Origin of the sequence: Pseudomonas agarici, from assembly GCF_001543125.1 — a bacterium.
Lineage (GTDB): Bacteria > Pseudomonadota > Gammaproteobacteria > Pseudomonadales > Pseudomonadaceae > Aquipseudomonas > Aquipseudomonas agarici.
This window is the reverse complement of sequence record NZ_CP014135.1, coordinates 2,018,578-2,067,775: the sequence shown is the minus strand read 5'-3', so window position 1 is coordinate 2,067,775 and position 49,198 is coordinate 2,018,578. Positions and strand designations below refer to the sequence as shown.

General features: G+C 54.3%; 52 protein-coding genes and 2 pseudogenes (1 of these 54 cut by a window edge). 22 read left to right on the top strand and 32 right to left on the bottom strand.

Annotated elements, in window-relative coordinates; all coding sequences use genetic code 11:
• The 8 genes from AWM79_RS09120 to AWM79_RS09085 form a co-directional block, all read left to right on the top strand.
• A partial coding sequence (locus AWM79_RS09120; protein WP_167375416.1) for a hypothetical protein occupies nucleotides 1–236 on the top strand: 236 nt, incomplete at its 5' end.
• Nucleotides 233–1,816: a type VI secretion system protein TssA gene (tssA, locus tag AWM79_RS09115; RefSeq protein ID WP_060782665.1), complete on the top strand. Its 1,584-nt coding sequence runs from the start codon at nucleotides 233–235 to the stop codon at nucleotides 1,814–1,816. The genes AWM79_RS09120 and tssA, both read left to right, overlap by 4 nt.
• A 24-nt stretch (nucleotides 1,817–1,840) precedes the next feature.
• Nucleotides 1,841–3,610, top strand: coding sequence for a type VI secretion system baseplate subunit TssF (gene tssF / locus AWM79_RS09110; RefSeq protein WP_060782664.1), 1,770 nt, complete (start codon nucleotides 1,841–1,843; stop codon nucleotides 3,608–3,610).
• Nucleotides 3,574–4,671: a type VI secretion system baseplate subunit TssG gene (gene tssG, locus AWM79_RS09105; protein ID WP_060782663.1), complete on the top strand. Its 1,098-nt coding sequence runs from the start codon at nucleotides 3,574–3,576 to the stop codon at nucleotides 4,669–4,671. The genes tssF and tssG overlap by 37 nt, the downstream gene beginning before the upstream one ends.
• Nucleotides 4,652–5,188 (top strand): type VI secretion system lipoprotein TssJ, encoded by a 537-nt coding sequence (tssJ, locus tag AWM79_RS09100; protein WP_026013336.1) that lies wholly within the window; start codon nucleotides 4,652–4,654, stop codon nucleotides 5,186–5,188. The genes tssG and tssJ overlap by 20 nt, the downstream gene beginning before the upstream one ends.
• 3 nt (nucleotides 5,189–5,191) lie before the next feature.
• Nucleotides 5,192–5,626: a type VI secretion system baseplate subunit TssE gene (tssE, locus tag AWM79_RS09095; RefSeq protein WP_060782662.1), complete on the top strand. Its 435-nt coding sequence runs from the start codon at nucleotides 5,192–5,194 to the stop codon at nucleotides 5,624–5,626.
• A gap of 23 nt (nucleotides 5,627–5,649) precedes the next feature.
• Nucleotides 5,650–6,381 carry a type VI secretion system ImpA family N-terminal domain-containing protein gene (locus tag AWM79_RS09090; protein WP_060782661.1) on the top strand — a complete coding sequence of 244 codons (732 nt, stop codon included), beginning with the start codon at nucleotides 5,650–5,652 and terminating at the stop codon, nucleotides 6,379–6,381.
• A gap of 432 nt (nucleotides 6,382–6,813) precedes the next feature.
• Complete coding sequence (locus AWM79_RS09085) at nucleotides 6,814–7,662, top strand: MinD/ParA family protein (protein ID WP_060783963.1); 849 nt, start codon at nucleotides 6,814–6,816, stop codon at nucleotides 7,660–7,662.
• A 244-nt stretch (nucleotides 7,663–7,906) separates the two neighbouring features.
• Here the strand turns inward: AWM79_RS09085 and AWM79_RS09080 are convergent, their stop codons facing one another.
• From AWM79_RS09080 to AWM79_RS08980, 22 genes are all read right to left on the bottom strand, one after another.
• Nucleotides 7,907–9,295 (bottom strand): undecaprenyl-phosphate glucose phosphotransferase, encoded by a 1,389-nt coding sequence (locus AWM79_RS09080; protein WP_244159628.1) that lies wholly within the window; start codon nucleotides 9,293–9,295, stop codon nucleotides 7,907–7,909.
• Between the two features lie 332 nt (nucleotides 9,296–9,627).
• A complete protein-coding gene (locus tag AWM79_RS24265) occupies nucleotides 9,628–10,170 on the bottom strand; it encodes a winged helix-turn-helix domain-containing protein (RefSeq protein WP_082712596.1) in 543 nt (180 codons plus the stop codon).
• Between the two features lie 259 nt (nucleotides 10,171–10,429).
• Nucleotides 10,430–11,092, bottom strand: coding sequence for a winged helix-turn-helix domain-containing protein (locus AWM79_RS09075; RefSeq protein ID WP_082712684.1), 663 nt, complete (start codon nucleotides 11,090–11,092; stop codon nucleotides 10,430–10,432).
• Between the two features lie 640 nt (nucleotides 11,093–11,732).
• A complete protein-coding gene (locus AWM79_RS09070) occupies nucleotides 11,733–12,095 on the bottom strand; it encodes a VanZ family protein (RefSeq protein WP_060782658.1) in 363 nt (120 codons plus the stop codon).
• Nucleotides 12,092–14,173, bottom strand: a complete 2,082-nt coding sequence (locus tag AWM79_RS09065) for a YjbH domain-containing protein (RefSeq protein WP_017133394.1) — start codon at nucleotides 14,171–14,173, stop codon at nucleotides 12,092–12,094. The genes AWM79_RS09070 and AWM79_RS09065 overlap by 4 nt, the downstream gene beginning before the upstream one ends.
• Nucleotides 14,170–14,937, bottom strand: a complete 768-nt coding sequence (locus AWM79_RS09060) for a capsule biosynthesis GfcC family protein (protein WP_060782657.1) — start codon at nucleotides 14,935–14,937, stop codon at nucleotides 14,170–14,172. The genes AWM79_RS09065 and AWM79_RS09060 overlap by 4 nt, the downstream gene beginning before the upstream one ends.
• The gene (locus AWM79_RS09055; RefSeq protein ID WP_279615811.1) at nucleotides 14,934–15,593 is read right to left on the bottom strand and encodes a YjbF family lipoprotein; all 660 of its coding nucleotides are present in this window, start codon (nucleotides 15,591–15,593) and stop codon (nucleotides 14,934–14,936) included. Before AWM79_RS09055 ends, AWM79_RS09060 begins: the two co-directional genes overlap by 4 nt.
• Nucleotides 15,594–15,606: 13 nt before the next feature.
• Nucleotides 15,607–16,707: a polysaccharide biosynthesis/export family protein gene (locus tag AWM79_RS09050; RefSeq protein WP_082712594.1), complete on the bottom strand. Its 1,101-nt coding sequence runs from the start codon at nucleotides 16,705–16,707 to the stop codon at nucleotides 15,607–15,609.
• A gap of 82 nt (nucleotides 16,708–16,789) precedes the next feature.
• Nucleotides 16,790–17,104, bottom strand: a complete 315-nt coding sequence (locus AWM79_RS09045; protein WP_060782656.1) for a hypothetical protein — start codon at nucleotides 17,102–17,104, stop codon at nucleotides 16,790–16,792.
• Between the two features lie 307 nt (nucleotides 17,105–17,411).
• Nucleotides 17,412–18,434, bottom strand: a complete 1,023-nt coding sequence (gene galE / locus AWM79_RS09040; protein ID WP_060782655.1) for a UDP-glucose 4-epimerase GalE — start codon at nucleotides 18,432–18,434, stop codon at nucleotides 17,412–17,414.
• A gap of 139 nt (nucleotides 18,435–18,573) precedes the next feature.
• A complete protein-coding gene (locus AWM79_RS24260) occupies nucleotides 18,574–19,662 on the bottom strand; it encodes a glycosyltransferase (RefSeq protein WP_167375427.1) in 1,089 nt (362 codons plus the stop codon).
• 38 nt (nucleotides 19,663–19,700) lie between these two features.
• A complete protein-coding gene (locus AWM79_RS09030) occupies nucleotides 19,701–20,798 on the bottom strand; it encodes a hypothetical protein (RefSeq protein WP_156430096.1) in 1,098 nt (365 codons plus the stop codon).
• A 419-nt stretch (nucleotides 20,799–21,217) separates the two neighbouring features.
• The gene (locus AWM79_RS09025) at nucleotides 21,218–22,579 is read right to left on the bottom strand and encodes a glycosyltransferase family protein (RefSeq protein ID WP_060782653.1); all 1,362 of its coding nucleotides are present in this window, start codon (nucleotides 22,577–22,579) and stop codon (nucleotides 21,218–21,220) included.
• Nucleotides 22,580–22,666: 87 nt separating this feature from the next.
• Nucleotides 22,667–23,740, bottom strand: coding sequence for a pseudaminic acid synthase (gene pseI / locus AWM79_RS09020; protein WP_060782652.1), 1,074 nt, complete (start codon nucleotides 23,738–23,740; stop codon nucleotides 22,667–22,669).
• An 11-nt stretch (nucleotides 23,741–23,751) separates the two neighbouring features.
• Nucleotides 23,752–24,234: a UDP-4-amino-4,6-dideoxy-N-acetyl-beta-L-altrosamine N-acetyltransferase gene (pseH, locus tag AWM79_RS09015; protein ID WP_060782651.1), complete on the bottom strand. Its 483-nt coding sequence runs from the start codon at nucleotides 24,232–24,234 to the stop codon at nucleotides 23,752–23,754.
• Nucleotides 24,235–24,274: 40 nt separating this feature from the next.
• Entirely contained in the window at nucleotides 24,275–25,384 is a 1,110-nt protein-coding gene (gene pseG / locus AWM79_RS09010; RefSeq protein WP_167375426.1) for a UDP-2,4-diacetamido-2,4,6-trideoxy-beta-L-altropyranose hydrolase, read from the bottom strand.
• Between the two features lie 11 nt (nucleotides 25,385–25,395).
• Entirely contained in the window at nucleotides 25,396–26,091 is a 696-nt protein-coding gene (gene pseF / locus AWM79_RS09005) for a pseudaminic acid cytidylyltransferase (protein ID WP_060782650.1), read from the bottom strand.
• Nucleotides 26,088–27,248, bottom strand: a complete 1,161-nt coding sequence (gene pseC / locus AWM79_RS09000) for a UDP-4-amino-4,6-dideoxy-N-acetyl-beta-L-altrosamine transaminase (protein ID WP_060782649.1) — start codon at nucleotides 27,246–27,248, stop codon at nucleotides 26,088–26,090. The genes pseF and pseC overlap by 4 nt, the downstream gene beginning before the upstream one ends.
• Nucleotides 27,249–27,251: 3 nt before the next feature.
• Nucleotides 27,252–28,250, bottom strand: a complete 999-nt coding sequence (gene pseB, locus AWM79_RS08995; RefSeq protein WP_060782648.1) for a UDP-N-acetylglucosamine 4,6-dehydratase (inverting) — start codon at nucleotides 28,248–28,250, stop codon at nucleotides 27,252–27,254.
• Nucleotides 28,251–29,537, bottom strand: coding sequence for a lipopolysaccharide biosynthesis protein (locus AWM79_RS08990; protein ID WP_060782647.1), 1,287 nt, complete (start codon nucleotides 29,535–29,537; stop codon nucleotides 28,251–28,253). It abuts the gene before it with no gap.
• A gap of 255 nt (nucleotides 29,538–29,792) precedes the next feature.
• Complete coding sequence (locus AWM79_RS08985) at nucleotides 29,793–32,021, bottom strand: polysaccharide biosynthesis tyrosine autokinase (protein ID WP_017133410.1); 2,229 nt, start codon at nucleotides 32,019–32,021, stop codon at nucleotides 29,793–29,795.
• A gap of 39 nt (nucleotides 32,022–32,060) precedes the next feature.
• Nucleotides 32,061–32,501 (bottom strand): low molecular weight protein-tyrosine-phosphatase, encoded by a 441-nt coding sequence (locus AWM79_RS08980; protein WP_017133411.1) that lies wholly within the window; start codon nucleotides 32,499–32,501, stop codon nucleotides 32,061–32,063.
• A 526-nt stretch (nucleotides 32,502–33,027) separates the two neighbouring features.
• Here AWM79_RS08980 and AWM79_RS24925 point away from each other — a divergent pair.
• Both AWM79_RS24925 and rfaH read left to right on the top strand, forming a co-directional pair.
• Entirely contained in the window at nucleotides 33,028–33,555 is a 528-nt protein-coding gene (locus tag AWM79_RS24925) for a phosphohexomutase domain-containing protein (protein ID WP_156430095.1), read from the top strand.
• A 22-nt stretch (nucleotides 33,556–33,577) separates the two neighbouring features.
• A complete protein-coding gene (rfaH, locus tag AWM79_RS08970; protein ID WP_026013343.1) occupies nucleotides 33,578–34,078 on the top strand; it encodes a transcription/translation regulatory transformer protein RfaH in 501 nt (166 codons plus the stop codon).
• A 280-nt stretch (nucleotides 34,079–34,358) separates the two neighbouring features.
• On the opposite strand, the gene AWM79_RS24920 is transcribed toward rfaH, so the two are convergent.
• Both AWM79_RS24920 and AWM79_RS08965 read right to left on the bottom strand, forming a co-directional pair.
• Complete coding sequence (locus tag AWM79_RS24920; protein ID WP_156430094.1) at nucleotides 34,359–34,529, bottom strand: hypothetical protein; 171 nt, start codon at nucleotides 34,527–34,529, stop codon at nucleotides 34,359–34,361.
• Nucleotides 34,522–34,710: pseudogene (locus AWM79_RS08965) on the bottom strand (FAD-dependent tricarballylate dehydrogenase TcuA); the annotation flags it as partial. The pseudogene AWM79_RS08965 and the gene AWM79_RS24920, both read right to left, overlap by 8 nt.
• A 134-nt stretch (nucleotides 34,711–34,844) precedes the next feature.
• On the opposite strand from AWM79_RS08965, the gene AWM79_RS25875 reads away from it, so the two are divergent.
• The 5 genes from AWM79_RS25875 (at nucleotide 34,845) to AWM79_RS08945 (ending at nucleotide 37,978) form a co-directional block, all read left to right on the top strand.
• Entirely contained in the window at nucleotides 34,845–35,000 is a 156-nt protein-coding gene (locus AWM79_RS25875; protein ID WP_279615810.1) for a class II aldolase/adducin family protein, read from the top strand.
• Nucleotides 34,994–35,302, top strand: a complete 309-nt coding sequence (locus AWM79_RS25870; RefSeq protein WP_341844455.1) for a class II aldolase/adducin family protein — start codon at nucleotides 34,994–34,996, stop codon at nucleotides 35,300–35,302. Before AWM79_RS25875 ends, AWM79_RS25870 begins: the two co-directional genes overlap by 7 nt.
• 193 nt (nucleotides 35,303–35,495) lie before the next feature.
• The gene (rnd, locus tag AWM79_RS08955; RefSeq protein ID WP_060782644.1) at nucleotides 35,496–36,629 is read left to right on the top strand and encodes a ribonuclease D; all 1,134 of its coding nucleotides are present in this window, start codon (nucleotides 35,496–35,498) and stop codon (nucleotides 36,627–36,629) included.
• Complete coding sequence (locus tag AWM79_RS08950; RefSeq protein WP_060782643.1) at nucleotides 36,626–36,919, top strand: YcgL domain-containing protein; 294 nt, start codon at nucleotides 36,626–36,628, stop codon at nucleotides 36,917–36,919. The genes rnd and AWM79_RS08950 overlap by 4 nt, the downstream gene beginning before the upstream one ends.
• Before the next feature lie 126 nt (nucleotides 36,920–37,045).
• On the top strand, nucleotides 37,046–37,978 hold the full coding sequence (locus AWM79_RS08945) for a D-2-hydroxyacid dehydrogenase (protein WP_060782642.1): 933 nt from the start codon (nucleotides 37,046–37,048) through the stop codon (nucleotides 37,976–37,978).
• Nucleotides 37,979–38,129: 151 nt separating this feature from the next.
• Here the strand turns inward: AWM79_RS08945 and AWM79_RS08940 are convergent, their stop codons facing one another.
• Nucleotides 38,130–38,723, bottom strand: coding sequence for a nitroreductase family protein (locus AWM79_RS08940; RefSeq protein WP_017133422.1), 594 nt, complete (start codon nucleotides 38,721–38,723; stop codon nucleotides 38,130–38,132).
• A 278-nt stretch (nucleotides 38,724–39,001) separates the two neighbouring features.
• On the opposite strand from AWM79_RS08940, the gene AWM79_RS08935 reads away from it, so the two are divergent.
• Both AWM79_RS08935 and AWM79_RS08930 read left to right on the top strand, forming a co-directional pair.
• A complete protein-coding gene (locus tag AWM79_RS08935; protein WP_017133423.1) occupies nucleotides 39,002–39,451 on the top strand; it encodes a YcgN family cysteine cluster protein in 450 nt (149 codons plus the stop codon).
• Between the two features lie 25 nt (nucleotides 39,452–39,476).
• A pseudogene (locus AWM79_RS08930) lies at nucleotides 39,477–40,714 on the top strand (hypothetical protein).
• Between the two features lie 38 nt (nucleotides 40,715–40,752).
• Here AWM79_RS08930 and AWM79_RS08925 read toward each other — a convergent pair.
• Together AWM79_RS08925 and AWM79_RS08920 are read right to left on the bottom strand one after the other, a co-directional pair.
• Complete coding sequence (locus tag AWM79_RS08925) at nucleotides 40,753–41,220, bottom strand: RNA methyltransferase (RefSeq protein WP_026013344.1); 468 nt, start codon at nucleotides 41,218–41,220, stop codon at nucleotides 40,753–40,755.
• 48 nt (nucleotides 41,221–41,268) lie between these two features.
• The gene (locus AWM79_RS08920; RefSeq protein WP_017133426.1) at nucleotides 41,269–41,976 is read right to left on the bottom strand and encodes a glutathione S-transferase family protein; all 708 of its coding nucleotides are present in this window, start codon (nucleotides 41,974–41,976) and stop codon (nucleotides 41,269–41,271) included.
• A 106-nt stretch (nucleotides 41,977–42,082) separates the two neighbouring features.
• On the opposite strand from AWM79_RS08920, the gene AWM79_RS08915 reads away from it, so the two are divergent.
• Entirely contained in the window at nucleotides 42,083–42,664 is a 582-nt protein-coding gene (locus tag AWM79_RS08915; RefSeq protein WP_060782641.1) for a TetR/AcrR family transcriptional regulator, read from the top strand.
• Nucleotides 42,665–42,800: 136 nt separating this feature from the next.
• Here the strand turns inward: AWM79_RS08915 and AWM79_RS08910 are convergent, their stop codons facing one another.
• Together AWM79_RS08910 and AWM79_RS08905 are read right to left on the bottom strand one after the other, a co-directional pair.
• On the bottom strand, nucleotides 42,801–43,175 hold the full coding sequence (locus AWM79_RS08910) for a YajD family HNH nuclease (RefSeq protein WP_017133428.1): 375 nt from the start codon (nucleotides 43,173–43,175) through the stop codon (nucleotides 42,801–42,803).
• Between the two features lie 50 nt (nucleotides 43,176–43,225).
• Nucleotides 43,226–43,912 carry a spermidine synthase gene (locus AWM79_RS08905; RefSeq protein WP_060782640.1) on the bottom strand — a complete coding sequence of 229 codons (687 nt, stop codon included), beginning with the start codon at nucleotides 43,910–43,912 and terminating at the stop codon, nucleotides 43,226–43,228.
• A 138-nt stretch (nucleotides 43,913–44,050) separates the two neighbouring features.
• On the opposite strand from AWM79_RS08905, the gene AWM79_RS08900 reads away from it, so the two are divergent.
• On the top strand, nucleotides 44,051–44,332 hold the full coding sequence (locus tag AWM79_RS08900) for a hypothetical protein (protein ID WP_017133430.1): 282 nt from the start codon (nucleotides 44,051–44,053) through the stop codon (nucleotides 44,330–44,332).
• Between the two features lie 89 nt (nucleotides 44,333–44,421).
• On the opposite strand, the gene AWM79_RS08895 is transcribed toward AWM79_RS08900, so the two are convergent.
• Together AWM79_RS08895 and AWM79_RS08890 are read right to left on the bottom strand one after the other, a co-directional pair.
• On the bottom strand, nucleotides 44,422–44,895 hold the full coding sequence (locus tag AWM79_RS08895; protein WP_017133431.1) for a cyclic nucleotide-binding domain-containing protein: 474 nt from the start codon (nucleotides 44,893–44,895) through the stop codon (nucleotides 44,422–44,424).
• A 68-nt stretch (nucleotides 44,896–44,963) separates the two neighbouring features.
• Nucleotides 44,964–47,015 (bottom strand): S9 family peptidase, encoded by a 2,052-nt coding sequence (locus AWM79_RS08890; protein ID WP_017133432.1) that lies wholly within the window; start codon nucleotides 47,013–47,015, stop codon nucleotides 44,964–44,966.
• A gap of 90 nt (nucleotides 47,016–47,105) precedes the next feature.
• Between AWM79_RS08890 and AWM79_RS08885 the strand changes: the two genes are divergently transcribed.
• The 3 genes from AWM79_RS08885 to AWM79_RS08875 are packed head-to-tail and all read left to right on the top strand — an operon-like array spanning nucleotide 47,106 to nucleotide 48,960.
• Nucleotides 47,106–47,600 carry a hypothetical protein gene (locus tag AWM79_RS08885; RefSeq protein ID WP_017133433.1) on the top strand — a complete coding sequence of 165 codons (495 nt, stop codon included), beginning with the start codon at nucleotides 47,106–47,108 and terminating at the stop codon, nucleotides 47,598–47,600.
• Between the two features lie 32 nt (nucleotides 47,601–47,632).
• On the top strand, nucleotides 47,633–48,409 hold the full coding sequence (locus AWM79_RS08880; RefSeq protein ID WP_060782639.1) for a class II glutamine amidotransferase: 777 nt from the start codon (nucleotides 47,633–47,635) through the stop codon (nucleotides 48,407–48,409).
• Nucleotides 48,410–48,426: 17 nt separating this feature from the next.
• Nucleotides 48,427–48,960, top strand: coding sequence for a DUF2937 family protein (locus AWM79_RS08875; RefSeq protein WP_060782638.1), 534 nt, complete (start codon nucleotides 48,427–48,429; stop codon nucleotides 48,958–48,960).
• 168 nt (nucleotides 48,961–49,128) lie between these two features.
• On the opposite strand, the gene AWM79_RS08870 is transcribed toward AWM79_RS08875, so the two are convergent.
• On the bottom strand, nucleotides 49,129–49,198 hold the final stretch of the coding sequence (locus tag AWM79_RS08870) for a LysR family transcriptional regulator (protein ID WP_017133436.1). Its footprint extends 848 nt past the window's final position; 70 of the gene's 918 nt are visible here — the last part of the coding sequence; its start codon lies beyond the right edge, outside the window; the stop codon is at nucleotides 49,129–49,131.

Genomic DNA, 49,198 nt, shown 5'->3' with positions numbered 1-49,198 from the left:
GTCTGATTCGGTTGTTGGAAAAGGCCCGGTTCACGGCCTTGGACGACGGCGACAGCCGCTATCGCATGGTCCTCAAGGCCCCCGATGGCCTGAACCTGACGTGGAACCTGCGCACTGAATTGGACGCGGGGCCTTTGGCCTTGCTCAAGTTGCGTCACTTCACGCTGCCCCGGCAGATTTTCCTCAGCGAGGGCGCCGCTCCCGTGCCCTATGCGCAGAGCGGGAGCTTTGAATGAGCTTGCACACCTTGATCACCCAGTGCCTGGGCGAGCGCGACCCGCTGATTCTGGCCCGCAGTCAGGCCGATTGCTGGCAACCGTGGCTGGAGCCTATCAGCGCCGGCTCGCCCGTGGGCGAAGACCCAGGCTATGACGATGATTTTCAGCGCATGCGCGAGGAGGTCAACAAGCTGTCCGGGGCGGATGCCGAGCGAGTGGTGCAACTGGCGGAGAAGTTGCTCATCCGCACCTGCAAGGACCTGCGAGTGGGGGCTTATTACCTGTGGGCGCGCGTGCAGCAGGACGGTGAGGCCGGTCTGGCTGATGGGCTGACCTTGCTGGCCGCGTTGGTGCAACGCTACGCCGACCAAGTGCTGCCAGCGCGGCCCAATAGCCGCAAGATGGCGCTGCAATGGCTGGCCGGCGCCAAGGTGCTGGACAGTTTGTCGCTGTACCCCGAGGTGGTGCGTAGCGAGGCGGAGCGAACGGTGGCGGCGCTGGCCTGGCTGGAGCGCGGGCTTGAAGCCTGGCCGCACGATCAGCGTCCTGCCCTTGACGCGCTGTATGGCGCGTTGTCCGCTCGGTTGACGCAGTCCGGCGGCGTGGATGCGCTGGTGCCGCAGTACAGCGCCAGTCACGAATCGAACTTGCAGACGACACCGGCTGCCACGGCCATCAAGTCTGGACGTGACCTGCTGGATAACGGTCGGGCGCTGGCGGGTTATTTGCGCGATCAACCCCAGGGCTGGCTGGCGGCTCATCGGTTGATGAAGAGTCTGCGCTGGGACATGGTGCACCAGGCGCCACCTCACGAAACCGATGGCAATACACGCCTGGCGTCCCCCCGTGGTGACTATCGGGCACAGCTCAAGCGGTTATACCTGCAACAGAGCTGGGCTGAATTGCTCGATCAGGTCGAACAGGTATACGCCGAGGGAGTGAACCATTTCTGGCTGGATCTGCAGTGGTATCTGTACCAGGCGCTGAGCAAACAAGCGGCCCCACAAGACAGTTGGGCAGACATCGTCAAACGTGATTTGGGGATGTTCCTCGAACGGCTGCCGGGCCTTGAGTTGTTGCATTGGAGTGACGGTATCCCGTTCGCCGACGAGACCACCCGCGACTGGATAACCCGGCACGTCAGTGGCAATCGCACGGAGCAATGGTTGCCGGCACCGAAGACGGTATTGACCACCGCAGACGCCGACATCCTGTCGTTGGAAGGCGAAGCCCTGGCCCAGGCCGACAGCGAGGGCGTGGACGTGGCGCTCGCCTGGCTGGCGGACCGGCCCGGCGTACACAGCGGGCGTCAGCGCTGGTTGCTGCGCCTGCTGATGGCGCGGGTGGCCGAGCAATACGGCAAGAGCGACCTGGCCATGCATCTGCTGGCGGAGTTGGATGCCAGCGCGCAGCAGCACGTTCTGGCGGAGTGGGAGCCGGAGTTGAATTTCGAGGCCAAGGCACGCCTGCTCAAGCTGTTGCGCTTGAAAGCGCAGCGCAACGACGCCGACAAACCCAGCCTGGCCCGGCGCATCGAGGTGCTACTGGCAGAGCTGGTGGCGATTGATCCGGTACGCGCCGCCGTGCTCTGCGGCTAACCCTCATTGATCAGGAGTCAATCTGTGAGTATGGACAATTTGACACTGCGCTACTTCGACGCCGAAATGCGTTACCTGCGCGAAGCCGGCAAAGAATTTGCCGAGGCGTTCCCGGACCGAGCTGCCCAACTCAACCTGGACAAGCCAGGCGCGCAAGACCCGTATGTGGAGCGCCTGTTCGAGGGTTTTGCCTTTTTGATGGGGCGCCTGCGCGAGAAGCTCGACGATGACTTGCCGGAGCTGACCGAAGGGTTGGTCAGCCTGTTGTGGCCTCACTATTTACGCACGATTCCCTCGCTGTCGATTATCGAGCTGGTCCCCGAACTGGCCCAGATGAAGCGCAGCGAGCCGATCGCCAAGGGCTTCGAGGTGTTGTCCCAGCCCATTGGCCCACAACGCACGCGTTGCCGTTACACCACCACCCAGGACTTGACGTTGCAACCGTTGGCCCTGGAGTCGGTGCGGCTGGCCTACGAGCCGGACGGTCGCTCACTGCTGCGCCTGCGTTTCGTCTGCGGCGCATTGAGCGACTGGAGCCAGATCGACCTGAGCCGCTTGCCGCTGTACCTGAATGCCGATGCGCCGCTGGCCAGTGCCTTGCATCAGGCGCTGACCCTGAATACCCAAGCGCTATACGTGCGGCTGTCGGGCCAGCCAGAGCGTCACCGGCTGGAGGGCCATTTTGCGCCTAAGGGGTTCGCCGATGAGGATCGGCTGTGGCCCAAGGGCGAGAGTGCCTTCAGCGGTTACCAGTTGCTGCTGGAGTATTTTTCGTTTCGTGAAAAATTCATGTTTGTCACTCTTTGTGGCCTTGAACAACTGAACTTCACCGCTGACACACCCTGGTTCGAACTGGACGTGGTGCTGCGCGAGTCATGGCCAGCCGAATTTAGCTTGAGCAGCGAACACCTTCGTTTGCACAGCGTGCCGGTGATCAACCTGTTCCCGCTGGAGTCGGACCCGCTGACCCTGGCGCCATTGCAAACCGACTATCTGCTGCGGCCCATGCGTTTGCAGGATGGTCACACTGAAATATATTCGGTCGACCAAGTCACTTCATCAAAGAACGCCGTGCGCCAGGACTACGTACCGTTCACCAGCTTTCGCCACCAGGGCGGCATGCTGCGCGACGATGCCCCCGAGCGTTATTTCCATACCCGTTTGAAGCGTTCCGCCAAGGGTTTACATGACACCTGGTTGATTCTGGGCGGTGACGGTTTCGACAAGGATCGACTGAGTCACAGTGAAAGCGTGTCGTTGCGCTTGACCGGCACCAATGGATTGCTACCGCGCAAGGCGCTGCAAAGCACGTTGCTCGACACCGTGGTGCAATCCACCCAGACCGGCTTGCGGGTACGCAACCTGTGTGCCCCCAACCTGCCGTGCTACCCGCCCAACCGTGATCGTTTTCATTGGCGCCTGCTCAGCCACCTGGGTTCGAATTTCTTGCCGATGCTCGATAGTGCCGAAGTGCTGCGTGGCACCCTGGCGTTGTATGACTGGAGCGGTAGCGAGATGAATCGCCGTCGTCTGGAGGCGATTGTCGAGGTTCGCCATCATCTGGTTCAGCGCTTCGAGAAAGGCTTCCTGCTACGCGGGGTGGATATCGAAGTCACCCTCGAGGCCAGTGGTTTTTCGGGGGAGGGTGACATCAGCCTGTTTGGCGAGATGCTCCATCGCTTCTTTGGCCTGTATGCCGATATTCATTTGTTCAACCAGCTCACGCTGATCCTGCAACCTACTGGAAAGTGCCTGCGATGGAACGAGAACCACAGTCAGCGTATTCCCGGCTGAAAGCCGTCGGACTCCTGGAGGCGTTGGACGGTTGGGTCGCCGGGGCCAATCTGTACCGCTTCTGTCAGTTGCTGGAACAAGCACTGCCCAATCATCCGCCGTTGGGCAGTACTGCGTGCCTGGCGAATGATCCGGTGCGCTTTCGGCCCGACCCCGGCATGGGTTTTCCGGCGGGAGAGCTGAAGGCGATCGAAACCTGCGAGGGCCATCCCCAACGTCCGGCGACGGTACGCACCCGTCTGTTGGGGCTGTACGGCGTCGACTCGCCGATGCCCACGATCTTTCTGGACGATATCGCCCAACGCCGTGAAGGCCATGAGGCGCTGGAGGCATTCCTCGATATTTTCAATCACCGGATATTCACCCAGTTTTATCGCATCTGGCGCAAATACTCCTACCCGGCGACGTTCGAGGCGGGCGGCGGCGATGCGACTTCGCAATGCCTGTTGGGGCTGATCGGCCTGGGGATTCCCGGCACCGCCGGGCAGGTCGCCACGCCGATATCGCGCTTCCTGGCGCTGCTCAGCACGATGCGCCTGCCCACCCGCAACGCCGAAGGTATCAGCGCGCTGGTCAAGTTACTTGCCGTCAACACCCAGGCCCGGGTGACGCCGCACTGGCCACAGACAGTGGCACTGGCGCAACCCGCCAGCCTGTCGAGGAGTCATCCGGTGAGCTTATGCCAGGGGACACCGTTGGGTCGCGTCGGCCACGACGTCAACAGCCAGTTGCACCTGGCGCTGTTCACCGAGGACCTGGGCGAAGCACGTGGCTGGTTGCCGGGCAACCCACTGCACAACGACTTGCTGGTGTTGTTGCGGGTGTATCTGGGCTGGCGTTGCACCACGAAATTGCAGTTGTCGCTGCCCTTACGCAGCCTACCCAAAGCGATGCTTGGCGGTGCGCCGGTGCTTCTGGGCCTGACCGGCGTGTTGGGCCTGGGTAGCGAGGCCTGTTGGGTCGCAGAGCACGACACCATCACCATCAACCTGGGCCGATACCAAGGTCTGCAGAGCAATCCTCAGTACAGAGAGACGCAGCATGTCACGTACCGTTTTTAATCTATTGAAGGTGTCGGTGCTCGGTGCACTGCTGGGCGGCTGCGGGTTGACCCAGACCGTGACCGACGCCACCACGTCCACGGCCAAGGCAATCTTCTACACGCAAGTGAAGACCCTGCACCTGGATTTTACCGGGCGGGCGGCGGTTAACAACGACGTGACGGACATGAGTGGCTTATCGGTGCCCACCGTCGTGCGGGTGTATCAGATGCGCGACAATAAAGTCGTGGCCAAGGCTACTTATGACAGCGTGTTGAGCGATGCCGATAACCTGCTACGCGCCGATTTGTTGGACCAGCAGGCAATGGTGGTTAAACCCGGAGAAGGCGCCAATCTGGACGTGCCCCTGAATAAGAACGCTCGGTTCGTCACCGTGGTGGCGTTGTTTCGCACCCCCGATACCCAGATGAACACTTGGCGCCTGACGCTGACTCGCGATGATCTGGACCCCGACCGGGCACGGGTAATCGAACTGGGCAACAACCGGCTGACCCTGCAACCGTTAGCCGAGGAGTAAGCCGTGAGTGAGCTGAATCCTTCGCTCTACGAAATGCTTTTGCAGAATTTTGCCGGCGAATTGGACCTGTGTCGCGTCCAGCAAGAGGACCAGTACACCCTGTCGGTGTTGGACAACCTGCAACGCATCCTCAACAGCCGGGCGGGAGCGCTCAGCCACTTGCCGGATTACGGCCTGCCAGACATGGGCATGATCCTGCAAGGGCTGCCTGCCTCTGCTCATGGGCTGATGGATACCCTGACTGTCACTTTGCTCAAGTACGAGCCGCGATTGGCGGCGGTGAACATCGAACTGTTGCCACAGACCCGGCCTGGCCACCTGGAGTACGCCCTGGACGCGCAGTTAAAAGGGGGCGAACGGATGACCTTTGGCGCGACCCTGGCGCCCGAAGGGAAAGTGTTGGTGCGTCACCTGAAGCGGCAGAACTATCTGGCGTAAAGCTGTAACGGAAGGGAAGCGGGATGACGGCTTTATTTGAAATGCCTATCCGGGTCGGCGGTGACCCGCGTGGCTTCAGAGAATTTACCGCGTTGCATGACGAGTTGGCCAAACTGAGTCATCCGGCATGCCCGGACGTCGACTGGGCTAAGGTCGAACGGTTGTGCTTGACGTTGTTCCACCATAACGGGGCAGAGCTGCACACTGTCGCGGCTTTTGCTCTGGCTTGTAGCCGACGCCACGGCCTGGAGGGTATGACGCAAGGGGTGACGCTGATCGAGGCGCTTTGCCGCGAATGGCCAAGCGTATGGCCACCGATGTCACCAGTGCGCCTGGACATCCTCGCTTGGCTGTTCGCGCAATTTCAGCCGTTGCTGCGCGGGTTGGAGATCGATACCCAAACATTGCCCAACTTGGCACGCCTGGACGGTGAGTTAGCCCGCTTAAACGCGCAATTGGAACATCAAGCGCAAGTCTCTCAGGTCATGTTGCAAGCACTGCGTCATCAGATCAGTGGCCTGATGCAGCGCCTGGCGCGAAATCTCCATGTTAGTGAGAGGGTACCGCAACTGAATAGGGTTGTGACACCGGCGTTGGTGATGCCGGTAGTGGTGTTAGCCAGCCAGCCGATACCTGAAATACCATCTGCGGTCTCGAAAGCCCGGAAGCGACGCATTGCTCTATGGTTATTTGCGGTGGCCGCCATTATCGCCCTGGTGTCTGGTTCTGGCTGGTGTATCGCTTTATCGACGTGAGCCCGGTCAATTACTTTTTTGCCATATTTGACCGTCCGTTGGATGGGGTGGAAAAGACAGCACTGAGTTTGTATTTTTTTGAAATGCTCGGTATTTCGTTTGACTGAAAATTTTTATTATTAAATCATTCGCGTGGTGTGCACTATTTTATTTTGCGATAGTTAATTTGTTGTTGGTGGGGTGTCGTTTTTTAAAGGTGAAAGCATTATGTTTAAAATAAATGTTATAAATTGTCAGGCGCATCTTTTATTTCGAGTGTTATAATTGAAAAGGCTCTAGCTTTTTTGTTTTTATGGCGGTTGCAAGGTGTGAGCTTTTTCCAGTTAAAATTTAGTCGTGTTTCTTGATAGGCGCAGAGAGTTTATAAGATGTTCTGGCGCCAAGATTGTGAAGGATGGAATGGCCGTCGATTTTAATCAAGGTAGATTGATAATGACTGAAGAAAGCTGTTTTGGAACACAGCCAATACAAGTTATCGCGATAACGAGCGGAAAAGGTGGAGTCGGAAGAACCAGCATTTCTGTGAACCTGGCCTTGGCCTTGGCCAATTCAGGCAAGCGAGTGGTGTTATTCGACGCGGATTTTGGGCTGGCAAACATTCATGTGCAACTCGGCTTCGATCCAAAACTCACTATTGTTGATATGATCAAGGGTAATTGCGAATTAAGGGATCTACTCCATCCTGGGCCTATGGGTATTAAAGTTGTTCCTGCTTCCTCGGGTCTGGATGATAGGGTAGAGTTTAACTCAGCGCTTTATGCAGGTTTAATTCAATCGTTCAGTGGTATTGAGAACAGCCTGGATGTATTGATAATTGATACCGCGGCCGGCATTAGTGAATCGGTTATCAGCATGGTTCGGGCTGCTCAGGAAGTCCTGGTAGTGCTAACCAGCGATCCAGCTTCTCTCTCCGATGCTTATGCGCTGATTAGCTTATTGCACCGTAGTTATGGATTGAGCCGATTTCGAGTGCTTGCCAATATGATGCGAAATGTCTATGAGGGCCTTCGCCTCTTTAAAAGGTTGACTGCCTTAACCGATAAATATTTAGATGTCTCACTACAGTTTGCAGGTTCAATACCCTATGACGATGCAATGCATAAGGTTGTACAGCAGCAACGTGGGATATACGAGGCGTTACCGCGTTCCGAGTTTTCGAAAGCAATGGATTCACTTGCATTGAAGTTCAATCGCTGGACTTTGCAGGCTGGACCTCGTGGCCATCAGGAATTTTTTGTCGAAAAACTAATAAGAATGCAAACTCGAAATGCAATATTTTAATCGAATTTGAAATATGAAGTGATGTTACTAATGTTGCTATGGTGTGCTCTATGGTCTTGTTTGTTCGTTAAGAACGAATTTTATAAATGACTTGATTTATATTTTTGAACATTTTATGGGTTTTTTCGGCTGATTGTTTGGTGCTCTACCTAGTCAGTGCCATTTGATGAGACTAATAAGGAAGCATTCTATTATCCCTTGGGGATTTGCAATTGCTGGTTGCCGAAACAGAATGCTTCCGATGTCAGTAAATATCTTTTGAGAGAAGTGTAAAAGGGGTCTTGATAAGGATTTTGATGTCAAGCCACAACGACCAGTTATTAATGTAATCAAGGTCCATCTCAACACGCCTTTGCATTTTGTCAAGGGTGTCGGTTTCCCCACGACACCCACTTATCTGAGCAAGCCCGGTAATCCCTGGTTTGATTCGATGGCGTGCCATATAAGCATGTATTTTTCCGGTGTAATAGTCATTATGAGCGATGGCGTGGGGGCGCGGTCCGACAAGTGCCATATGTCCTTGTAGTACATTGAATAATTGTGGTAGTTCATCGATTGAGGAACGCCGTAAAAAACGCCCCACCGCAGTCACTCGTGAGTCCTGGCGACTTGCCTGTTGCACATGTTTGTCGTCATGGACGCGCATCGAGCGAAACTTCCAGATATTAATGATCTTGCCATTCCAGCCATGGCGTTTCTGTTTGAAAATAACCGGACCGGGCGAGGATAATTTGACAGCTGCAGCTACTGTGATCAGTAGCGGGCTCAAACAGATCAACGCAACCAATGATACAAAACGGTCTACTAACGCTTTACTCAGGGCCGCGGTAGGGTAGCTGGTCAGGGGGCTTTCGTTGAGATGTATCGCAGGTAAACCACCTACTTCACTCACGGAGTGATTAAGCAACATCATACTGTCTAGATCAGGAACCCAGACAACATCGACATTCAGATCAAGAAGATCAATGTACAAGGCTTCAATATGTTGCGCTTCACTGAGTGAAAGAGCGATATAAAGGCGCCTGATGTCATGGGTGGTGATGAGGGTCCTGAGCTCTTTCAGCTCACCGACTATCAAGTTTGATCTCGCTACGCTATTGGCGGGAGTAGAGCTGACAAGGCCGATCAATGGGAAGTGGTTTTGCTGGGAAAAGGTATCAGCTAATTTCAACGCAATATTGTTCGTGCCGATAATCAGGCTGTTATATTGGTAGTTTAGTTTTTGATGATAATATTTGGAGAGATGATGCATTGTAAGGTAAGGCGGAATTTGTACGATATAACCCAATAGTGACCAGGTGATAATAGTTTCTCGAGAAAATAAATCGCTTGCCCTGCTAATAAGCATGATGGCAAGTAAACATGCCATGGTAGTGGTCCAGCCCAGCAGCAAGCGAGCCAAGCCGTTGAAGTAGTCATGTTTTTTGTAATATACCTGGAGTGCGGAATACACAGGTACAGATACCAGCAAAGTCAGAATTGCTAACATTCGATAATGGAAGTTGACGGCACCCGTTTCGTCATATGCCAGTATCAACAGAAGTGCGATGACGCAACTCATCGATGCTGACCACTGACTCCAAAAAGTGAGTCCCTTAGCGACAGCTTTTCGATCTATACGAGTATGTATCAAGATGCAGGCCCTTTGAAATGACTGTCCATATTGAAGTTTCTGCTGGTTCGGTATTGGGCGTGGCTATAGTCTTTACGCACACTTATTCATTCGCAAATTTCATGCGGGAAAGCTTTATGATTTTTTAATGATAATACTTCGAAGGAGAGAGGTGTCCGACGATTTATAACTTTGATCGGGAAGGTGTCGCGTATTATTTTTGTAAGCGGTTTTGTTCCGTGGGCGACACTTATTCGATGAGTTCTACGGCCGGGGGCGATCAGTCAGGATGCGGTGTATGATGCGTATAGAAGATAGTCATAATAAAGAATAAGTTAACTTTATGATATTCGTCAGGCGATGACCTTCACATCTTGAACGAGACAATAGCCTCGATTTCTCACCGATCGAAACAAGCGTTTTCCATATGCACTATTGAATTTATCTTGTAGCCTGCTCAGGCACATTTCAAGACCCGTATAGTTCGAGGGATCCCGGTTGATGGCTAGGATAAGCTCTTTCTTGCTGCACACCCGGCGGTGACTCAGTACCAATTGTTTGAGTAATAGTGACTCAATGGCCGTGAGCGAGATTTTAGTGTTTGCGTTGGATAGTTCACGTTTATTAAGTCTGAACGACCAGACGTCAGAAACTGTACACGCATTCTTTGAGCGGCTTTCCGATGTGAATACTCCATAGGTGGCCGGCTTTTGGCGCGCAACGATAGCCGTGTAGGTATAAAATACGTTGTTATTGAATGAATTTTTTACTTCAGTTGAAAAATCCATATACGGTGTCTTCCTATCTTCCTGGCGTTTTAATGATTTATCCGATGAGGAATGATTTCTTGTCAAAAAGTAGAATGTATCGCGGCTGTTTTTCTCTGTGTATGACATAAGTCGGGGATTTCCTATTCGCTCTGCGCAAACAATCCACTAGATCTTTGTTGAAAGCAGCTTTGGTGCTATCAAGTGTCACACTTATACTAAAGATCTCTAGCTTTTTTGCGCTTTCAGAAATTAACTAGGACTCCTAAATAATAAAGCAGCGAGCTTCTTACATATCGATTGGTAGCGCTGCGATGTAGGTTGAGCCAGGCAGTTCTAATTTTTCAAGTGCTCGTGGCTAATAAATTTAAAGCTACTGCATTGGATTTTAAGAAATAATGCCCCGGCGCATTCGATAGCCAAAGCTGCGAACGCTGTAAATCAGTTCGATGTTGTAGGCGGCTCTAATCTTAGTACGTAGGCGGCTGATGGTTTTTTCTAGAGCGCGTGGATCATAGAATACGACATCCGGATTCAGGGCTTTGGCAATGCTTTCTTGGCTCATAACGTGTTGCGGTGCCTTGAGCAGGGCGTCAAGTATTGTCATCTCTGTATAAGAAATTTCAATTTTGTTAGTGTCCGCATGCAGGAGAAGGCGCGTTCGGTCCAAAATTAGTTTGATTTTTTCTTTCCACATAGAATCGTGGAATATGGTTGAAAGTAGATTGGTTTTTTCTGCCTGATCGTTTGGCAGCTTTATGCAATGGTCGGCTCCGGCGAGATAGTATTTCACACCTGAAAACGATTTTGCGTGTGTGAATAACATAAAAATATTGGCTGCATGACTCACGCGACGGATTTTCTTTACAAGATCAAGGCTTTCATCGATAACCGTAGGGCCATTAATTTCGATAAAAACGGCCTCTACAGAATCAATAGCGCACATCTGGTTCGATGTTTCGAAGGGGGTTGATGCGTCAAGATGTAATGCTTCCGAGGCAGTCAGCTGCTTTAAACGTTCTGTCAACGCTTGAGTGCGTGTGAAAGTCAAAATAGCAGCGTCCTGCCTTCTGGAAGTGCGTCCTGCGGGAACCATATCGTCCGTCTCAAATGCTTAGCGGCACAAGAATGTTGCCATATCTACTTAGTATGCTATTCGACATTTTATAACATTTTGAGGAAAATTCCGATCTGGTTGTATTACTTTTATAAAATGGTTTTCATGGCCGCACTCTAAAAAAAACCAACGTCAAGTATTTATCCAAGAGTGTTGGGATTTTAGAGAGATCTATTAAAAAGTTATATTCATATACGAAATAGACATAACCAGTTTTCCTCATGCATCTTTGAGTGCGCTCGTGGTGTTTGGTTCAAATGCATGACGTATAGCCCGCACCCGAAAAGCTCGATTTTTTTGGGCAGGATAAGGTTGAGGGGAGGAGGGCAAAACGCTTCAAGGCTCATCACGTTGTTGCAAAAAATTTAAATATAGGGTTGACGGCTATGGGGGCCTGCAATGTGGCACAGACTCGGTGGCGGCCACTGACCTACGCGGGAATTTTATTGCCTTTAAGCTTGAGATCGCACCGTTGTCTTCGCGAATAGGCGCGCCTCAGGGGAAATCGCTTACGCCTAGGAATGAGAGAGCCAATCGCTACCCAGTTTCGTTAGTAAGCAGATGCATGCCCTGATTAGTCTCGCACCCAGTACCATGCAATCAGCAAACCGATCAATACCCCGAAGCCATTAGCCAAGGCATCGTAAGCTGATGCGGTACGCAGCGGCATCAGTGCTTGTGCACATTCGATGAGAATCCCGGTCAGCAGGCAACCCGAGGCAATCCATATCAGCCTTACCCGCCGAAATGCCAGTCGGCAACTAAAGGACAGCGCAAGAAAGCCAATAAAATGATGCAGTTTGTCTTCTTGCGCAAAGGCCTCTGGAATCGGCTGCGCGCGCAACCCGGCAATCAGCAGAACTCCGCTGACACCGATAAAAAACAGCAGGCGCAACCAGAAGGGCAACCGTGTGATGCGTTGAAAGAACAGTTTCATTCGGTGATTTTCTCGAAGTTTCTATAGAACGCATCGCTGTCGCGTCCATCGGTCATCGTGTGCAGCGAATACTGGCGATTAAGCCGTGCGCCACCGTCGCGGGTCAGCGGAGCCCAGACCAGATTGGCGCGACGCATTGTGGAGGTACTCATCAACTCGTCGAACGGGACGGAGATATAGATACCTTTATCAAAGCTGCCTTCGCCATACTCTTCCTTCGAGGCCGTGGTACGGGTGACCCAACCACCGAACTTCACTCCGTTACGGAACTCATGGGACAGATCGATCGTGGTCCCCCAATCCCGGGCCAGGTAGCGCCCGACGCTGATCGCTGCCTGCAAGTCGAAGGGCAGCTCGGTGTAGGTGGTGATATGGCCGGTCAGCGTCTTGTATCCGCGAAGACCGAAACCCTGATCAAAATCGCGTTGTCGCACATAATTCAAATCTGCGCCCACGGCCCAGCGTTCGCCCATGGGACGGTACAGTAATTCACCTCCGACCCCGGCAAACATCGATTCCAAATAGCCACCATAGACCATGCCATACAGGTCCTGGTCCAGCCGTTTGGCATGGTTGAGCTGCAACGCTGGCATGGTGACATCCGAAGTGGTGATGTACTTGCGCAAATCGCTGCGCACTCGACGCATGTTGCTCGGTGCGTCGTAGTTGAAGTTGTCGAAATTGTTCAGCAGATTGACGCTCAGGCCACCGCTGGCCCAGGTGCTGCGGGTGAAGCGGTATTCGGCGTCCGCGTCAGCCGTCACCTGATACAGCAGAAAGCCGTCAGGGCCACCGACGTTTTGCTTGTAACCCAAGCCGAAACCATAGGTAAAAGGCTGCAACTCTTGGCTATACAAGGTGTTTTCCCGGTGCGCCGTGGGTCGATTCAGCTCGGTGCTACGGTGTAGGTCGATGATGTCTTGCTGGTTATTGAGCACGGAACGGAAGGTTTCCCGTGGCACGCTGACCTCTTCCACCGGCATGTCATAACGCTTGTTGACCAGTGTGAACCAATCGATCTGCTTATTGGCGCTGTTGTCCAGAATCCGGCTGGCCCGGCCCACCCCCTTGGCTGAATAGAAATAGCGCGACTGTTCGCCATACACCATCAGCTCGGAATCACGCTGAGCAATGCGCTCAACTTTATAACCGGCGTTGTTTTCCAGGCGTTTGGCAACCCCGGCCCAGTCAACCTGTTCGAGCCGCATATTCGGCACCTGAGCCGCAAGCGTTTCGGCCGGCGCATCGTTGCGTTTGATCGGCGCCTTGCGACTGACGAAATTGGTATGCAGCGTGATGCCGAACAACGCGGTATTGCCGCGCTCCCAGCCCGCTGTCAAATCGATCGAGTCGTTGAGCTTGTAGACCGCACCGATATTGATCGGTGAGTCCTGCTTCTGGTTGTTGGCTTGGGGTTCACGCTTGTAATCGTTGCCGTCGAATTCGAGTTTCAGACTCAAGGGCGACCAGGGCGTTTGATAGGCGACGCCACCGAACAACCCGGGCGAGCCACGAAAATACGAGTCGGTGTTGACGTCGCCCGCGGTAGAGCTCACCGGGCGGGTGTCGAAACGACTATCGATGTGCCTCAGCGGATTATCGAAATCCCCGCGGTTACCGATGTAGCCCCAGGCGATGCCCAGGCTGAAATCCAGATTGTTGTAACGCTTGTTCGCGACAAAATACTCGCTGGAAAACAGGCCGGTACCACCGATGTCGCGGAAACCGATCGCGACCTCGGGTAGCCAATGGCTTTCTTTCCAAAGCCGGGCTTTAACATCGACCGCCTTGTCCTTATAGCTCTGGTCACCGCTGAGGGACTCTGGCCCGTATTTGCGGTTGGTGATGGCGGTATAACGAAACGACCCTTCCAGCCAGTCAAGCGGCTGCAATGATAGGCTATAGCGCGAGTAAGGATCCGTGCGATTGGCGTTGAGGCTGAATTCGCCGGCTGGGGCCATCCGCGCGGTGGGGGTCTGCAACAACCCCACACCACCGAAATCATTCTGGGTAAAACGTGGCTCGGCATGAGCCAGACTGTAGGGCAGCAACACTACGGCGGCAAAACGTAACTTCAAGGGGCCACCTCGGCCTGCGGTTGGGTGGCGAGAAACAGGGCCAGTTGCTCGTTCAAATCCGCAGTGGGCAGATCGGGATCATCGTTGCGTATTGGCACCAGAATCCTACTGCCCGCCACGGCATACACCCCCTCCTCGCGGTTCCAGCCTGCGATGCCGACGCGCTTGACCTGCCCATCGGGACCGATCAACCACAGGTAATCGGCTTCTGCCTCAAGTAGCGGCAAGCAGCTTTCAAGGTATTCGCGGGCCTGCAGCGGAGCGCGATAGGGCAGAGTGCAGGGCTGTGCCACCGCGCCCAGTACCGTGACCGAGTCCGGGCGGGTCGGGTAAATCAGTTGGTCGCCTTCGTTGACCAGGTAGTTGCGAGCGAACCCAACCTCCAGCGCAATAGGGTCGAGCACCGCAAGTCGGCGCCCGGTGACCGGCAAGCGATTGACGTCCTGGTGCAGCCGCGCGGCGAGGTCCGCGAGCTTGTCTTGTTGCCTGAGCAAGGCGCCCCGTTGCAGCATTTTCAGATCGAACAGCACACCTGCTTTCAGGCGCGTCTGTTGCTCCAACAGCGGTTGGTGCAGCCACGCGGCGGCCAGCCAGTAGCTTTCGGCGTTCGGGCGAGCCTGGTTGACCACATCCAGTAGGCGCGCACCCGGCACCCACGTAACGGGACCGGCATTCAACACATCCCCCGTCACCGTGACTGCTGCCTGAGTCAACGTAGCGCTGGCGAGCAACAGACAAGCGGACAGCGTTTTCGAATACCTCACCGGGTCGTCTCCCAGTCAGGACGCAAATGCACAATCTTCAAGAAAAGCTCCGGCGTAAGATATTGCTCGCTCTGCAGCACCAGGCCATCGTCGGGCCTGACCCAGAAACGGTTGGTGGCGTGAAACCCCAGCTCGGGAATGTCGATGCGTTCATCGACGCGCAGCAGCGCATAATCCTCGTCCAAGATACGGACAGTCTCGATTGACTGGCGACTGAAGCGACTGTGCACCGCCAGCCCCACCCGTCGACCCTGATAGAGATCGATCCAGCGAGTGCTGCGATAACCGTCGGGCAATTGCTGCAGGCCGCGCTTGAACGGCGATTCGCCGTCAAATCGGGTGCCATCCAGCTCGGGATTGAGACCTACGCTGCGTACCGCGAGGCCGTCGCGTATCAACAACACCTGCTTGCCGGAGGCGACCCAGAACCCCAGATCGCCCTGCTGGCGCAGCCGGGCCATCACCCCTTCGCTGGAGTCGGTGGTGACCTTGATTTGCGCATAGGGCACCGCTTGTACCTGGGTCGGGCTCAAATGCAGAGGTTCGGCGCTTACTGCAGTGGCTTTGAACGTCTCCAGGGAGGCTTGCATCAAGGGATTACAGCCGCCCAGCAGGAAAACCACCGCCAAGCATGAGCAGTTACGAAAACTTTTCAAAACGGCTCAAACCTTATTCACGAAGATTATTTTGCGCAGCTGCTCCGGTACCTAAAATGCTCGCTGAAGGCACCAACTGACTTATCACGCGGTTCCAGCGAGTTACCCCGGCAGGGCCGACGTAGACGATGTCCTGCGGTTGCAGGTTGAAGCGGCTGGCGAGGGCAAACGCGGTGGGCGATTTGGCATCCAACTGAAAGACTTTAGCCGGTTCGGTTTCAAGGTTGTCAGTGCCGCGAATCACATATAACGCGTTGCCATTGGAGGTGGTCTGGTTCAAGCCGCCAACCGAGCCGATTACATCCGCCAGATTCATCTGCCTGATTTTGAACGTGACGGCCCGTGGCTGGTTGACTTCGCCCATGACGTAGATCTTCTTACGGTCATTGTACGGCAGGTACAACTGGTCGCCGTCTTTCAAATAGACCTTGTGTAACTGGGAGCTGGTGCTGTTGAGTTCATCCAGGTCCAGTCGGTATTCACGTCCGTCGCGGGTGAGCGTCAGGCCGGACAGGTCGGCATTCAACGGGTCGGCACCGGCAACACCGATCGCTTCCGTCACGTTGAGGGGGGAGGTAGTGATGGGCAGTTGACCGGCTTTCGTCAGCGCGCCGGAGAGGACGACCTTCTGGCTGGCGAACCGCAGCACGTTCAGATCCACCTGCGGGCTATCGATGAATTTCGTCAGGCGCTCGGCGATAAATTCGCGCAACTCTTCGATGGTTTTTCCCGCGGCTTGAACATTGCCGACGTAGGGATAAAACAGTGTGCCATCCGGGCGAACCAGGCGACCGTTGGCGTCGATTTGTTGTTGCGCTCCTGACGGGGCCGTCAACTCCGGGTGATCCCACACGGTAATGTACAACACATCATTGGCCCCAATCCGATAGGCTCCCGGCTTGAACGCCAACAATTCGGCTGGTAACGAGCCGGACACATTTGCCGCCGCATTCTGGGCAATCAGTTTGGGGGTTATCGGAATCAACTCGACCCGACTGCTTTCCGGTGAGCCATCACGGCCGATTTCACTGGTGTCCAGGTAATGACCGGGTGCGAACATACAACCTTGCAGGGCAACGCCTGCGAGCAAAGCGAGCGACAAACTACGAATCATAAGGAAGACACTTGTGGAAGGAGCACAACAAACCCAACCTCCCGGATTGTTCCGGGAGGTTGAGGGCGACCTGACGTTAGGCTTAGCGGGTGGTGCCGGTGGTCCCGGTAGTGCCAGTGGTGCCGCTGGTGTTGTTTCCACCGCCGCCACCACCACCGCTGGCGGCCAGCGCTGCGACGCCCGCTGCAAAAGCGACGCCGACACCCACAGCGGTCGTCGTGGAGACCCCGCCCAGTACACCGGTGGAGGTCGCTAGAGGTGTGCCGGTTGCCGATCCGGCGGGGGCGGTTGCTGCAGAACCCGCCGCAGCAGGCGTGGAGGATTGTGCAGGAGCCTCAGCGGCCAGGGCAGTGGTACTCAAGGCAAGCATTAGCGCGGAAACAAATAATTTGCTCATGGAAAATTCCTTTTGATAGATCGTCTGTATTAGCGTTGATACTTGAGCGGTGTAAGTGCAGAAAGTACGGCTTCGAGCATTGTGTATGTTGGAAAAGTTGCGACGGCCCTGAGCACGACGAATATCACATTCGAGTGGCTTCTGTGCCGGCATTCCATTTTCGCAATATCGCCCTAAGAATACCCGTCTAGAGCGCTTTTGGTTGCTGACGTTTTCTAACATCCCGATCCGGTAGGCTGCTGATTATCGAGTTTAGGGAGCGAAGTGATGATTCTTTGATCATTCAAAATGTTAGCGGCCGATAAAATCATTGACCATAGCCCTGCGGATTACCTGTCTGCCAGCGCCAGGTATCGGTCATCATTTCCTGTAAGCCACGCTTGGCCTTCCAGTTCAGCTCATGGGCGGCTTTTTTCGGGTCGGCCCAGCACTCGGCAATATCCCCTGGGCGGCGCTCAACCACCTGATAAGATATGACTCGACCACTGGCCTGTTCGAACGCTTGAATCATTTCCAGCACGCTGTAGCCGACACCTGTGCCCAAGTTCCAGATGTTCACGCCGGTCTTTTGCACGATAGCCGCTAACGCACTCAAATGGCCCTCAGCCAGATCCTGCACATGGATGTAGTCACGCACCCCGGTGCCATCTTGCGTCGGATAGTCCGCGCCGAATACCGACAACTGCTTGAGCTTACCGATTGCTACCTGGCTGACATAAGGCAGGAGGTTATTCGGCAGGCCATTAGGCGCTTCGCCGATCATCCCGCTAGGGTGGGCGCCCACCGGATTAAAGTAGCGGAGCAGGGCGATACTCCAGCGCGGCTCCGATTTCGCCAGGTCCTGCAATAGTTCTTCGACCATCAGTTTGGAGCGGCCATAAGGATTGGTCGGTACCCCGGTGGGGAAGTCCTCGCTGATCGGCATTTGCGTCGGTTCGCCGTACACCGTAGCGGAAGAGCTGAATACGAGCCTGAAAACCCCAGCATGCGCCATCGCCTGACACAACGTGAGGCTGCCTGCGACATTGTTGTCATAATAATCGAGTGGTTCGCGGACACTTTCCCCTACAGATTTCAAACCGGCAAAATGTAATACTGCATTGATCTGATGTGAAGCGAACAGATTATCCAGTAATGCTTGGTCACGGACATCACCATGAATGAATTCGGGTGATTTTCCACAAAGAAGCTCTACTCGACGCAGTGACTCTTGTGAACTATTGCAGAGATTGTCTAACACAATTACGTCATATTCCGACTCGAGCAACGCGAGTGTCGTGTGCGAGCCAATGTAACCGGCACCACCAGTCACTAGTACTTTTTTGCTCACGTTAGTGTCCCATTAGAAGATAAATGTGTTAGAGGGTTTCAGTGTTGATAAGTGTTTAAGATGAAAATAATTAGAATATTTGCTCGTGGCTAGGTTTTCATATTTTATTTGGAGTTTTGGTGTGAGTGAGACGCTAGCTTCAAGTATTCAGTCGGGAGTTATAAACGTTCAAGATCTCATTGTGCATGCGATCTTGAGAGAAACGTTCGAGGGCCATGCTGCGTGCAGCTGCTCCCATTGTTTTTCTTAGTGCAACGTCATTTATCAATAATCTGGTTTTTTTCTGCATTTCAATTATGCTTTGGCAGATAAATCCAGTTTTACCATCTATCACAATGTCCTTACAGCCCTCGACATCAAGTACAATGGCAGGTAGTCCAGATGCTTGTGCTTCAATTAGCGCCAAGGGCATGCCTTCCCAAAGAGAAGTCATAATGAATATGTCCGAAAGACGAAGATGATTGGCTACCAACTCTCTTGATGTCCAACCAGTAACTCTTAGATTGGCGGGTAAATTGCCGTTAATTAAAAGCTGATGTTTTAGGTCGCCATCCCCGATCCACAAAAAGGATGCTGGCTCTTTTTGTAACTCAATGGCGAGCTCGCGGAAGGCAGATGGGTTTTTCTGATAGCATAAGCGGCCAGCCGAGGCGATTTGGCAGTTTTTGCCGCTTCCGATCGCTTCGGTCACAATTTCAAGAGGGATACTATTTTCAACCAATACTGCGGTTTTCTGCCCTGCGCGATGAATAGCATGTTCTAGCTCACTTTGTGAACATGCAATTGTTGTCCCTCCGAAATATGAACTCAATCGTTCGATAGCAACGAAGACTGAACGTACCTTAGAACTTAGATCTTTCCTTAAAAAAGAAAAGCCATGTGGTGTATAAATACATGAGCTCGAACGACCAATGATTTTGCAAGCAAGACGCCCCAAAACGCCAGCTTTGGATGAATGAAGGTGTACGATATCCGGTTTTGTTTTTTTTATAAGTTTTATAAGCTTAATTAACCCCAATAAATCACTTAGTGGGGAAATGCTCGTTTTCATTGGTAGTTCGATACGCACTATTGGGCGTGGGAATAGTACCGCGAGCTCATTAGAGTTAGGTGTGTCTGGTCGTATTGAGTGAGCAATTATTACCTCGTGATCATCGGCGGACTGCATCAAAACTAATTGATGGATGATGTTTAGAACGCCGCCGCCCAAAGCTTCGGTTACATGCATTATTCGCATTTCGGTCCTTGACTAAGAAAGGGTAATAATTATTTATTATTAAAATTTTTGCTTGGGGTTTTTGATCTGCTGTCTTTTAGTATCACAAAAAAAACCATTGGGTACAGTGGTGCTAAATGTCTCACATAGCTACCGTAGTCAGGTTCGAATACACTTTGGATTGCTGTGAATGAAATTATAAGCGACCCACATGCTGCTATCTCAGGACTTCTTCTTTCTTTGATTTCATTGATGATTTTTTTCCAGAATTTCAAGAACATCAACATAATGAAAAAAGAGATGATGAGATAGTAAGGGGAAAATAATATAATGAGTGGTATAGGGATAATTAGTGTAAACCACGTAATCACGGTGTTAATCCAGCTTATTATTGGTCCACTCCCAGCTATCCAGGGAAGTATGGCTGTTCGAGTGTCTTCATAGTTATTGTCGAGACGATAGTTGTTTATTGTCATCCGGAAATTGTCTAGGTCTGTCCCCAGCGCATAACTGAATATAAAACTGAGTATCAGCAATGCAGAGGGTATAGCAATCAAAAGTAGGGAGGGTTTTCGAGTAAAGCCTAGTAGCAAGTAGACCCCCCAAAACATAGCTATAAATAAAAACCAATACGCTCTAAAATAAACTGCGTAGAGAAGGGCAAGCAGACTCCATGTGAGAAGGCCTATTGTGCCTTTTTTAACAAAATATATGAATGGGGTTACTATTATCAGAACAATTAAATCTTTACTGATCATTGTCATGAAAGTGAGGCTTAGAAACATAAAAAAAATAACTGAAGAAAACTCTAGGGATGTAAGTCGACTTGCATTGGATTTGCTGGAATAGATATAGAATGATAAAAAAGTTAAAATGGCTGAGATTGTCGAAAGAAAAATTGAGTTGTCAGTCACCGAAAATATACTATAAAAAGCGGCAGTGCTTGCATAAGAATCGCCTATCGTAAAATCTGCTTTCCTTTGAATAAAATTTGAAATGGCTGAAGCGTCATAGAAAAAACGCTCCGGCAGCAGATTTTCTTTGATTAGTGAAAAAACAAAAAGAAAAGTCGTTGCTAAAACCCATAAGTAATTTGAGGAAGAATTACTCATTGGTTTTGAAAAGAAATTTATTCTTATGATCTTCATAAGGGCTCTAAGTGATCTTTGTGTTGGAGGTGGCTTAACTAAGTGAAAAGCGTAGTTTTAACTCGGTGGTGATAAGGGGCTGCATACAGTGGGATTTTATTTTTAATTTTTTGAAGCAGAGCTACCTGATATCCCGATGCTAATATAAATTTATATAGGTTTATAGTGATGATGCTGGTTGTATTTGGCTTTTGGTGGTAGGTATTGAGTAGGTAAGTATATTTTTTTATGTTGTGAGAACTGTATTTTGGGCTGTCAGATATGTGCATGATTTTATATTGAGTGGGAGGATAAGAAGGCTTGTGTATCTATAATGTACTATCTTGCACGACTTGGCTGTTATAAGCGATTTATATGTAATATGTTAATCGGTACTTTTGAAGGCTTCGGTGAATTTTACGGAAAGCTCAAATGGTATTTCATAAGGATGTTAGATTTGATGAAGGTTTTTTTCCAATTTGACTATGCGTGAATTGAATTTTTTTGAAGTTGTCGCTCTTATCGAATTCGTTGGCAGACCTATCTATACTTTCTTTGGTTAGCTTGTGAGAGGGATCAAAAAAACGCCTAAGATTATCACTGAATTTTATCGAAATAATACTTCTGATTAGTTCGAATTTGAGAAAGTGCGTCACGGCCAATTTGGCAGAATCGATAAAAAAGATATGTGGATAAACGAGGATTATAGATAGCAGCCCAAAAGTCTTTCTCATCCATAGATTATTTTTTTTAGTTTTATTTTTTATTTCAATTAATGCTGAAATTATTGCGTCGGAACATGTGTACGCGCCTGAGAAATTATCAAAGTAATAGTGCAGTTTTCTTTGGCTATCTTTTGTGTATGCGTCGTCGAATGAGCAGATTTTTTTTGTTATTTCTGATTCTGAACTGAACGATATTAGATCTTTATAGTAATCGCGTTGTAAACTTTTTGGAATTTCACCGAACTTTATACTATGTACGGGTATCCCCAGGGCGCATGTTTCAAAAAGTGTCGTGCTAGTGTGAACGATTGAGTGTTCTTTTGTTTTTATGAAGTCTGTAAAAGACTCATCCTCCGGCCAGGAAGCAATGACGCCAGATGCTACTGCCAGTTCATAAGGTAATTTACTTTCTCCGGGATGTGGTCTTATGTAAACACGTTTTCCACATGTCTTTGAGAGGCGGATTGAAAAATCAATGAAGTTTTTTCTTTCCTCAGCAATTGCATTTATGTCAGAAAGTGTGAGATTGCATTTATATAGGTTGTTGAATGATTCTAGTTGATTTGTATTAAAGTCTGCCAAACTAAAATCGGAAACAAACGCAATGCCTTCTTTTCTGTTTTCTGATTGTTTTTTGAATACTTTTGGAGAGCCAACTATCCAGGTTTTTTCTTTGTTTGAAATGCCGGCTGAAATAATTTTATTCGCGTAGTAATCGCTCCAGACAAAATTTTGGTAAATGTGTTTGCTGTATTGGCTTTTATAGTCTAGGTTTAATTTTTCTTTTTCAAATTCTTGAGAATAGAATTGTTCGGACGTAAATTCAATAAGTTTTGCCCCTGAAAGCAGAGCTCGAAGTCTAATAGATTTTGTTCTTGCTACATTGTAGGATGGAGTTATTACAAAATCAAAGCTTCCAAAAATGAATTTTCCATATGTGAATTTTCCATCTCCATCGATAGGGAATATTGGGAGTATTTGAACTTCTCCGAGTTGTTCATGCTCAAGTTTATGTTTGATTTCGGTTGCAAGCCCCAGGTCTCTTTTAACTGTGTCGATTAGTATCGCTACTTTCATGGTCTTCCTTTCTGAGCCGTAGAGTAATTGATGTGATGCGCTATTTTTTTGATGCCTTCGAGTTGTAGAGTTGTAGAGTTGTAGAGATCAGATTTGCTTATGTTCGGGGTGAATGCAATCTAGGCCGACGGCGGTATTTTTTTTGATGTTTTTTGAAGTTTTACAGCCGATTATTTGTTCTAGAAATTTTGGAGGTAAACCAAATCCAGGTCTAACGCTTCGTACTGAGTCTTTAGTAATTATTTCGCCAATATCCAGGTCTTTTACAAAATAAAGCGATCGTCTAAATTTGGCATTACTTTGTTCGCTGGATTTTTGACCATAATCAATTTTTCCCAATGCGCTCCAGGCAGTTTTACTGTCGCGGCACAGAGCTATCAGCTCTTTTGGTTCTAACGAAAAACTATCATCCGGACCACCACCACTGCGATCTAAAGTAAAATGCTTCTCAATTATTGAGGCGCCCATGACCACGCTGGCTATAGCTGTAGTGTTGTCCAAAGTGTGATCGGAAAGCCCTGTAACCACACCGAAGCGCTTTATCATATCGGGTATAGTACACAGGTTATAATCCGCCGCTGGTGCGGGATAGCCGCTGACACAATGCAGAATGGCCAGCTCCTTACAGCCACCTTCGTGAGCGGCATCGATGGCTTCCTGGATTTCTTCCGCATCAGCCATACCCGTGGAGATGATCATCGGCTTGCCAGTACTGGCAACATACTTGATCAAGGGCAGATCAACAGCCTCAAAAGAAGCAATTTTATAGGCCGGCGCGTTGAGGCTTTCCAGCAGGTCAACAGCCGTGGTGTCGAATGGCGAACTGAAGATGGTAATACCCAGCTTGCGAGCATATTCGAATAACGTCGCGTGCCAATCCCATGGCATATGGGCTTCCTGATAAAGCTGATAAAGTGTTTTGCCATCCCACAACCCACCGTGGATCTGAAAGTCTTCCGAGTCGCAATCAAGAGTGATGGTGTCGGCGGTATAGGTCTGGAGCTTGATCGCATCAGCACCCGCTTTTTTGGCTTCTTCGATGATCTTCAAAGCGGTTTCAAGCTTGCCGTTATGGTTGGCGGAAAGCTCGGCGATGATGTAAGGCGGTGCATCCGCCGCAATGCGGCGTCCGGCGATGCTAATGCTGGGAGTGTTTGACATGGTCTGATCTCTTAAATTTTCGCTTGTCTATCGGAGGCGAGAAGGCCGAAACACACGACATCGTGATAACGCTCACCGTCGAAGTGTTGTTCGCGCAAAATGCCTTCCTGTTGAAAACCCAGGTTGAGGTGAAACTTGATGGAGCGCTCGTTATGCGCAATAGCCTGGCCACAGATTTTGTGTAGCTCCGCCTGTCCGAAGGCATAGTGCAGTGCGGCCTGTCCCAGTTGACGACCGGTCCCTTGCGGCGCATCGGGTGCGGTGTAAAAGCCCCAATCAGCCACGCCACCGGCGGCGATTTGATGGATGTTGACGAAACCGAGTGGTACAACATCGTTCTCGAAAATCAGTAAATGGCGGCTGGCATCCAAGGAGACTCGTTCGAACCAGCGAGTGTGCTCGACAAGGCTGATTTCATGCTGCGTGTACATATAACGCCGCACCTCTTGATGATTGCGCCAGCTCAGTACTCGTTCGAGATCCTCACGAGTCATCGGCCGTACCCGTGATTGTTTCGGTACGTTTGCGGTCAATTTAGAACTCCAGATGCTGGATGACAGTGGTCGCCCCTTGGCCATCCGCAATATGCGAGGCTGCCTGGCTCATGCTTGCTCGTAGGGCAGCGGATGCAACAAGCCTGTTTAGCAGATGGGGAAGGCGATCAAGAATTTCCTGCGGGCCTTGAAGCAGGTAAACCGCACTTGCGTGTGCGAGGTTATGAGCAACCTGTCGTTGGTTGTCCGCCAGCACTAGCATTAGGGTTGGCAAGCCCAGGCAGCAGCGTTCCCAGGAGGTAGCTCCGGCAGCGCCAATTGCCAAGTCGCTATCGGCCATCAGTTGCGCCATATCGCTGATGCCCGCTTTGACCGTTGTGGGCCACGGCATCTGCATGGCCAGTTGGCGAACTTCGGCAAGCCAGGGCGCGGCAGCCCCCATAACCACGGTAATCCGGCAATTGGCTGGAAGCTCAGTGGATTTGAGCGCTTCGAGGACTTGCCCGGTGGCGTTGTCCTTATCCACGCCGCCCATGCTGATGAGCAGGTGCGCGAGTTGCGGTTTTTGCCGACGCTCCAGGCTGTAGGCGCGCAAGGCTGCGAACTCAGGCCGCAGCAAAGAATATTGCGAGCCGCAGAGCAGGGTGCAAGCGTCAGGGACCCAAGGTGCGTAGTCCTTGGCCGTGCGACCGAAGGTCTGATCCAGCAGAAGGTCGCACTGGTGAGGACGGTCGGCCAGATCGTCGATTACCATCAGTTTTCGGTAGTGCGCCTTCAGCGCAGCTTCCCAGCGAGCATCGAGCGCATAGTGGTCGACGATCAGCCAGTCAACTTTCAGTTCACTGAAAATGGCGCTGCATTGGTCAGCGTCTTTTTCCTGGGTGGCGCCCAGCCAGGCGGCATGTGCCAGTTGCGGCAACGCACTCGGCACGTGGACGGCGGTCAAGCCCGCTGCCGAGTCCATGGGAGGTAAGACATGGACCTGGAAGCCTTTGCTGCGGATGTGCTCGATTAAATTGCCGGGATGTTCGCGGCAAATAAACCGGCATTCGGCGCCTTGCACCTTAAGCGCGCTGGCTAGGGTCAGGCAACGCATGACGTGCCCCGTGCTTATTTGTAGTGAGGCATCGACGCGAAAGGCGATCTTCATCGACGGCATCTTCACGGGGTTTCTGCCTGCATGGCCTTGAACAACCATTCGGCTCGTACCCAATCTTCCGGAGTATCGATGTCTTGCACACGATGTCGCGGTAGTGTCACCGGTATCGAGCCTGGGCTGAAGAGCGTCCTGCCTTGCAGCCACGCATCGGCTCTGCCCCAGTAGAACTGGCCTGCGTCGTGATAGGCCTCCTCAAGGTCCTGAGAGCGGGTGTTGAAATGCTCAGGGTTGAACATCTCCACCCTCCCTTCGGCGTTGAGGCGAATAGCTCTCTGGATCGGAAAGGCGTAGCTGGTCACCGAAAAAGCGAAATCGCAGCCGACATCGGTGAGAATGTCGAAACCACGACGGAGATCTTCAGGGCCGACGAATGGGGCCGTGGCATACAGGCAGCAAGCGTGTGTGACAGGTTGATCTTGGGTATTGAACCATTCAATGGCGTGACGAATGACCGGGATGGTGCCGGTATGGTCGTCGGACAGTTGCGCAGGACGCATAAAGGGCACGGTAGCCCCGTAGTGTCGAGCCACCTCGGCAATCTGTTCATCGTCGGTGGAAACAATTACCTGATCAAAGCAGCCGCTTTGCAGTGCCGCTTCAATGGACCAAGCGATCATCGGCTTTGCGCAGAACAATTTGATGTTCTTGCGCGGGATGCGCTTGCTGCCTCCACGGGCAGGGATGATTGCTAGTTTCATTCCAGCACCGCTTTATGTAATGCGGTGATGACTTCGTCCTGCTGTTTATCGGTCATGGTCTGGAACATCGGAATGCTAATGGCTTCCCGATAATAGGTTTGCGCTTGCGGAAAATCTTCGGGCTTGAAACCCATGCGTTCATAGTGAGGCTGAGTGTGCACTGGGATGTAGTGGAGGTTGACGCCTATGCCCAGCTCACGCAGTGAGTCAAAAACTTGCCGGTGAGTCTTCTTGATTTGATCCAGTTGTAGGCGGATAACGTATAGGTGCAAACCGGAGTAACTCTCCGAGTGCTGCCAGGGTGTAGTGACGGGCAGGTTGGCCAACAGGTCGTCGTAGCGGCGGGCCAGTTGATGCCGACGTGCCACATAGAGATCCAGGCGCTCCATCTGGGTGACACCTAACGCGGCCTGCAGCTCAGTCATCCGATAGTTGAAGCCTAGATCAATCTGCTGGTAGTACCATGGGCCATCGGCCTCGTGAGTCATCTGAGACGGATCACGGGTAATGCCATGGCTACGCAACAAGGCCATCTTGTTCGCCAATTCGCCATCGTTAGTCAGTGCCATGCCACCTTCTGCGGTAGTAATGATCTTCACAGGATGGAAACTGAATACGGTGATATCGCTGTAGCGGCAGTTGCCGATGAACTCCCCTTGGTATTTGCCGCCGATAGCATGGGAAGCATCTTCGATAATCTTGAAGCCGTAGCGTTGGGACAACGCATGAATGGCTTGCATGTCGCAGGGTTGGCCGCATAAATGGACCGGCACCACCACTTTGGGTAACGTGCCCTCACGTTCGGCCTGTTCGAGTTTGTCCGCGAGCGCTTGCGGGCAAAGGTTATAGGTGCGCGGATCGATATCGACAAAGTCGACTTCGGCGCCGCAGTACAACGCACAGTTGGCCGATGCGACGAAAGTAATCGGTGTTGTCCACAACCGATCGCCCGGCCCCAGTCCGAGGGCCAGGCAGGCCATGTGCAAAGCCGAGGTGGCACTGTTCACTGCCAAGGCATGGCTGGCGCCGACGTGCTGCGCGACCCTTTGCTCGAAGCGCGGCACCATCGGTCCTTGGGTCAGGAAGTCAGATTGCAGTACACCCACGACCGCGTCGATATCGGTTTGGGTGATTTCTTGGCGGCCGTAGGGAATCATGTATCAGATGCTCCCAATCTTATCGCGGTTGATGTCGATCCAGGTTTCCAGATCGGCGTCGCTCATCCACTCGCTGTTGTTATCGCTGGAGTAGACGAAGCCTTCAGGCACTCGGGTGCCGTCCTTGATGCGCTTGGCACAGGTAGCCCAGCCATTGATCGTCGGCAGAATTTTGAAGTGGTGAGGGTATTCGTAGGTGTAGTAGGCATCTTCGGCGCTGATCATCTGCTCGTGCAGTTTCTCACCGGGGCGAATGCCGACAATTTGCTGTTCCGCTTCAGGAGCAACCACCCGGGCGAGATCCGTCACTTTCATGGAAGGGATTTTTTTGACGTAAATCTCGCCGCCTTCCATATCTTCGAAGGCGTGCCAGACCAGCTTTACTGCTTCCTCGAGAGAGATCATGAAACGGGTCATGCGCTCGTCGGTAATTGGCAACACGCCTTTGTTTTTTATCGACATGAAGAAGGGAATGACCGAACCACGCGATCCCATGACGTTGCCATATCGAACCACGGCGAAACGCGAGTCATGGCCGCCTGAATAAGAGTTACCGGCGACAAACATTTTGTCCGATGCCAGCTTGGTCGCACCATACAAATTGATTGGACTGCTGGCTTTGTCGGTGGACAGGGCAACAGTGCGATGGACCTGTTTATCAATGCAAGCGTCGATGAGGTTCATCGCCCCATTGATGTTGGTTTTCACGCATTCAAACGGATTGTATTCGGCGGTCGGGACAATCTTGGTGGCGGCGGCGTGTACAACGTAATCGACACCGTCCAGTGCTCGGTATAGACGTTCCTTATCACGCACATCACCAATGAAAAAGCGCACCCGCGAATCACCTTCGAATTTCTTTGCCATGTCCCATTGTTTCATTTCATCACGGGAAAAGATGATGATTTTTTTGGGGTTGTATTTTTCCAGGGTCATGGGCACGAAGGTGTTGCCGAACGAACCGGTACCGCCAGTGACAAGAATAGTTTTGTTGGTAAGCATTCAACGGGTTCCTTTGTAGAGCGTTTTAGGTGCAGATGAAAGTGATCGATACTGCGGAGGAGTCATGCGCACAAAAGCCAAGCTCTTCCACAGGAGGATCAAAAAGAAAGCAACACAGAGTCCCAGCGGTACAGCTTGTAGGGGCCAGAATTTGGAGAAGAGCCAAGTGCTTGGAATAAAGATCAACAGGCTTGCTATATGGCTATGAATAATGGGGCGGTCAAGTCCTTGTGCATATAATGCATAATGCGGCACCATCCCCACTGAGTAGAGGAGCGTGATTAATAAGGTCCAAGGAAATAAACTTTTGTTTTCAATATATAGCGGCTTATCCAACCAAGCCAAAAGTGGGTCAATAATCAATAGTGTAATTGCTATAAATGCTCCGGAAAGCAACAGTGTTTGGAGCAGTAATGCACGCAGCTTAAGACAAAAAGCGGCGGAGTCTTTATTGTGGTGCGCGCCGATCAGGCCAGGGTAAATGAAAGAAAATACACCAGCATCTAGAAATGACAGAAGCGCACTGCTAATCCCCATAAATAGAACATAAGCACCGAGTGTTTCCAGATTCATCAAATCAGCAAACCAGTAGCGATCCACTGTGAAGATACCTCGGATAGCTAGGGTGGCTATCAACAAGGGAATGGAAACTTTCAGGCCTTTGCCAATCCAGCGCCAATCAATTTTCTTATGCCAGCCAGAAGTATCCAACTGCTTAAGGTGATGGATGCCTAATAAGAGAGCTACAAGACTGCCAAGCGTCCAGCCGCCAAGCACAAAGTCTAAATCACGTGTATCGGTTCTGAAAAACATGACTGCTGTCACCATCACCGCCCAGATACCAGAGCGGAGAAACAACACAAGGCTAGCGAGCAACTGTTCCGAGATCGCTATTAGTAATCGACCCAGCTCCTGTGTCAGGTGCTCTAATACCAGCAATATAAAAAACCAACCTGCGACACGCCATGGCAACAATCCGTTTATAAAGACAAAGCTCAGCAGTGGCAATACAATTACATAAAGTAACAACGAAAGTGCACCTTGGTCCTTAATCAATCCGCCCCACTCGTGGCGCTCTCGTTTGATGATTTCTCGCGTAGTAAATGTGTAGAAGTCGAACCCTAGAAAATATAGTGCATAGCTAATGGTGGCGGTGAGCAATCCGTAAAGACCCAATTCCTTTGGTTCAAGAAATTTTGCGAGAAAAAATATCAATAGAAATTTGCTGGCAAGTGTAATGCCACGCAATGCGATATTGATAATTCGCGTAACGCTTTGTTTTGGCATTAATTGTGGTGTCTTTTGGTTGGCGTGCGAAGTTACACGGTCAGCCCTGTAGCAGAGCGTGGAAGTTTGGTTTAGGCGTTTTCATACCAGATTTACGAAGTGATGTTGTGATTCGTGCATGCTACCGCCCCAGGATTACATGCTGGTCCCTGAAAGCGGTATTATTTAATATATGTTGAAATGCAGAGAGCTCGGTACTAAACGCCCCTTGTAGATTCAGGGGGTGTTTATTTGGTGCTAAATCGGTATTGCAGATTAAACACTGTCAGATTTGTATTCGTAATTGTAATAACCATAAGCACCATAGCCATATTTGGCGGATGCACGTTTTTCAACGCCATTGAAAATAGCGCCTTTAAGCTCAATGCCATTTTGTGCAAAGCGGCGCATGGTCAATTCGATTTCACGGGCCGGGTTCAACTCGAAACGGGTCACGATCAAACTGGTGCCGGACTGGCGACCAACAATGGCCGCATCGGTCACGGCTAGAAACGGTGGTGTATCGAGAATGACCAGATCGTACAAAGCGCTGACCTGTTCCAGAAATGCAGTGAAATTGTTGTGCATTAGTAATTCTGAGGGATTGGGAGGGATCTGGCCGCGACCGACAATGTCGAGATTTTCAATGGATGTCTTGTGAATGGCGATGTTGAGATCGCAACGTTTGGCCAGAAGGTCAGACAGTCCGTTTTCAACCGGAATGCCTAGCACTTTATGCAGATAGCCTTTGCGCATATCGACATCGACCAGCAGCACGCGCTGGCCTGCTTGCGCCACGACCGCCGCGAGGTTGGCCGAGACAAAGGTTTTGCCAACTTTGGGGCTTGGCCCGGAAATCATCAGGCGATTGTTGTCTGCCTCAAGCATTGCGAAATGCAAGCTGGTACGCAGGCTGCGCAGTCCTTCAATGGCCAAGTCAGTCGGGTGGCTAGCAGACAGTAAGGGGGCTACTTTGTTTGCTCGACCGCGAACGCCTGTAATTTTGTCTTCTTCAACTTTCTGTAGCGAGCTGAATGGAATGGCCGCATATACCGGCAAACCGAGTTTTTCGATTTCATCCGGATTTTCCACGCCGCGGTTAAGGGTTTTGCGAAATAGCACCAATGCTATTGCCAGGAAAGCTCCGAGCAGGGTGGCGATCAGTACGACTAGAATCTTCTTGGGTTTAACCGGATATCGCAGGTCCACATCCGCAGTGTCGATCAAGCGCACATTACCCACGGTACCGGCGCGCATAACATCCAATTCCTGGGATTTGTTCAGAAGCTGGGTATAGATTTCGGTGCTGACTTTCACATCCCGGGTGAGGCTTAGCAGTTCTTGCTGGGTGGTGGGTAGCCCCTCAACTTTCTTGGCCAGGCCATTCTGTTTGCTGGTCAACTCGCCTAATTGGCTCAGCAAGGCACGATAGGCCGGATGCTGACGGGTAAATTTGCGATCCATTTCAGCTTGTTGCAGTTTGAGTTCTGAGATGTTGGTGTCGAGGGCCACGATCTGGTCGAGAATGGCCTTGGCTTCCAGGCTGATATCAATGGATTTGCTACGGATCTGAAACTGGTTCAGGGCGGTTTCAGCTTTTTCCAGGTCTTTACGGACCTGGGGCAGTTGATCCTTGAGAAACTCCAGGCTCTGCGCCGCTTCAGCCGAGGTCCGCTCAATGTTCTGTCGCACATAAAGCTTGGCGATTTCATTGAGGATTTGAATGGCTTTGGCGGGATCGGTGCTTTCCAGAGCCAGTCCAATCATGCCGGATTCTTTACCGCGCTCTGCCACATCCAGTGCCTGCTGATAATTTAAGATACTGGTGAGGCGGCGAATACGGACGATGCTGAATGTGGTGCCGGGATTGGCTTGCAGCGCTTCAACCAACAGTTTGATACCGTTTTGGTCATAGACTTGGCCCACTTGGCCTTTGACTAAAAGATGGTCGTCCTCGTCGAGCAGGGTGTAGCTACCTGTTTCACCGGCGACCAATGTCAGCTCCTTGTCCAGTAACTCCTGTGGCAGTTCAAGTTCTGCAACCTTTAAAATTTCGCCACCCCAAGCGAAACTGTTCATGCCAAGCCAGGGATTGGCGACAGGGTTCTGTGCATCTGCCTTGAATCGGCGGGCGATAAACTCACCAATCACCGGAAAGCGATTCGGCTTAACTTCAAGGTCCAGTTTCAGATTATCGACAGCCGTGCCGATATTGACGCGCGACTTGATCAGCTCGATTTCTGTAGCTGATGGCGATTCCTTCCCCAGCATGCCATTCACATCGGAGAAGCCCAGCATGTCGTTTTTCTTGGCTTCGACCTGGACCAACGCGGTCGCCTGGTACACCGGGGTGGCCAACACCGCATAAGCAGCCCCGGCGGCCATGAAGACACCGGTAATCCCGGCTATCAACCATTTATGGTCGATCAGCGTGCCGAGTAGCCCCATCAGGTCTATTTCATCAGCATCGTTATCTTGTGGCGTTAACACGGGTGCTTGCTGCATAAGTCGGTTCTTTTTTCTTTGCGGGTAGCTGGGAGTGGCTCAGCGTGCGAGACGCTTGGCCCACGCGTGTACGGCTGCTTCGATCAACGCATAAGCGTGCAAGAAAGCAGGTCGGCCTTGACGGTATGGATCTTTGATTTCGCGGTTGTCTTGCCATTTGCCCAGCAGGAAGATTTTCCCTCGGGCGGCGGGCGCCATGCTGAGGATTGCGTCGATGTGCTGGTGTTCCATCGCCAGGATCAGATCGGACTCGTTGATAGCTGCCGAGGTCAGTTGCGTGGCGCGATGCTCGTGTGGAGCGTGACCGTGTTCTTCAAGGACACTGAGGGCGGTCGCTTCGATGGGATTGTTCTTGAGCGCGTGAAGGCCTGCGGAGCGGACGAGGATGTCGGTCGGCTCCAGGGTTTGGCGCAATAAATTTTCGGCGGTAGGGCTTCTGCAAATATTGCCAATGCAGACGATCAGAATATTCTTAAACAAGACAACTTCCTTTATGCCGTCAATGCTCGTCACGCTGAAACACTTGGCCACTATCTGGCCTGAGGTTGTTCATCGATGAACAATAGTTTCCAAGGGTAATGGGCTAGTGGTTTATTTTTCATGACACGGCCGCACCGCAATGACTTCTCTGTAACAGAGACCCTGGTCAAACGTGATGCGACCTTTACGGTGGCATGTAAATTACGACGGGGAAAAATTCTAACTGCGAATTCCTCACAATATCAACCTCTAAATCGGTGCGCAGTTTGTTTTCATGTCTTTTAGAAAATATCAATAGCTGCATTCGGACAAAAAATAACATTATCGTTTTATGCCTGACTAAAAATAACATTGCCGATTGGTTTAGTGCTGCTAGATAGGGGTTGTGATAAATATTAGAAACACTTTGTTTAAGTTAAAGCTAGTGGCGTTTTAATTGCACTCAATTGCTTTAATTTGCTATTAAAAAAATATTTTTTAATAGCCTGATTACTGTTGAATTGTTTTTTGTCTGGACGAAATCGCGATGAGCAATTCGAAGTCTATAGGCAATGCGTTTCAGCGTCGGCTGGATGCTGAATTGACTAAAAGCGCAGTCTGCGCTCCAGCTCGCCCTAGTGCCGTCAGGCATACGCTCGGTTCGCCGAGCCAGGGGACTTTGTCTCGGGGTTCCGAGTCGGTTCGTAGTGGCTTGATGGCATGGTTGCGGGCCCGTGAAAGCGGGGATCAGCGCGAAAAAATGCAGCCATCTTTAATGGTCGAACGAATGGGATTGTTTCCGTCATCAGGTGAAATCTGTCGCCAGGTCACGGATCCGCTCGCGGTGCTTGAACGTATCAAGACACTGCATGCTGCCCTGGCGCTGGAGATCGATGAAGTAGAAGGCTTGAAGCTGGTTTTAAATGATTGGCGCTGCAAGTTACGGATTTCGCCTACGGAATCGGCGATTTCGTTGCACGTAGAAAGTCGTGGGGATGTGGCGCTGATGCAGGCGAAAACCAGCGAGCTGTTGGATCAGATAGATGGAAGACGAGGTGAACATGCAGGCCTCTGAGGAAATAGTCGCTGGAACGGACATGTCGCTGGGGCTTCCTGGCAGGGCTTGGTATTTGGTTCTGTGCAAGGCCTGTCAAGACGAGCGTGCCGAGGTAAACCTGGTGAACCAGGGATACACCTGCTTTCGCCCCATGCGTCGGCGCGAGCGTGTTTTACGTGGGCGCCGCCGAGTGGTCTGCGAGTCACTGTTTCCGAGTTATTTGTTTATCCAGCTGGGTGCGGATGACAGCTGGGCACCGCTTCGTTCTACCCGTGGCGTATCGCGGGTGGTCAGTTTCGGTGGAAAGCCATTGGCGGTGCACGATGAAGTAATCGCTCAACTTTATGAACACGACAGTGTTGCGCCATTGGAGAGCCACTTTAGCTTTGGTGAGAGGGTGCATATCAAGCAAGGCCCATTTGTCGAATTGGAAGCCATTTTTCTGGCAATGGAAGGGGAAGAGCGAGTTGTCCTTCTGATGCAACTCTTGCAACGAGAACAACGCATCAGCGTGCCGTTGGCGGATGTCAGAAAACATTGAGCCGCCAGTTGCAAGGTTTGGATAGGAGGGCATACGACCCTGCGCCGGTTATGCGGAAGAGGGCTGCACTTATGCAGCCTTCGCTCTTATTTATATGGACTCGCGAACATCGCTCTTAAATCGCCGCAATCGTCACCGCAAGTCGTTGTCGATACAGAACTATGGTTGCCGAAAACCCGCATATCGCGGCGAGCATCAGCTAATTTGAGGCGAGCAAACCGTCCGCCATCACTGTGTGCCGGATTGTTATCGGATTGAGCGGGGACCGGTAAGGCCTGAATCAGTCGCTGCCGGTGTTGATCGGGTTGGCTTGACGTTTTTCGATGGCGTATTTCAGTAACGCAGCGCTGCGAAAGATGCCGTGGGCGAACTTGCCTAACGCTCGCGGCCAGGCGTATTCGGCATAGGTGTCCAGGCGCACCTTGGCCATGGCCTTAGGTACAGTAGGCATTGATCAGGGCCTTGCCGCCACCCATGAAAAAAGCATTGGTGCGCGCCACATGCAAAGCGCCGGACAAAGGTAGCTGGAAATGCACGCCGTGGGAGCGCATCCAGTCACGGCAGCAAGAGGATGCGCGAATGGCGATGTGCGCCAGTTTTTCATTGGTCAGGCCACCCGCGTACTTTCGTAGCACCTCATCTGACAAAACCTGATTGGAGGCCCGAATATGCGCCCTGACGCCAGCTTATCGGTCAGTTCGATGAAGTCGCATTGCAGCCCCGAAGAGTGGCAAGCGCGGATTGATCTGACGGCCTATTACGCCTGGTGGACCTTTACGGCATGTCTGACATGATGGCCAGCCACCTCTCGGCCTGTATTCCTGGAGAGCAAGGCCCCTATCTGATCAACCCTTACGGGATGATGTACGAGGAAATCAGCGCCTCCAGCCTGCTCAAGGTCGATCATGCCGGAAGATCCTGAGCAGCGTCGATTTTGGTGAGCTGAATTACGGCCTGAACAAGGCCGGTGCGGTCATCCATAGCGCGATCCATCACACCCGTGATGATGTCGGCTGCGTCATTCATACCCATAGTTGGGCGGCCATGGCTGTCTCGAGCCAGGACTGTGGCTTGCTACCGATCAGCCAGACCGCCATGCGCTTTCTGAAGATGGGTTATCACGACTACCAGGGCGTGGTATTCGATATCGTCGAGCAGTCAGCGGTGATCGAAGAACTGGGGCAGGGCTATGAGGAGGTCGAGGTTGCCGGCCATCGGCTCTGACTGCACGGTCTGACACGCCCGGTGGCGGGTGTTCATCGTTGCTGCTGTTCGCCTATTTTGGCCGAGCTGAACGTCCTGAGTGGGACTATTCTTTTTTTTCGGCGGGTCTTTTCACTCATGCTGTTGCAGAGTGAATGCTCGGAAATCGCCCTTGGCGATATATACTGCGCGCCATTCTTCAAGGGAGAGCCGTGTGGCCATCGATATTCACTGGATTCGCGACAACGATAGCCTCGGTCAATATTGCATTGAATGGCAACGATTACCCTTCGTTGCCCTCGACACCGAATTCATGCGGGTCGACACCTTTTATCCCATCGCTGGTCTGATCCAGATCGGTGATGGCATGCGCGTCTACCTGATCGACCCCTTGACCATCGATAACTGGCTACCCCTGGCCGCATTGCTGGAAAACCCGGCGGTGGTCAAGGTGGTGCATGCCTGCAGTGAAGACCTCGAGGTCTTGTTGCGCCTGACCGGCAGCCTTCCGGTGCCGCTGTTCGACACCCAGCTGGCCGCCGCGTACCTGAACCTCGGTTTCTCCATGGGCTATTCGCGCCTGGTCCAGGAAGTGCTCGGCATCGAATTGCCCAAGGGCGAAACCCGTTCGGACTGGCTGCAACGCCCGCTGTCGGAAACCCAGGTCAGCTATGCCGCCGAGGATGCGCTGCACCTGGCCGAGGTCTACACCCGCCTGCGCCCGCAACTGCCGCACGACAAGTACGCCTGGGTACTGGAGGACGGCGCCGAACTGGTTGCCAACCTGCGCCGCGAGGTCGATCCTTACGAGGTCTATCGCGAGGCGAAGCTGGCCTGGAAGCTGTCCAGGGCGCAACTGGCGGTGCTGCGTGAACTTTGCGCCTGGCGCGAGCGCGAGGCCCGGGTCCGTGACCTGCCGCGCAACCGGATTATCCGCGAACATTCGCTGTGGCCCCTGGCAAAGAGCCAGCCGGACAACCTGGTGACTCTCGCCCGTATCGAAGACATGCACCCGCGTACCGTGCGCCAGGACGGCGAATTCCTGCTCGAATTGATCAAGCAGGCCAGCAGCGTGCCGATGGACCAATGGCCGCCAATGGTGCCCGAGCCGCTGCCGATCGAAGCCGGGGCACTGGTCAAGCGCCTGCGGGCGATCGGCCAGGCCGAAGCGGAGCGCTTGAACATCGCGCCGGAACTGATGCTGCGCAAGAAAACCCTGGAAGCGCTGATCAAGAGCGGCTTTCCTGATGGACCCTATCAATTGCCCGATTCGCTGCGTGGCTGGCGCCGCGAATTGATGGGCCAGGCCTTGCTCGATAGCCTGGCGATTGCCGGAGAACAGCCTTGAAACGTATTTGCTCCATCTACCGAAGCCCGCGCAAGAACGAAATGTACCTCTATGTGCTCAAAAGCGACGCCCTGGAGCGCGTGCCGGAAAACCTGTTGTTGGCATTCGGCAAGCCGGTGCATGCCTTCGACCTGGTGTTGACGCCCGAGCGCAAGCTGTCGCGCGAAGATATCCACAAGGTGCTGGAGAACCTCCAGACCCAGGGCTATCACTTGCAGATGCCGCCGGCGGAAGACGAGTACATCGAACACTTGCCCGAAGAATTGTTGTGCCGCAATGATCCGGTCTGACGGATATCCCTGAATGCCCTGTCCAGGGCCTTCGACACGAATGGAATGTATTTTCTGGCGGTGACCGAGCACGATGCTGAGCGCTTCGTCGGCCGCTGCCTGCACCGTTTTTGAAAGGTTTGAATCATGCGCGTTCTGATTGCCGAACACGACCACGCTCTTTATGCCCAGTTGCTACGCCAGGCAGCTCCCGACCTTGAAGTGATGACCAGCGGCGATTCGGCTACGTTGTCGAACCTGGCCGGCGATTGCCCGATCTGGCTGGGGCAGCCGGATTTGCTGGCGACCTTGTTGCGCCAGGGGCACCGGCCGTTATGGCTGCAATCGACTTGGGCGGGTATCACGCCGCTGCTGGCCGAAGGGTTGCCGCGTCACTACCGGCTGACTCGCGCGGTGGGGATATTTGGTCAGGTGATGGCTGAATATGTCCTGACCTATATGCTTGGCCACGAGCGCGAAGTGCTGGCGCGACTCGTCAGCCAGGTCGAGCGTAAATGGGACAATCGCCTGGGGCAGAGCCTGGCGGGACGTAAGGTGCTGATCGTTGGCGCTGGGGATATTGGCCATAGCGTGGCGCAGTTTCTGCGGCCCTTCGGGGTCGAGCTGTACGGCATCGCCAGCGAGGCCCGTGAGCGGTCGCCGTTTGTCCGGGTGGACGGCCTGGAGGCGCTGGGCGATCGGGTTGGCGAGGTGGATTACGTGGTCAACTTGTTGCCCGATACGCCCAATACCCATGACCTGTACGACGCGGCGTTGTTCAAGCGTTTCAAACCGACTGCGTTGTTCATCAATGCCGGACGCGGGGTGGCCGTGGTCGATGCGGATCTGGTGGAAGCCCTGAAGGAAGGGCATCTGGGAGGGGCGGTGATAGATGTCTGCCGCCAGGAGCCGTTGCCGCAGCGCCACCCGTTCTGGACGGCCTGGGGGCTGCTGCTGACCGGCCACAGCTCGGCGCCGACTTCACCGGCCATGATGGTGCAATTGTTCGTCGATAACCTGCGGGCCTATCAAGCTGAGCACGCGTTGCGCGGCGAAGTGGATTTTGCGCGCGGTTACTGAGTTGCGGTGAAGCGCTGTGGCGAGGGGCTTGTCCACGCTTGGCCGCGAGGCGGTCGTGGATCGGGTATCTCGTTCTTCCCGATGCGACGCTTTTTAGCGGCACCTGATACCCCAGCGAGGTCGGCCCCTCGCCACAAGTCTCTAAACGCTCTTACAGGCTGAAGTCACCTTCGGCCACCAGCGCGCTCAAGGGTTCGCGCGGGCTCGGTAGTTCACGCTCCTGCAGGTAATCAGGCAAGGTCGCTTTGTCGCCCAGTTTGCCCACCGCCACGGCTGCGTGCAGGGCATAACCTTGCGGAATCTTCAGCTCCTGGCGGGTCAAGTCTTGGTCGAAGCCGGCCATGCCGTGGGCGTGCCAACCACTTTTGCTGGCCTGCAGGGCCAGGTAACCCCAAGCCGAACCGGTGTCGAAGGTGTGCGTCAGGGCTGGGGTTTCCTCGGCGGCGCCAGGCGCCTTGAAAGTGGTTTTCGAGATCACGATGACCAGCGCCGAAGCGTGTTGCGCCCAACCACGGTTGAACTCGTTCAGCAGACCGAGGAAGCGCTCCCAGTTCGGTGTGTCACGGCGTGCATAGAGGAAGCGCCACGGTTGCGAGTTGTAGGCCGAGGGAGCCCAGCGGGCCGCTTCGAAAAAGCTCAGCAGAGTTTCTTGCGCAATGGCTTCGCCGGTGAAGGCACGGGGCGACCAGCGTTGGGTGAACTGGGCATCGATAGGATAGTCGGCTACACGTGGATTAGCGCTCATGGAAAATTCCTGAACAAGAGTCTGGGATGAAGGAGGTGAGTCGACCGGGGCCGTTGTTGCGGTGTCCTGTCGTGGTGCCTGGCCCGTGTCTATCTACTTCGTGCGGCGCGGTAGAGCGCTAATGGCAGTTGGCAGGCGGGCTGTTGCGGCCGCCAAATTTACTGTGCGGCGTCCCGCCTGACAAGCATTCTTCAACCGACAGTCGCCGATGCTTGGCCCTTTTCGGCGGGGGCACTAGACTGGCGACCTTTTCACTACCCGATGCAGATGTTTGAGCCATGGCCGCAAGAGTCGAACCCTTCTGGATACGCAAGACCCTCGATCAACTCGATCAGCAGGAATGGGAGTCGCTGTGCGACGGGTGTGGCTTGTGCTGCCTGCAAAAGCTTGAAGATGAAGAGGACAACAGCGTCTATTACACGCGTATCGCCTGCAAACTCCTCGATTTGAAGACCTGCCGATGCACCGACTACGACAATCGTCGCGATTCGGTGCCCGACTGTATCCAGCTCACACCGGGTAAGGCCGACGCGTTCAAATGGCTGCCGCCTAGCTGCGGTTATCGGCTGGTCAGTGAAGGCAAGGACCTGCCACTCTGGCACCATCTGGTCTGTGGTGACCGCGATGCGGTTCATCAAGAGCGGATTTCCCAGTCCGGGCGCATGCTGGCCGAAGGCAGCGTGCCCGAGGACGATTGGGAAGATCACCTGATTTTCCGCGCTGGTTGAGCCAGATGGACCTGAGGGAGTGTGTATGCCGGTGCGTGGCCGACTGTTGCTGGGGGTTTTGCTGCTGATGCTGTCTGGCCCCGGTTGGGCTGGGAAAAAAATCGACCTGGATTATCATGTGCGCCTGCTGCCCCAGAGCGACCAGGCCGAAGTGCAGCTGACCCTGGCCCAGGGTTCGGCGGTGCGCAGTTTCGACTTCGACCTTGGCAGCCGGGGTGACTACACCGACTTCAAGGCCGATGGCCTGTGGTTGCTGACACCTGACCAGGCCGGCACCCACAGCCGCGGGATCTGGCGCCCGGCCCCCGGCAAGGCCAGCCTCAGCTATCGGGTGAACATCAACCATCCGCGCAAGAACGGTAGCTTCGATACCCGCCTGACCGCAAACTGGGCCTTACTACGGGGCGAGCAACTGGTCCCGCCCGCGCACCTGGACCAGCAGGACGGTACTGAGCTGGTGTCGCGCCTGGAGTTCGAGTTGCCCACCGGCTGGAAAAGCGTCGAGACCGCTTGGCCGAGAATCGGTAAGCACCGCTTTCGCATCGATAACGTCTCGCGCCTGTTCGACCGTCCGACCGGTTGGATGCTGGCCGGTAATCTCGGCAGCCGGCGCACGCGTCTGGGGGAAACCGAAGTGACGGTCGCCGGTCCCAGAGGTCAAGGCATGCGACGGGCAGATGTGTTGACGTTGCTGACGTTTGTCTGGCCCAAGGTGCAGGAAGTCTTCCCGCGCAATCCTGCGAAACTATTGGTGGTTGGAGCGAGTGAGTCGATGCTGCGCGGCAGCCAGGCGGCCCATGATTCGATCTACCTGCACTCCACCGAGCCGCTGATCAAGGAGTCGGGGGCCAGTCCGTTACTGCGCGAGCTGGTGCATGTTTTCGGCCGGATCAACGACAGCCATCACAGCGACTGGATCGGCGAAGGCCTGGCAGAGTATTACGCCATTGAGCTGGTGCGACGAGCGGGGGGCTGAGCGAGCAGCGTTATCTGGCCTTGCAGGCGAAGCTGGCCCGCGTCAGCCGCCAGGTCACTGGCTTGCGCGGCGATCAGGTAAGCGGACCGACTGTAGCCCGTGCGGTGCTGCTGCTGCAGGAACTGGATCGAGAAATTCGCCAGCGGACCGGCAACCAGCGCTCGCTGGACGATGTGAGCCGGGCGGCGATGCGTCTGGATACCGTGACGACCGAGGAATTCATCCAGCTCAGCGAGAGCCTGATGGGCGGGCCGTCGAAGGTATTGGCCAGTGATTTATTGAAGTAGCCTCGGCTCAGGCCTTAGTTTAGTTGTTCCAGGCCATTTCAGAACTTGGGGCCCGAACGGGTGTTATTGCCCTTGGCCAGCCGATCATAGAGCACCACGTTGACGGTGGCGGCGAGGTTCATGCAGCCGGTGGTGGGGATGTACACCACGTCCTCACACCAGTCGCGGATCGCCTTGTCCAACGAGCCATCTTCCGGGCCGAAGATATACAACGCACGGTCCGGGTGGGTGTACTCCGGCAGCGAGCGGGCGCCTTCCACCAACTCGACCGCAACCGGGATACAGCCCAGCGGCAAGATTTTTTTCAGGTCGTCGATACCGATCAGCGGAATATCCTGATGGACCTTCTTGGTGTCGGTAACAAAGTCCCTGGCCCGCTCATAACGCTTGCCGGTATAGAACACTGAGGCCACGCCGTAGCAGCCAGCTGCACGCATCACCGAACCGACGTTTTCCGGTGACTTGGGGTTATACAAACCAATGCAGCTGTACCTTTTGTTTGCCACGGGCCGGGTGCCTTTCAGGAAAAAGACGCGATTATACCGGCATCTTCCTCAGACCGTGGTGTCGGGATAGTTCGAGGGGAACAGCGCGCGACGTGTCTGCTCGTCGTTGACCTGTTTGAAGGCATGGCTCTTGCCTACTTGGCGCGCACGGGCCACGGCTGGCCGGGCGTCGATACGTTGGAACCAGGCCGACAGATGAGGGTAGGCGGCCAGCGGCGACTCTTCGCCCTTGAGTACCCGTGAAGCCCTGTCGATCCAGCCCCAGGCCGAAATATCGGCAATCGAATAGCTGTCCCCGACGATATAGTTACGCCCGGCCAGGTGCTGGTCAAGTATCCGGTAGTGCCGCTCGGCTTCACGGCGATAGCGATTGATGGCATAGGGCAGGCTTTCCGGGGCCGAGTGCTGGAAGTGCACCGCCTGCCCGGAGAATGGCCCGAGGCCAGTGCCGATAAACATCATCCACGACAGCAGTTCGCCGCGATCACCGGGTTGCCCGCCGAGTTGCCCGGTCTTTTCACTCAGGTACAGCAGGATGGCGTTCGAGTCGAACACGCGCACTTCGCGACCGTCCGGACCTTCGGTGTCAACGATTGCCGGGACCTTGCCATTGGGGTTGATCGCCAGGAACTCCGGGCTGTGCTGCTCGCCCTTGCTGGTATCGACGGGGATCACTTCGTAGGGCAGCGCCGTTTCTTCGAGAAACAGGGCGACTTTGGCGGGGTTGGGGGTCGGATGGAAAAAGAAATGGATCATGATGAAGGGTCCTGGCTGATGTTTTGGATCGATTGTTATAAAATAGGCTGAAAACCAGGTATATGACAATCGTCGTTCGACTTCAATTTGAATCAGTGTGTGAGTGATGGCGCGACCCAGAGAGTTTGATGAGACCGGGGCATTGGCGGCAGCGGTCCGCTGCTTCTGGTCTCGTGGCTATGAGGCGACCTCGGTACGAGACCTGACGCAGGCCATGGGGATCACCGCAGCCAGCCTGTACAATGCCTTTGGTGACAAGCGCGCGCTGTTCGGCCTGGCGCTCAAGCATTACATCAGGCACGGTTTCTGCGAGCGCTCCGCGCGTTTGGAGCAACAATTGCCACCCCGCGAGGCGGTGCTGGCGCTCTTCAATGAGATCATCGAGCGGTCGCTGGATGACCTTGAACATAAGGGCTGTTTTATCGTCAACACAGCCCTTGAGGTGGCGCCCCACGATCCCGAGTTCAGGGTGCTGTTGGCCCAGGTCCAGGAAGGGATGGAGGGCTTTTTCCGGCGTTGTATCCGTGCCGGTCAAGCCCAGGGCAGTATCAGTGCGTCGACACCGGCGGACGATCTGGCGCGCCTGTGTCTGGGCGTGCTGATGGGGCTTCAGGTACTGTCCCGCTCAAGACCCGAACGGGAATTGTTGGAGGGGCTGGTGCGCCCGCTTTTTGCTTTATTGAAATAGGCCGTCCTGATGAGTTCGGTCGCAGGCATGACCGATTCTGCTGCATTGCAGGGGCGAGTTTCTGCAGAATGAACCAGACCCTCGATCAGTTCGATGTTGACCTGTTCACGGTATAAAGGAAGTCGGTACAGCCAGCCTACTCGTCTTTCTTCATCAACCCGGCCAGCGCCGCGAACGGATTGTGGGTGGCCTTGGCGATCTTCGGGCTGTTCAGGGAGCTGTCGCCGAAGTACTGCTGGTCGGTGTAGCGCGAGTGCTCGTTGTCATGACAAAACAGGCAAAGCAGCTCCCAGTTGGAGCCGTCTTGCGGGTTGTTGTCATGGTTGTGGTCGCGGTGATGCACAGTCAGCTCGCTCAGACGCTTGCCGGAAAACTCGCGGGCGCAGCGACCGCAGACGTGCGGGTACATTTTCAGTGCCTTGTCGCGATAGCCCATCTCTTTATCGCGTTTCGCATCGGCGAGGATGCGATCCAGCTTGGCGGTAGGGGAAGGCGTGTTGGCCGAACTCATGGGGTTACCTTGTCAAATAGGTTAATGACGGTTATGCGGCAAAGTTTAGCTCAGTTCTTGAGCTTTTCGGCGATCCACACGGTGTGTTGCGTGCCCTTGTTGCCGTGGGCATAGACCTGGACCTCTTCGGCTTTGAAGCCGGCCTTGCGCAGTTTGCCGGAGAAATGGCTGTCGGCGCTGGCTGACCACACGGCCAGCACGCCCTTGGGCCGCAGGGCCTTGGCACAGGCGTTCAGACCGGCGGCGGAGTAAAGCCAACTGTTGGTCTTTTGAGTCAGCCCTTCGGGACCATTGTCGACATCGAGCATGATCGCATCGAAGCCATTGGGCTCGGCCTGCAGGACCTTGGCGACATCTTCCAGGCGTATCACCGTGCGTGGATCGGCCAGCGGGCGTCCGGCCTTTTCGCCGAGTGGTCCGCGGTTCCACTCGACCACGCCGGGTACCAGTTCGGCGACGACCACCTCGGCAGTCTTGCCCAGGTGTTTGAGGGCCGAGGCGAGGGTAAAGCCCATGCCCAGACCTCCGATCAACACCCGTGACTGCGGCCGACCGGCGACTTTGCGGCAAGGAATCTCGGCCAGGGCATCTTCGGAACCGTGCATGCGGGTGTTCATCAATTGCCCGCCGTTGCCTCCCTGGATCTTGATCACGAAGTCCTCGCCATACTCGAATAGGCACAGGGCACCGCCGTTTTCCGGAATCGGGGTGGTGTCGAGCAGAACGAAACGTTTCATGGCAGTCTCATTGAGAAGGGCAAAATGGTTGCGTTGCGAGTAGCCTGATAAAAGACTGATCGGTGTGGCTGCGCAGCGATTAGATGAAAGGTGCGATTCTATTCAAAGGCATTATTTTATGATCAAAGGCACTGTTTTATGAGCAAGGGCAGTATTCTAACGGCCATTGTGCTGTCTGCGTTGACGTTTACCTCGGTGCAAGCCGAGGAGTTATCGCCGGTGCCGGTGACACCGACCCCGGGCTCCCCCGGCACCGCGACTCCCACACCGTACCCTCAAGTCATGCCGAGCACGCCGGCCAAGCCCGGCGAACCCTTGCCGAGCATCGAACTGCCATCGCCACCCAAGGATCAGACATTGCCAGGTCTGGAGCAGAGTGACCCGAACGATAAGGCCAAGCCCAAGCCGATCTCCCACTAGTGGCCTGTACGGTGAGGATGCCGCAAGCCCATGGCCAAGGCGCTGTAACGGGTCATAGCCGGCGATGACGAGGAGCAGTCACATGGCTACTAAATCTGTTGTGAGAGCAACTGGCCGTCGGCCATGCGCAGGCGTTTCGACAGGGCGATGGCGATGGCGCGAATGATCTTGGCGGCGATTTTCGGCGCATCGTTGAGCATCTTTTCCAGGGAGTCCTTGCCCAGGTTCAATAGTTGGCAGTCGCTGGCGGCGACACAACTGGCCGAGCGCCGCTCGCCGTCGAGCACCGCCATCTCGCCGAAGGCGCGACCGGCGCGCAGGGTGGCGATCACCACGGGCTGGCCTGCCTCGTTGTTCTTCTGCACATTGACGCTGCCGTCATGGATGATGCACATGAAGGTGCCGGCATCGCCCTCGTGGAAGATCTTCTCGCCCTTGGCAATGGTGCTGATGCTGAAATAGCCGGCCGCCGCCTGGCAGTCGATGGGCAGCAGTTGGTTGAACAGACCGCAATCCATCAGCATGTCGCGAATTTCGTTATTCAGTAAGGTCGGTTCTGGCATGGTCCACGATCTGTCCTGATTACCTGTTCTGTTTGGGTTTCGAGGCCCGCTAGCCCCAATAAGACAACTCAGGCGATGCCGAGTACCTTGAAGACAAAACCATATTCGAGCGCGACGTCACGTAATCCCTGATAGCGCCCGCTCATGCCGCCGTGGCCGGCGCCCAGCTCGGTCTTGAGCAAGAGTAGATGCTCGTCGGTCTTGTTGGCACGCAATTTCGCCACCCACTTAGCCGCTTCCCAATACTGCACACGGCTGTCGTTGTAGCCGGCAATCACCAGCGTCGCCGGATACGCCTGGGCGCGGACGTTCTCGTAAGGCGCATAGGCCTTGATGCGCGCGTACACCTCGGGCGCTTGCGGGTTGCCCCACTCGTCGTACTCGGTGACGGTCAAGGGCAGTTCGGGGTCGAGCATGGTGTTCAACACATCGACGAACGGCACTTCGGCAATCGCCGCCTGGAACAGCTCCGGGCGCTGGTTGAGCACCGCACCGATCAGCAGACCGCCGGCGCTGCCACCGCTGATCACCAGTTGCTTGGAAGTGGTCAGGCCCGTGGCGATCAGATGTTCGGCGCAGGCGATAAAGTCGCTGAAGGTGTTCTGCTTGTGTTCCTGCTTGCCAGCGCGATACCAGGCCTCGCCCAGCTCGCCGCCGCCGCGCACGTGGGCGATGGCGAAGGCCACGCCGCGCTCCAGCAGGCTCAGGCGGGCATGGGAAAACCAAGGGTCGAGGCTTTCGCCGTAGGCACCATAACCATAGAGATAGAGCGGGGTGGCCTGGCCCAGCCGCTCGCGCTTGACCACCAGGCTGATCGGCACCTGTGTGCCATCTGGCGCGGTCGCCCATAGGCGCTGGCTGACGTAGGCATCGGGATCGAACGATCCGAGTACCGGGGTTTGCTTCAGGACTTGCTGCTCGCCGCTGGCCAGGCTCAATTGACGGACCTGGGCCGGGCGATTGAGGGCTTCATAGCGCAGGCGGACCTTATCGCTGTTGAACTCCAGGCTGTCCTGCACGTGGAGGCTGTAGGCGGCATCCGGTAATTCCACGCGGTAGGCGGGCAACCCGCTGGGGTGTACTTCGATGATCGGCAGGCCGCCTGCACGCAGGCTCAGGCACAGGGCCTGGGCATTGAGGGTCAGGCCTTCGAGCATGATCTGGTCATTGTGCGGGATCAGCCGTTGCCAGTCTTCGCGACGGGGAATGTCGCCGTCCACGGCCTGGAACAGGGCAAAGTTGATACCGTCCTGGTTGCTGCGGATAAACCAGCGCCATTGATCCTGGTACCGACCGTGGTCGACGAAATACTCATGGCCTTCGACCCGCGCCGCCAGGCAAGTGAAAGGCTTTTGCGGTGTATCGGCATCGAGCACCCAGGCTTCGCTGGTGGTCTTGCTGTTGAGCGACACAACGAGTTGCCGTTCGGAACTGCTGCGATAGCAATGCAGGAAAAACCGTCCGTCGGGCTCATGCAACACAGCTTCGGCGACGGTTTCGCCAAGGGTATGGCGATACAGCTTGTGCGGGCGGTGGGTGTCGTCCAGTTCGCCGAAGAACAGTGTGCGGCTGTCGTTGGCCCAGGTCATGCTGCCGTCGCAGTTCTCGAAGGGCAGCTCGATCAGGTTGCCGTTGGCCAATTCCTTGACGTATAGCTGGTAGACCTCCTCGCCACTGGTGTCGAGGCTGTAGGCCAAGCGCTGATGGTCCGGGCTGATGCTGAAGGCGCCGAGGGAAAAGAAGCCGCCATTGGCCAGCACATTGGGATCGAGCAGCAGTTGTTCGCGGCTTTCGTCGACAATCAGGCTGTCATCGGCTGGGCGCGGGCAGCGATAGTGGCGGGCGTATTCGTCACCCGCGGTGGTTCGGGTGTAATAGAGGAACGGCCCCCAGGGCGAGGGCAGCGATAGGTCGGTTTCGAGAATCCGCCCCTTGATCTCTTCGAACAAGCTTTCACGCAGCTCGGCCTGGTCGGCCAATTGCGCTTGCAGGTAGCTATTTTCGGCCTTGAGGTAATCGAGTACCGCCTCGCTGTCACGCTCCTGCAACCAGGCGTAAGGATCCGAACCTGGGCCGGTGGGGGCAATCGGGGCACTGCTGGCGGTGGCTTTGCGAGGCATGGGCAACTCTCTGTCTTGAGGATCGCTGACGGCGGTGCAGCCGGACCGGCGAAAAGCCGTTATCATAAGCCTCTCATTGCCAGCCTTGCCATGGACACCATGACCGAGAACGACTATTTGATCGCCTGGGGTTGCTACGCCTTTGCCGCCTTGGGCTGCCTGTTGGTGTGGTTTCGCCTGACGCGCTGGACCTGGCGCTGGTTGCGCGAGCCGCTGCGGTTGCTGGGGGCGGTGCTGCTGTTGAGCCCGACCATTCTCGACCCGGTGAAAGAGCGTTTTGCCCCGGCAGTGGCGATTACCGCCCTCGATCTGTTGTTCAAGGTCGGCAACAATGCGTGGCGCGCGGTTTCCGATCTGTTCATGTACTTGATCATCGCCCTTGGCGTGTATGGGGTCTTCGTGCTGATCCGTTGGCCGCTCGAGCGCTCCAGCAAGGCCCGCAAACTGCAGTTGCAGTCGGCGGCGGCTCGCGCTGAAGTCGAGGCGGATGACCAGCCTTTCACAGCCGTGGACAGTTCACAGCGCCCGCGCCGTCAGCCGCCTTCCGTCGGTGTCGGTCGTTCACGGGTCGAGCCGCGTTTGTAAGCACGTTCCTGCATTGAAGCGAGAGTCCGAACATGTGTGAGTTGTTGGGCATGAGCGCCAATGTGCCGACCGATATCGTTTTCAGCTTTACCGGGCTCATGCAGCGTGGCGGGCGGACCGGCCCTCATCGCGACGGTTGGGGCATCGGTTTCTACGAAGGTCGCGGGCTGCGCCTGTTCCAGGACCCGGCCGCGAGCAGTGAGTCGCAAGTGGCGCAACTGGTGCAGCGTTACCCGATCAAGAGCGAAGTGGTGATCGGCCATATCCGCCAGGCCAATGTCGGCAAAGTGTGCTTGTCCAATACCCATCCCTTTGTCCGTGAGCTGTGGGGGCGTAACTGGTGTTTCGCTCATAACGGCCAGTTGGCGGACTTGCGACCACCGAGTAGCTTTTATCGTCCGGTCGGCGATACCGACAGCGAAGCGGCCTTCTGCGATCTGCTCAATCGGGTGCGCCAGGCTTTTCCCGAACCGGTGGAGGTGGAAGAACTGCTGCCATCGTTGGTCCGGGCCTGTGCCGAGTATCGCACCAAGGGTGTATTCAACTGCTTGCTCAGCGATGGCGACTGGCTGTTCTGCTATTGCTCGACCAAGCTGGCCCAGATCACCCGCCGCGCGCCCTTCGGGCCGGCCCGGCTGAAGGATGTCGATATGATCGTCGATTTCCAGGCCGAAACCACCCCCAACGATGTGGTCACGGTGATCGCCACCGACCCCCTGACGGAAAACGAGACCTGGACCCGCTACGAGCCGGGACAATGGAGCCTGTGGCGGCGCGGTGAATGCGTCAGCCAGGGCCAGACTGAATAAGGGCAAGGGCATCGGTTATGTGGTTGAGTTATCTGCGGCTGATACTGTTTACCCTGGGGCTGTTGATCGGCATTCAGGTGCCGGGCTTGATCAACGATTATGCCAAGCGGATCGAGGCGCATCTGATCGAGGCGCAGACCGGCCTACAAGGTTTTCGCAAGACTGCCGAGCAATTCTTCAAGGGCGATCTGCAGGCGTTGGTGGCGCATTATCGCGCCAGTGACGACCCGGTATTTCGCAGCGATGCCGACAGCCTCGGCACCTTGCTCGACCGTCAGCGCCTGCTCGATGACCAGTTCCAGGCGATGCAGGGGCCCTGGTACAAGCGCGCGTTGCAGCTGGCGTATGCGGCGGACCCGGCCATCCGCGAAGAAACCCTGCGGGGCTACACCTACCAGGTGCTGCTGTCGCCCGAAGCGATTGGCTGGGCCATGGGCGCAGCGCTACTGTTCTCCTTCGTCATCGAAGGCTTCTTCCGGCTGGTGGACTGGGTCGTGCTGGGCGGCAAGCGCCAGCGTGAACGCCTGGCCCGGCGGGAGCGGAGCCGGTAACCGCTCTCGCAAGACCAGCCACGCAGGCCGCTAGGGTCTGTGTGCCATGTTTTCGAGCGAGGGCCGGGCGAAAGCAGGCGAGCCAGTGCGGTTGACGGATGGTCAATGAGCATGGCGAGCCGGCGCTCAACGCCGCATGAGCGGGCGCAGATACATTTCGTACCGAGCCTAGGCCCTGCTCAGCACCACATAGTGTTCCCCGACCTTGCTGGCATAACTGTGCAAGACCTTCTGACAC

Excerpts from the sequence above, each read along its gene's own strand:
- tssA (WP_060782665.1), top strand. The coding sequence starts at position 233 with ATGAGCTTGCACACCTTGATCACCCAGTGCCTGGGCGAGCGCGACCCG.
- tssG (WP_060782663.1), top strand. The coding sequence starts at position 3,574 with ATGGAACGAGAACCACAGTCAGCGTATTCCCGGCTGAAAGCCGTCGGA.
- tssJ (WP_026013336.1), top strand. The coding sequence starts at position 4,652 with ATGTCACGTACCGTTTTTAATCTATTGAAGGTGTCGGTGCTCGGTGCA.
- AWM79_RS09090 (WP_060782661.1), top strand. The coding sequence starts at position 5,650 with ATGACGGCTTTATTTGAAATGCCTATCCGGGTCGGCGGTGACCCGCGT.
- AWM79_RS09085 (WP_060783963.1), top strand. The coding sequence starts at position 6,814 with ATGACTGAAGAAAGCTGTTTTGGAACACAGCCAATACAAGTTATCGCG.
- AWM79_RS24265 (WP_082712596.1), bottom strand. The coding sequence starts at position 10,170 with ATGTCATACACAGAGAAAAACAGCCGCGATACATTCTACTTTTTGACA.
- AWM79_RS09070 (WP_060782658.1), bottom strand. The coding sequence starts at position 12,095 with ATGAAACTGTTCTTTCAACGCATCACACGGTTGCCCTTCTGGTTGCGC.
- AWM79_RS09050 (WP_082712594.1), bottom strand. The coding sequence starts at position 16,707 with ATGATTCGTAGTTTGTCGCTCGCTTTGCTCGCAGGCGTTGCCCTGCAA.
- AWM79_RS09045 (WP_060782656.1), bottom strand. The coding sequence starts at position 17,104 with ATGAGCAAATTATTTGTTTCCGCGCTAATGCTTGCCTTGAGTACCACT.
- AWM79_RS24260 (WP_167375427.1), bottom strand. The coding sequence starts at position 19,662 with ATGCATGTAACCGAAGCTTTGGGCGGCGGCGTTCTAAACATCATCCAT.
- AWM79_RS09030 (WP_156430096.1), bottom strand. The coding sequence starts at position 20,798 with ATGAAGATCATAAGAATAAATTTCTTTTCAAAACCAATGAGTAATTCT.
- AWM79_RS09025 (WP_060782653.1), bottom strand. The coding sequence starts at position 22,579 with ATGAAAGTAGCGATACTAATCGACACAGTTAAAAGAGACCTGGGGCTT.
- pseI (WP_060782652.1), bottom strand. The coding sequence starts at position 23,740 with ATGTCAAACACTCCCAGCATTAGCATCGCCGGACGCCGCATTGCGGCG.
- pseH (WP_060782651.1), bottom strand. The coding sequence starts at position 24,234 with ATGACTCGTGAGGATCTCGAACGAGTACTGAGCTGGCGCAATCATCAA.
- pseG (WP_167375426.1), bottom strand. The coding sequence starts at position 25,384 with ATGAAGATCGCCTTTCGCGTCGATGCCTCACTACAAATAAGCACGGGG.
- pseF (WP_060782650.1), bottom strand. The coding sequence starts at position 26,091 with ATGAAACTAGCAATCATCCCTGCCCGTGGAGGCAGCAAGCGCATCCCG.
- pseC (WP_060782649.1), bottom strand. The coding sequence starts at position 27,248 with ATGATTCCCTACGGCCGCCAAGAAATCACCCAAACCGATATCGACGCG.
- pseB (WP_060782648.1), bottom strand. The coding sequence starts at position 28,250 with ATGCTTACCAACAAAACTATTCTTGTCACTGGCGGTACCGGTTCGTTC.
- AWM79_RS08990 (WP_060782647.1), bottom strand. The coding sequence starts at position 29,537 with ATGCCAAAACAAAGCGTTACGCGAATTATCAATATCGCATTGCGTGGC.
- AWM79_RS08985 (WP_017133410.1), bottom strand. The coding sequence starts at position 32,021 with ATGCAGCAAGCACCCGTGTTAACGCCACAAGATAACGATGCTGATGAA.
- AWM79_RS24925 (WP_156430095.1), top strand. The coding sequence starts at position 33,028 with ATGAGCAATTCGAAGTCTATAGGCAATGCGTTTCAGCGTCGGCTGGAT.
- rfaH (WP_026013343.1), top strand. The coding sequence starts at position 33,578 with ATGTCGCTGGGGCTTCCTGGCAGGGCTTGGTATTTGGTTCTGTGCAAG.
- AWM79_RS24920 (WP_156430094.1), bottom strand. The coding sequence starts at position 34,529 with ATGCCTACTGTACCTAAGGCCATGGCCAAGGTGCGCCTGGACACCTAT.
- AWM79_RS08945 (WP_060782642.1), top strand. The coding sequence starts at position 37,046 with ATGCGCGTTCTGATTGCCGAACACGACCACGCTCTTTATGCCCAGTTG.
- AWM79_RS08940 (WP_017133422.1), bottom strand. The coding sequence starts at position 38,723 with ATGAGCGCTAATCCACGTGTAGCCGACTATCCTATCGATGCCCAGTTC.
- AWM79_RS08935 (WP_017133423.1), top strand. The coding sequence starts at position 39,002 with ATGGCCGCAAGAGTCGAACCCTTCTGGATACGCAAGACCCTCGATCAA.
- AWM79_RS08920 (WP_017133426.1), bottom strand. The coding sequence starts at position 41,976 with ATGATCCATTTCTTTTTCCATCCGACCCCCAACCCCGCCAAAGTCGCC.
- AWM79_RS08915 (WP_060782641.1), top strand. The coding sequence starts at position 42,083 with ATGGCGCGACCCAGAGAGTTTGATGAGACCGGGGCATTGGCGGCAGCG.
- AWM79_RS08910 (WP_017133428.1), bottom strand. The coding sequence starts at position 43,175 with ATGAGTTCGGCCAACACGCCTTCCCCTACCGCCAAGCTGGATCGCATC.
- AWM79_RS08905 (WP_060782640.1), bottom strand. The coding sequence starts at position 43,912 with ATGAAACGTTTCGTTCTGCTCGACACCACCCCGATTCCGGAAAACGGC.
- AWM79_RS08900 (WP_017133430.1), top strand. The coding sequence starts at position 44,051 with ATGAGCAAGGGCAGTATTCTAACGGCCATTGTGCTGTCTGCGTTGACG.
- AWM79_RS08895 (WP_017133431.1), bottom strand. The coding sequence starts at position 44,895 with ATGCCAGAACCGACCTTACTGAATAACGAAATTCGCGACATGCTGATG.
- AWM79_RS08890 (WP_017133432.1), bottom strand. The coding sequence starts at position 47,015 with ATGCCTCGCAAAGCCACCGCCAGCAGTGCCCCGATTGCCCCCACCGGC.
- AWM79_RS08885 (WP_017133433.1), top strand. The coding sequence starts at position 47,106 with ATGGACACCATGACCGAGAACGACTATTTGATCGCCTGGGGTTGCTAC.
- AWM79_RS08880 (WP_060782639.1), top strand. The coding sequence starts at position 47,633 with ATGTGTGAGTTGTTGGGCATGAGCGCCAATGTGCCGACCGATATCGTT.
- AWM79_RS08875 (WP_060782638.1), top strand. The coding sequence starts at position 48,427 with ATGTGGTTGAGTTATCTGCGGCTGATACTGTTTACCCTGGGGCTGTTG.